General features: G+C 65.0%; 49 protein-coding genes (1 of these 49 running past the window's edge). 15 read left to right on the top strand and 34 right to left on the bottom strand.

The features are described from left to right. The 5 genes from BLP96_RS17910 to BLP96_RS17890 form a co-directional block, all read right to left on the bottom strand. Positions 1–184: part of a retention module-containing protein coding region (locus BLP96_RS17910; protein WP_143005136.1), annotated on the bottom strand (this coding region is incomplete at its 3' end). Its footprint begins 2,212 nt before the window's first position; the window shows 184 of its 2,396 annotated nt. Between the two features lie 156 nt (positions 185–340). Further along, on the bottom strand, positions 341–949 hold the full coding sequence (locus BLP96_RS17905) for a response regulator transcription factor (protein WP_245682307.1): 609 nt from the start codon (positions 947–949) through the stop codon (positions 341–343). Continuing rightward, positions 949–2,376 carry an HlyD family type I secretion periplasmic adaptor subunit gene (locus BLP96_RS17900; protein ID WP_089688901.1) on the bottom strand — a complete coding sequence of 476 codons (1,428 nt, stop codon included), beginning with the start codon at positions 2,374–2,376 and terminating at the stop codon, positions 949–951. Before BLP96_RS17900 ends, BLP96_RS17905 begins: the two co-directional genes overlap by 1 nt. Continuing rightward, complete coding sequence (locus tag BLP96_RS17895; RefSeq protein ID WP_089688910.1) at positions 2,376–4,550, bottom strand: type I secretion system permease/ATPase; 2,175 nt, start codon at positions 4,548–4,550, stop codon at positions 2,376–2,378. The genes BLP96_RS17900 and BLP96_RS17895 overlap by 1 nt, the downstream gene beginning before the upstream one ends. 75 nt (positions 4,551–4,625) lie before the next feature. Beyond that, a complete protein-coding gene (locus BLP96_RS17890; protein ID WP_245682306.1) occupies positions 4,626–6,767 on the bottom strand; it encodes a TolC family outer membrane protein in 2,142 nt (713 codons plus the stop codon). A gap of 500 nt (positions 6,768–7,267) precedes the next feature. Between BLP96_RS17890 and BLP96_RS17885 the strand changes: the two genes are divergently transcribed. From BLP96_RS17885 to nth, 5 genes are all read left to right on the top strand, one after another. Continuing rightward, positions 7,268–7,549, top strand: a complete 282-nt coding sequence (locus BLP96_RS17885) for a hypothetical protein (RefSeq protein ID WP_089688897.1) — start codon at positions 7,268–7,270, stop codon at positions 7,547–7,549. A gap of 145 nt (positions 7,550–7,694) precedes the next feature. Then, positions 7,695–9,170: a tRNA uracil 4-sulfurtransferase ThiI gene (gene thiI, locus BLP96_RS17880; RefSeq protein WP_089688895.1), complete on the top strand. Its 1,476-nt coding sequence runs from the start codon at positions 7,695–7,697 to the stop codon at positions 9,168–9,170. A gap of 88 nt (positions 9,171–9,258) precedes the next feature. Next, positions 9,259–11,301 carry a methionine--tRNA ligase gene (gene metG / locus BLP96_RS17875; protein ID WP_089688893.1) on the top strand — a complete coding sequence of 681 codons (2,043 nt, stop codon included), beginning with the start codon at positions 9,259–9,261 and terminating at the stop codon, positions 11,299–11,301. Then, positions 11,298–12,095: an electron transport complex subunit RsxB gene (rsxB, locus tag BLP96_RS17870; RefSeq protein WP_089688891.1), complete on the top strand. Its 798-nt coding sequence runs from the start codon at positions 11,298–11,300 to the stop codon at positions 12,093–12,095. Before metG ends, rsxB begins: the two co-directional genes overlap by 4 nt. A gap of 289 nt (positions 12,096–12,384) precedes the next feature. Then, complete coding sequence (gene nth / locus BLP96_RS17865; protein WP_089688889.1) at positions 12,385–13,020, top strand: endonuclease III; 636 nt, start codon at positions 12,385–12,387, stop codon at positions 13,018–13,020. Between the two features lie 31 nt (positions 13,021–13,051). On the opposite strand, the gene BLP96_RS17860 is transcribed toward nth, so the two are convergent. Beyond that, positions 13,052–14,110 carry a tRNA-queuosine alpha-mannosyltransferase domain-containing protein gene (locus tag BLP96_RS17860; RefSeq protein ID WP_089688887.1) on the bottom strand — a complete coding sequence of 353 codons (1,059 nt, stop codon included), beginning with the start codon at positions 14,108–14,110 and terminating at the stop codon, positions 13,052–13,054. Positions 14,111–14,202: 92 nt separating this feature from the next. Between BLP96_RS17860 and BLP96_RS17855 the strand changes: the two genes are divergently transcribed. From BLP96_RS17855 to BLP96_RS17830, 6 genes are all read left to right on the top strand, one after another. After that, complete coding sequence (locus tag BLP96_RS17855; RefSeq protein WP_089688885.1) at positions 14,203–14,475, top strand: hypothetical protein; 273 nt, start codon at positions 14,203–14,205, stop codon at positions 14,473–14,475. Positions 14,476–14,660: 185 nt separating this feature from the next. Continuing rightward, positions 14,661–15,032 carry a response regulator transcription factor gene (locus tag BLP96_RS17850; protein ID WP_089688883.1) on the top strand — a complete coding sequence of 124 codons (372 nt, stop codon included), beginning with the start codon at positions 14,661–14,663 and terminating at the stop codon, positions 15,030–15,032. Next, the gene (locus tag BLP96_RS17845; RefSeq protein ID WP_089688881.1) at positions 15,032–17,095 is read left to right on the top strand and encodes a 3'-5' exonuclease; all 2,064 of its coding nucleotides are present in this window, start codon (positions 15,032–15,034) and stop codon (positions 17,093–17,095) included. The genes BLP96_RS17850 and BLP96_RS17845 overlap by 1 nt, the downstream gene beginning before the upstream one ends. After that, on the top strand, positions 17,092–17,295 hold the full coding sequence (locus tag BLP96_RS17840; RefSeq protein ID WP_089688879.1) for a hypothetical protein: 204 nt from the start codon (positions 17,092–17,094) through the stop codon (positions 17,293–17,295). Before BLP96_RS17845 ends, BLP96_RS17840 begins: the two co-directional genes overlap by 4 nt. A gap of 4 nt (positions 17,296–17,299) precedes the next feature. Beyond that, positions 17,300–20,035, top strand: coding sequence for a sensor histidine kinase (locus BLP96_RS17835; protein WP_089688877.1), 2,736 nt, complete (start codon positions 17,300–17,302; stop codon positions 20,033–20,035). Between the two features lie 268 nt (positions 20,036–20,303). After that, the gene (locus BLP96_RS17830) at positions 20,304–22,283 is read left to right on the top strand and encodes a methyl-accepting chemotaxis protein (RefSeq protein WP_089688875.1); all 1,980 of its coding nucleotides are present in this window, start codon (positions 20,304–20,306) and stop codon (positions 22,281–22,283) included. Positions 22,284–22,388: 105 nt separating this feature from the next. On the opposite strand, the gene BLP96_RS20175 is transcribed toward BLP96_RS17830, so the two are convergent. The 4 genes from BLP96_RS20175 to BLP96_RS17815 form a co-directional block, all read right to left on the bottom strand. After that, entirely contained in the window at positions 22,389–22,562 is a 174-nt protein-coding gene (locus BLP96_RS20175) for a hypothetical protein (protein ID WP_176761560.1), read from the bottom strand. Positions 22,563–22,674: 112 nt separating this feature from the next. Beyond that, positions 22,675–23,802 carry a DUF294 nucleotidyltransferase-like domain-containing protein gene (locus BLP96_RS17825; protein WP_089688873.1) on the bottom strand — a complete coding sequence of 376 codons (1,128 nt, stop codon included), beginning with the start codon at positions 23,800–23,802 and terminating at the stop codon, positions 22,675–22,677. A gap of 146 nt (positions 23,803–23,948) precedes the next feature. Continuing rightward, the gene (locus tag BLP96_RS17820; RefSeq protein WP_089688871.1) at positions 23,949–24,248 is read right to left on the bottom strand and encodes an HlyU family transcriptional regulator; all 300 of its coding nucleotides are present in this window, start codon (positions 24,246–24,248) and stop codon (positions 23,949–23,951) included. A gap of 64 nt (positions 24,249–24,312) precedes the next feature. After that, positions 24,313–25,533, bottom strand: a complete 1,221-nt coding sequence (locus BLP96_RS17815; RefSeq protein ID WP_089688869.1) for an argininosuccinate synthase — start codon at positions 25,531–25,533, stop codon at positions 24,313–24,315. A gap of 151 nt (positions 25,534–25,684) precedes the next feature. Here BLP96_RS17815 and rnt point away from each other — a divergent pair, with 151 nt between their 5' ends. After that, positions 25,685–26,350: a ribonuclease T gene (rnt, locus tag BLP96_RS17810; RefSeq protein ID WP_089688867.1), complete on the top strand. Its 666-nt coding sequence runs from the start codon at positions 25,685–25,687 to the stop codon at positions 26,348–26,350. A 27-nt stretch (positions 26,351–26,377) separates the two neighbouring features. Here rnt and BLP96_RS17805 read toward each other — a convergent pair whose 3' ends face one another. Beyond that, a complete protein-coding gene (locus tag BLP96_RS17805) occupies positions 26,378–26,722 on the bottom strand; it encodes a Grx4 family monothiol glutaredoxin (protein WP_089688865.1) in 345 nt (114 codons plus the stop codon). A gap of 162 nt (positions 26,723–26,884) precedes the next feature. Between BLP96_RS17805 and argF the strand changes: the two genes are divergently transcribed. Then, the gene (argF, locus tag BLP96_RS17800) at positions 26,885–27,805 is read left to right on the top strand and encodes an ornithine carbamoyltransferase (RefSeq protein WP_089688862.1); all 921 of its coding nucleotides are present in this window, start codon (positions 26,885–26,887) and stop codon (positions 27,803–27,805) included. Positions 27,806–27,837: 32 nt separating this feature from the next. Here the strand turns inward: argF and BLP96_RS17795 are convergent, their stop codons facing one another. Genes BLP96_RS17795 through BLP96_RS17785 form a run of 3 tightly spaced genes read right to left on the bottom strand, consistent with a single transcriptional unit; the run spans position 27,838 to position 31,363 of the window. Next, a complete protein-coding gene (locus tag BLP96_RS17795; protein ID WP_143005135.1) occupies positions 27,838–29,832 on the bottom strand; it encodes a putative bifunctional diguanylate cyclase/phosphodiesterase in 1,995 nt (664 codons plus the stop codon). Positions 29,833–29,859: 27 nt separating this feature from the next. After that, positions 29,860–30,552, bottom strand: coding sequence for an OmpA/MotB family protein (locus tag BLP96_RS17790; RefSeq protein WP_089688858.1), 693 nt, complete (start codon positions 30,550–30,552; stop codon positions 29,860–29,862). Further along, entirely contained in the window at positions 30,545–31,363 is an 819-nt protein-coding gene (locus BLP96_RS17785; RefSeq protein ID WP_089688856.1) for a motility protein A, read from the bottom strand. Before BLP96_RS17785 ends, BLP96_RS17790 begins: the two co-directional genes overlap by 8 nt. Positions 31,364–31,587: 224 nt before the next feature. Between BLP96_RS17785 and BLP96_RS17780 the strand changes: the two genes are divergently transcribed. Together BLP96_RS17780 and BLP96_RS17775 are read left to right on the top strand one after the other, a co-directional pair. Beyond that, a complete protein-coding gene (locus tag BLP96_RS17780) occupies positions 31,588–32,373 on the top strand; it encodes an EAL domain-containing protein (protein WP_089688853.1) in 786 nt (261 codons plus the stop codon). Positions 32,374–32,484: 111 nt separating this feature from the next. Further along, positions 32,485–33,690 carry an EAL and HDOD domain-containing protein gene (locus BLP96_RS17775; protein WP_176761559.1) on the top strand — a complete coding sequence of 402 codons (1,206 nt, stop codon included), beginning with the start codon at positions 32,485–32,487 and terminating at the stop codon, positions 33,688–33,690. Positions 33,691–33,698: 8 nt separating this feature from the next. Here the strand turns inward: BLP96_RS17775 and BLP96_RS17770 are convergent, their stop codons facing one another. From BLP96_RS17770 to flhD, 20 genes are all read right to left on the bottom strand, one after another. Continuing rightward, positions 33,699–34,403, bottom strand: coding sequence for an RNA polymerase sigma factor FliA (locus BLP96_RS17770; RefSeq protein ID WP_089688850.1), 705 nt, complete (start codon positions 34,401–34,403; stop codon positions 33,699–33,701). A gap of 59 nt (positions 34,404–34,462) precedes the next feature. Next, positions 34,463–34,846 (bottom strand): flagellar protein FlhE, encoded by a 384-nt coding sequence (locus BLP96_RS17765; protein WP_143005134.1) that lies wholly within the window; start codon positions 34,844–34,846, stop codon positions 34,463–34,465. A gap of 17 nt (positions 34,847–34,863) precedes the next feature. After that, entirely contained in the window at positions 34,864–35,529 is a 666-nt protein-coding gene (locus BLP96_RS17760) for a hypothetical protein (protein ID WP_245682305.1), read from the bottom strand. After that, on the bottom strand, positions 35,529–37,742 hold the full coding sequence (gene flhF / locus BLP96_RS17755) for a flagellar biosynthesis GTPase FlhF (RefSeq protein WP_176761558.1): 2,214 nt from the start codon (positions 37,740–37,742) through the stop codon (positions 35,529–35,531). The genes BLP96_RS17760 and flhF overlap by 1 nt, the downstream gene beginning before the upstream one ends. 3 nt (positions 37,743–37,745) lie before the next feature. Continuing rightward, positions 37,746–39,827, bottom strand: coding sequence for a flagellar biosynthesis protein FlhA (flhA, locus tag BLP96_RS17750; protein ID WP_089688846.1), 2,082 nt, complete (start codon positions 39,825–39,827; stop codon positions 37,746–37,748). Beyond that, the gene (flhB, locus tag BLP96_RS17745) at positions 39,824–40,990 is read right to left on the bottom strand and encodes a flagellar biosynthesis protein FlhB (protein WP_089688844.1); all 1,167 of its coding nucleotides are present in this window, start codon (positions 40,988–40,990) and stop codon (positions 39,824–39,826) included. Before flhB ends, flhA begins: the two co-directional genes overlap by 4 nt. A gap of 214 nt (positions 40,991–41,204) precedes the next feature. Then, positions 41,205–41,900, bottom strand: coding sequence for a protein phosphatase CheZ (gene cheZ, locus BLP96_RS17740; RefSeq protein ID WP_089688842.1), 696 nt, complete (start codon positions 41,898–41,900; stop codon positions 41,205–41,207). A gap of 46 nt (positions 41,901–41,946) precedes the next feature. Then, a complete protein-coding gene (cheY, locus tag BLP96_RS17735; protein WP_089688840.1) occupies positions 41,947–42,336 on the bottom strand; it encodes a chemotaxis response regulator CheY in 390 nt (129 codons plus the stop codon). 26 nt (positions 42,337–42,362) lie between these two features. Beyond that, positions 42,363–44,117: a methyl-accepting chemotaxis protein gene (locus BLP96_RS17730; protein ID WP_089688838.1), complete on the bottom strand. Its 1,755-nt coding sequence runs from the start codon at positions 44,115–44,117 to the stop codon at positions 42,363–42,365. A 127-nt stretch (positions 44,118–44,244) separates the two neighbouring features. Then, positions 44,245–45,306: a protein-glutamate methylesterase/protein-glutamine glutaminase gene (locus tag BLP96_RS17725; protein ID WP_089688836.1), complete on the bottom strand. Its 1,062-nt coding sequence runs from the start codon at positions 45,304–45,306 to the stop codon at positions 44,245–44,247. Between the two features lie 87 nt (positions 45,307–45,393). Further along, positions 45,394–46,275, bottom strand: a complete 882-nt coding sequence (locus tag BLP96_RS17720; RefSeq protein ID WP_089688834.1) for a CheR family methyltransferase — start codon at positions 46,273–46,275, stop codon at positions 45,394–45,396. Then, on the bottom strand, positions 46,272–48,461 hold the full coding sequence (locus tag BLP96_RS17715; RefSeq protein ID WP_089688832.1) for a methyl-accepting chemotaxis protein: 2,190 nt from the start codon (positions 48,459–48,461) through the stop codon (positions 46,272–46,274). Before BLP96_RS17715 ends, BLP96_RS17720 begins: the two co-directional genes overlap by 4 nt. Before the next feature lie 125 nt (positions 48,462–48,586). Beyond that, positions 48,587–49,933 (bottom strand): methyl-accepting chemotaxis protein, encoded by a 1,347-nt coding sequence (locus BLP96_RS17710; RefSeq protein WP_089688830.1) that lies wholly within the window; start codon positions 49,931–49,933, stop codon positions 48,587–48,589. Positions 49,934–50,021: 88 nt separating this feature from the next. Continuing rightward, positions 50,022–51,668, bottom strand: a complete 1,647-nt coding sequence (locus BLP96_RS17705; protein WP_245682304.1) for a methyl-accepting chemotaxis protein — start codon at positions 51,666–51,668, stop codon at positions 50,022–50,024. Positions 51,669–51,760: 92 nt separating this feature from the next. Further along, positions 51,761–52,258 (bottom strand): chemotaxis protein CheW, encoded by a 498-nt coding sequence (locus tag BLP96_RS17700; RefSeq protein ID WP_089688828.1) that lies wholly within the window; start codon positions 52,256–52,258, stop codon positions 51,761–51,763. Next, positions 52,255–54,444: a chemotaxis protein CheA gene (gene cheA, locus BLP96_RS17695; RefSeq protein WP_089688826.1), complete on the bottom strand. Its 2,190-nt coding sequence runs from the start codon at positions 54,442–54,444 to the stop codon at positions 52,255–52,257. Before cheA ends, BLP96_RS17700 begins: the two co-directional genes overlap by 4 nt. Before the next feature lie 38 nt (positions 54,445–54,482). Next, positions 54,483–55,442, bottom strand: coding sequence for a flagellar motor protein MotB (gene motB / locus BLP96_RS17690; RefSeq protein WP_089688825.1), 960 nt, complete (start codon positions 55,440–55,442; stop codon positions 54,483–54,485). Further along, complete coding sequence (gene motA, locus BLP96_RS17685) at positions 55,439–56,311, bottom strand: flagellar motor stator protein MotA (RefSeq protein WP_089688823.1); 873 nt, start codon at positions 56,309–56,311, stop codon at positions 55,439–55,441. The genes motB and motA overlap by 4 nt, the downstream gene beginning before the upstream one ends. A gap of 181 nt (positions 56,312–56,492) precedes the next feature. Then, complete coding sequence (gene flhC, locus BLP96_RS17680) at positions 56,493–57,065, bottom strand: flagellar transcriptional regulator FlhC (protein ID WP_089688821.1); 573 nt, start codon at positions 57,063–57,065, stop codon at positions 56,493–56,495. After that, on the bottom strand, positions 57,062–57,394 hold the full coding sequence (gene flhD / locus BLP96_RS17675) for a flagellar transcriptional regulator FlhD (RefSeq protein WP_089688819.1): 333 nt from the start codon (positions 57,392–57,394) through the stop codon (positions 57,062–57,064). Before flhD ends, flhC begins: the two co-directional genes overlap by 4 nt. Positions 57,395–57,671 lie beyond the last annotated feature (277 nt).

Here is a 57,671-nt window from a genome sequence, read left to right as displayed (position 1 = left end):
CGCCGCCGGCCACCACCGTCGGGTCGAGGCCGTCACCGAAATCCAGCTGCACGCGCCCATTGTCGGAGGTGACGAGCACCTCGCCTTCCTGAAGAGTATCGCCCACGCTCAGTTCGCGAAGGTTGCCGTCTTCATCGCGCGCCCAGGCCTGACCGGTAATGGATACGACGGTGGCAATGCTCATGGCTCATCTCCCTGCGTACGTCGAAAATCGCGTTATCTATACGCTGCGCACAGCATGGATACCGTGCGCGCGTATGGTTCGTATGAGATTCAAGGTAGGCAGGGCGTGGGCCGCTGGGTATTGTACCGATGGACAAGTAACGAAATGTTGCGACGATTACGACACTTCGGCGTGCTGCCCCAATCGCAGCACCAGTTGCATGCGGTCGCGCACCCCGAGCTTGCGGAAAACGGCCCCCAAATGGGCCTTGACGGTCCGCTCGGTGATGTCGAGGTGGCGCGCCACTTCCTTGTTGCTCTTGCCACGGGCCACCGCCAAGGCGACGTCACGCTCGCGCTCGGTGAGTGCCGATAGCTCGTCGCTGGGCAGGCGCGGTTCACCGCCAAGGGCCTGATAGGTGGCCCCTAGAACACGCCCCATGAGGTCGGCGGGCACCCAAATGCCCTGATTCTGCGTCACCAGCGCGGCCTGTTCCATCAGCGCCGGTTTCGCCAAGGCGTGCAGGTAGCCGCGGGCGCCTGCCTGGAGCGCCTGGAGGGCATCGTGGCCGCTGGGCGCCAGGCTCATGATCACGACGATGACGCCGCGCTGCCCCAGGGGCATTGCCAGACTCGGCCATTGAGGCGTGTCGTCCATGATCCAGACGGCATCGCCGGGCATCGCCAGCAGCTTGGCATCGGCAGCGGAAACTAGCCGTGCCGCGGGAAAGGCTTCGCGCCAACGAGGAAATTCGTCACGTCCGTGACTGACGAACCAGTGTGCCATCATCGTTCTCCCATGGAATCGCGCCAGGCTCGCAACACCGGCTTGAGGAGGAACTGCATCACGGTGCGCTTGCCAGTCATGATGTCGACCTCAGCCGTCATGCCGGGAATGACCTGAATGTCGCTGTCCAGCGATTCGCCTTCCAGGCTGCGGACTCGCACCAGATAGAAGGTGTTGTCGTCGTCGTCGGTGATGGTATCGGCACTGATGTGGTCCAGCTCGGCCTTCAGGCCACCATAGATGCTGTAGTCGTAGGCCGTGAGCTTGATGGTCGCCGGCTGGCCAGGGCTCAAGAAGGCGATGTCCTGAGGGGCGATCCGCGCTTCGACGAGCAACTGTTCGTCGCTGGGCACGACGCTGACCACCTCCTGTCCAGGCTGAACCACGCCACCAACGGTATTGATCTCCAGCTTTTGCACCACGCCATCCACCGGCGAGCGCAGTTCGGCCAGGCGCACGCGATCCTGCAACCCGGTACTCGATTCATTCAGCGCATTGAGATCGCCAAGCGTCTGGGCCAGGTCATTGCGCCAGTCGCTACGCCGTTCACTGCCGAGCTCGCTGAGCTGGCCTTCGGCTTCCTCTACGGCCGCTTCGAGGCGCCCCACCGCGGCCTCCGACTGTTCGCGCTCACCGCGCGCCTGCGAGACCTCGCGCTCGAGCCGCAGGATGTCCACTTCCGACACGGCTCCGGACTCGAGCAACGGTCGAGTGAGATTGAGCTCGCGACTGGCCATGTTGAATTCGCGTTCGGCCGCCTCCAAGCGCGCATTGGCCTCACGCAGCTCTTGCTCGCGCTGACGAATGCGGTCGCGCAGCACGTTCTCCTGCTCGCGGAGCTCCTCGCGACGGCTCTCGTAGACCTGGCGCTCCTGCAAGACGATGTCCGGCACTTCGGCTCGCAGTTGCTCATCGGGATTGAACGGCGTGTCGGTCACCAGCGCCCGGAAGCGTTCGATGCGCGCACGCAGCGCCAGGGCCTGGGCGCGATTCTCACGAAAGTCGGACACGTAGCGCGTCGGATCGATACTGATCAACACCTCGCCCTTTTCGACCACCTGACCTTCGCGCACGAGGATTTCCTGCACCACGCCGCCATCCAGCGACTGGATGCGCTGCAGCTGCTGCGCAGGGATGACACGGCCGGCACCGCGGGTCACTTCGTCGATCGAAGCGAAATACGACCAGACGATCAGCGCTACGACGGCGAGCAGGAACACGTACAGCAAGGCACGTGCTCGCATCGGATCCTGCTGCATGCGCGCCCAGTCCGCATCGCTGGCCCAGTCGCGGTTCAAGTGCGCTGCCGTGACACGGCGCGCGAAGAGCCGATCGATCAGAGGTCGAAACGGCTTACCGCCCACCGTGGAAAATCGCCCGATGGCCTCGAAGCCTTGCTGTTCGGCAGTTGGCTTGCGGTTCGCCATCAGTTGGCCCTCCCGATCTGTCCTTTACGCAGGGCTTCGACGACCTTGTCGCGCGGGCCATCGGCAACGACCTTGCCGCCGTCGACGACGATGATGCGGTCCACCAGCGACAGCAGCGAGGTGCGGTGAGTCACCAGAAGCAGCGTCTTGCCCTCGGCATAAGTCGTCAGCTGGCTCTTGAAGGCCTCCTCGCTGGCGTTGTCCATCGAGCTGGTCGGCTCATCGAGCAACAGTATCTGGGGGTCATGCACCACGGCACGGGCAATGGCCACCGCCTGGCGCTGCCCGCCGGAAAGCATGCCACCGCGCTCCCCGACCGGCAGTTCGACGCCCTGAGGATGACCGTTGACCAGCGATTCCAGGCCGCTCAGTTTCACGGCGTGCAACAGCGCTTCGTCCTCGACGCCATCGCTGCCGCCGCCGGCAACGATGTTTTCCCGCAGGGTGCCGAAGAAGAGACTGACGTCCTGGGGCACGTAGCCGATATGGCGACGCAGCTGCAGTGGGTCGAACTGGCGGATGTCGACGCCGTCGATCATCACCGCCCCGGCGGTGGGCTGGTAAAGCCCCAGCAGCAGCTTGTGCAGGGTCGACTTGCCGGAACCGACGCGCCCCAGCAAGGCGACCTTTTCCCCGGCCTTGATCCGCAGCGACACATCGCGCAGGGCCTCGCTCTCCGACTCGGGATAGCGCAGCGACACCTTGTCGAACGCGATATCGCCGCGCACCACCGGCCGAGTGATGAAGTGGCTGCCTTCGGGGCGCTCGACCGGCTTGTCCATCACGTCGTTGAGCGACTCCAGCGCCGTCGAGGACTGGTGATACTGAGCCAGCAGTGCCGCCGCCTGGCTGACCGGCGCCATGGCCCGCGAGGAGAGCAGATAGGCGGCTATGAGCCCGCCCTGGCTGAGGTTGCCTTCGATGATCTGGTAGACGCCGATGATGATCACCGCCACCGCCACGGTGTGCTGGGTCCACAACGCCATGCTGGACACGGAGGAACTGACCAGCCTGAGCTGGGCGGCCGTCCGTGAAAGGTAAGCGCTGGCCTTCTCCCAGATGCTCTGAATGCGGCTCTCTGCACGCAGCGCCTTGACGGTTTCCAGGTGCGAGACCGACTCCACCAGGGTGGCGTTGCGCTGGGCGCCGACCCGCCAGGTGGTTTCGGAAAGCTCATGCAGCTTGCCCTGGGCCGCCAGGGCATAGAGCAGCACCACGACGATGCCCACCAGCACGGGGATCACAAGCGGTGGGCCGATCAGGGCGATGATCGCGGCGAACATCAGCACGAAGGGAAGATCGACCAGGCCGACCACCGTGGCGGAACCGATGAAGGCCCGCACCGATTCGAAGGATTGCAGCGTGGCCGTGAAGGAGCCGGTCGACGCCGGCCTCGCCTCCATGCGCATGCCCAGCACCCGGGCCATGATCGATGACGACAGCTTGACATCGGCGCGGCTCGCCGCCAGATCGACGAAGGCATTGCGCATCAGCCGCAGGGCCAGATCGAAGCACAGCACGATGAAGATGCCGATGGCGAGTACCCACAGCGTTTCGGTCGCCTGGTTGGGCACCACGCGGTCATAGACGTTGAGCACGAACAGCGGCATGGCGACCGCGAAGAGGTTGATCAGCACCGAGCCAACGATGACGTCGCGGTAGAGCTTGCGGTTCTCGCGGATCACGCCCCAGAACCAGTGGCGCGCACGCTGTTTCTTGACCTCTGGCCCCCGCGCATCGAAGTGGAAGCGTGGCCTGACGTAGATCGCCTGGCCGCTGTAGCTGCGTTGCAGCCCGTCGAGACTCACCTCCGAGACGGCATCGCCAAGTTCCGGAAAGATCACCCTTGCCTTGCGCGCCTTGACGTCCAGCGCCACCAGCAAGCACGCCCGGCCCGGCTCCAGGAGCAGCACGGCGGGGAACAAGGCCGGGTTCAGCTGTACCAGACGGCTCTTGACGATGCGCGCCGTCATGCCGGCACGGGCCGCCGCACGCGGGAAGACGGCCGGGGTCAAGCGACCTTCCTCGAGCGGCAGCCCAGCAACGAGCGACTCTGGCGTGGCATCGTGATCGTGCGCACGAGCCACGCTCAGCAAACACTCCAGCAGCTCGTCTCGAACGGCTGACGAACGCCCGTCATCGAGCGTCGCCTCCAGATTTTCCTGTTGGCTCACGAACACCTCTCGACTTCAGCCGGAATGCATGAACGACGCCAGCCGGTGCCACTCGACACCGACTGGCGCACCGGCTCAGCTTCGCGTGACGTAGGCGTCCCGATAACCCAGGTCGCCCAGTCGCTGCTGGACCGAATCCAGGTCACCGGCCGTGAGCGGCCCGACCAGGACCCGATGGAGTCCGCCGCCACTGGCCGTCCGGGTGGGCTCATCGAGGGTGTCGGTAAGGGTGTTGCGCAATGACTCCGCGGCCTCCTGGCGAGAGAGAGCGGCCACCTGGAGGAATGTCTCGCGAGTTTCCGTCGCACTGGATTCGGAGGCGACCTGCCGCTCGCCGGAGGTTTCCGTCGGCTTCGACAGCTGGGAAACGTTTGGTGATGAATCGAGATCGAAGTTCGCGGCGCTTTCTCCGCGACTCTCGAGCGTCACCTCGACCCGACGATTCTGGCGTCGACCGTCGGCACTATCGTTACTGGCCACCGGGTCGCCGGAGCCATAGCCGCGAGTCTCGATCAGGTCGGCACTGACTCCCTGGCTCACCAGATAGCTGGCTACGCTATCGGCACGCCGCTGCGAGAGCGGATCGTTGATCGCATCGCTGCCCGTGCTGTCGGCATGGCCGGCGATGAACACGCGGGCCAGGTCGTCGCGTTGACGAATCTGGTCGGCCAGTTCATCCAGCTCTTCGCGGGCGCCAGGGTCGAGCTCCGCACTGTTGATCGCGAACAGGGCATCGGCAGAGAGCGTGACGTCCGGCGCGCGCTCGGGAGCGGGCGCCGTGGAACCGAGTCCACGAGTGAGATCGTCCAGAGTGAAACCGGACGGCCCCTGCACCGGGCACACCGTATCGGGGTCGAGAGAAACGCCATCGCTGCCCAGCTCCGCCAGGGTCGGCATGTCCTCGCGCATCACCTCGAGTGACTGCATCAGCTCGCCCATGGCGGCCAGGGTCCGGGCATCGGCGATGCGGATGTCATAGACCGCATTGACGTAGGCACGGCTGGCCTCGAAGTATTCGTTTTCGCTGTCCAGCAGGTCGAGCAGGGTGCGCTCGCCGATGTCGAACTGCTGCTGGTAGGCGCCGCGCACACGGTCGATGGACTGACGGTGCTGGTTGAGATAGTCGAGCTGCTCGCGCAGGCGCTGGGTGTCGTTGTAAGCGATCTGGGCGGTCTGGCGAACGTCGTGACACGCCTTGTCGCGAAGGTCCGTGGCCTGTTCGACCCGCTCGCTCGCGGCACGGAACGAGGCCAGGTCGCTGCCGCCGTTGTACAAGTTCATGCTGGCGACCAGTTCGACCCGATGGCGATCGCGCCTGCCCAGCGGGTCGTAGCTCCCGTCGTTGTTCTCGTAGGTGCCGGTTCTCGCACGCAGATCGAGCCGCGGCTGGAAGGCCGCCTGGGTCTGGCTCTCTTCGGCGCGCTTGGCCTCAATGTTCTCGATGGCGGCATGGAAGTCGGGATTGCCTTGGAACGCCAGATCCACGGCCTCTGCCACGGAGGCGGGAATCCGCTCGTCCAGTTCGGGAGCCGGCGCGAGGTTTTCCGCCGGCAGATCGCCGACGATGCGCTGATAGCGCGCCGACACGTCGTGCAGGTTGGAGGCCTCGGTCATCAAGTTGGACTCGGCCAGCGCCAGGCGGCCGTTGATCTGCTGCAGGTCGACCCCGCGGCCGGCGCCGGAACGCACGCGCTCCTCGATTTGATCGTAGACGCGCATGTGTTCCGCGTAGTTCTCCTGAGCCAGCGTCACCAGTTCACGATAGCGGCGTACATCGAGATAGGCGCGCGCCGCCTCGAGCGCGACCTCCTCGCTGGCCCCCAGCAGTTCGTAGTAGCGCACCAAGCGGGCTCGGTCCAGACGCTCGACCTCGCTTTGCGTGGCGAAGCCGTCGTAGATCATCTGATTGAGAGAAAGCTCGGCGAACTGGCTATCGTAGCTGCCGCGAAAATCATCTTCGCGGTCCTCACGGCCGACCCCGGCCGAAATATCGATGCTGGGAAGATAGTTGCCCCACGCCTCGCGCCGGTCATGGCCGGATGCCTGGAATTCGTTCCAGGCGGCGCGAACCTCGGGGTTGGTGGCCATGGCCTGCTGGATGACTCCTCGCAGGTCGGCGGAACCAGACGAGGACATTCCCTGAGGCAACCCCTGCGCCATGGCCGAGGCCAGCGGAAGGAGTGCCAGCGTGGAGGTGAGCCCTGCCAGGCTCGCCATCCGGCCGCTCCGTTGTCCCCACGTAATGCGCTGCGTTTCTTGTGATGAAGCCATTGGTAGTCCCTGTCGCCGTACGGTTGTGATTGCTTTTGCTTTTCGAATCCACCTGTCAGCCGTACGATACCCCTCGTGCCGCTCCGCCTTTCGCCCGTCTCATCGGCCAGTCGCTGGTGAATGCGCTTGCCTGAAGGATCAGGTCAGGATGGATTAGCTTAACTTTAGTCAAAAAGCCCAAGTTGCTCACCGGAAAGCACCAAGCCATTCCTATGTAACTCATCGTAACGCTTTTTAACCAACTGTCCAACTTCATCATGAGCGCTAGAGCGAATCCAAAAGCTCCCCTCTTTGTAAGCCATTTCGTACACGACCGGTGCAGCTGTCCCCGCTGGAGACGCCTCCGCGGGTCGCTGCGGGCCAAGCTCGCCCGCTGTGTGCGCCTGGCAAACGTGCTATCGTCGCGGCAACGCCGACAGGGCTCATCACGACAAGGAGAGATCGCCATGTCATCCTCGGAAATCCAGAAGACTCGTGTCATCAACGAACTACGCGGCTTCATCAAGAAGCTGCTGCAGGATCCCAAGATCCTCGAGCAGTCACTGGAGATTGCCCGGCGCCACCTGGGCCAGGACACACCCCGGGACGTGATGACGCACATCGCCAACGAAATTTCCGACACCACCAGCGTGCACATTCCCGACGACCCGGATGAGCACTCCGAAGCCGACAAGCTGTTCCTGGAACTGCTCAAGGAAGTGGTAAGCGAGGAGCAGGCTCTCTACTGAACGCCGACCGCCAGTTCGCTTTCTGCGCCCGGCCATCGCCGGGCGCATTGCGTCTGGAGACGGGAAGGCTCGGAAAGAGCATGGGCCGAACCTCTGGTATACTGACAAATCACTGTTTTTACGAATCTTCGACAAGCGAACCGCGATGTACTACCTGCTCAAGCTGTTCCCGGAAATCACCATCAAGTCGCGCCCGGTGCGCCAGCAGATGACCCGTTGCCTGGTCACCAACGTGCGCAATACGCTAACCTCGTTCGGTGAATCCGTACGCATCAAGGGTGGCTGGGATTCTCTGCAAGTCAGCGTCAACGGTTCGCTGACCACGGCACGGCGCAGCGAGCTGGAAGCGACACTGACGCGCATCCCCGGCATTCACTCCGTACAGGTCGTCGAGGAGGTCCCCTTCTCTTCCTTCGAGGATACCGGGCGACGACTGGCGGCATTGTGGCAATCGGCCATCGCCGGCCGCCGCTTTCGGGTCAGCGCCAAGCGCCGCGGCCAGCACGATTTCACCTCCGCCGAGCTCGAACGATACCTGGGGCGCGTTCTGCTCGACGCCGCCCCGGCCGCCCAGGTCGACCTGAACCACCCCGAAGTCGACGTTCGCGTGGACGTCATCGACCGACGCCTACGGCTGATTCACCAGGGCTGGCCCGGGCTGGGCGGGTATCCTCTGGGCCAGCAGGGTCAGGCGCTGTGTCTTCTCTCGGGCGGCTTCGACTCGCCCGTGGCGGCCTGGAAGCTCATTCGCCGCGGCATCAAGACGCACTTCCTATTCTTCGACATGGGCGGCCCCGCTCATGAGCGCGCCGTACGCGAGGTGGCATACCATCTCTGGGAACGCTACAGCCGCTCGCACCGGGTACAGTTCATCCGCGTACCCTTCGAGGGCGTCGTCGGCGAAATGCACCGCACCATCCCCGATGGACTCATCGGCGTGGTGCTCAAGCGCATGATGGTGCGCAGTGCCGGGGAAATCGCCAAGCGCGCGCGGATTCCCGTGCTCGCCACCGGCGACGCCATCGCTCAGGTCTCCAGTCAGAGCCTGACCAATCTCGCCCTGATCGACGAGGTGAGCGAGCTTCCCACACTGCGACCGCTGATTGCCGAGGACAAACTCGACATCATCGCCACGGCCCGCCGGATCGGCACGGCCCGCTTTGCCGAGGGCATGCCGGAAGTCTGTGGCGCCATCTCGCGGCGCCCCAACACCCAGGCACGCCGCGACAAGGTACTGGCCGCCGAGCAGGCATTCGACTTCGCCGTGCTCGACGACGCCATCGCTGCAGCCACTTCCACCCGTTCGGACCGCCTGCAGGAGAGAGTCAAGGCCACCGACGGCGATGACGTGCGCATCGTCGAGGGCGTCGCCGAGCTGGCCGGTCGAGCGTCGGTCAGCGTCATCGACATTCGCCCGCCCGAGGAGCGCGAGGCGGCACCGCTGGATCTGCCGGAAGTGGAACAGCTCGCCATCCCCTTCTACGAGCTCCAGTCACGGGCCGAGTCGCTGCCCCAGGATCGCGAGTACCTGCTCTACTGCGACCAGGGCGTGATGAGCCGCATGCAGGCGCTGCACCTGGCCGACCGGGGCCTGAGCCATTTCGGCGTGCTGCGCGCTTGAGCGCGGCGACACTCGTCGAGCGGATGCAGCATGCCGCGAAGATGGCTACAATCGGGGACCTGTTTTCACTGGGACAAATCGAGCCATCATGCCGCACACCACTCGCGATTCGCGCCAGATTCTGGTCACCAGCGCTCTGCCCTACGCCAACGGCGCCATTCACCTGGGCCACCTTCTGGAATACATCCAGACCGACATCTGGGTGCGCTTCCAGAAGAGCCGCGGTCACGAGTGCCACTACGTCTGCGCCGACGATGCCCACGGCACCGCCATCATGCTGCGTGCCGAGCAGGAGGGCATCACCTCCGAAGCGCTGATCGAACGCGTCTCCCGTGAACACCAGCAGGATTTCGCCACCTTCGGCGTGGCTTTCGACAACTACCACTCCACCCACTCCGAAGAGAATCGCTACTTCAGCGAGCTGATCTACACCCGCCTGCGCGACGCCGGCCACATCGCCACCCGCGACATCGAACAGATGTACGACCCGGTGAAGGGGCTGTTCCTCGCCGACCGCTTCATCAAGGGCACCTGCCCCAAGTGCCGCGCGGAGGACCAGTACGGCGACAACTGCGAGGCCTGTGGTGCCACCTATACGCCGGCGGAACTGATCGATCCGGTCTCGGCGATCTCCGGCGCCACTCCCGAGGTCCGCAGCTCGACCCACTTCTTCTTCAAGCTGCCCGACTTTGCCGACTTCCTGCACGAGTGGATCAACCAGGGCCACGTCCAACCGCAGATACGCAACAAGCTGATGGAGTGGTTCGAGGCCGGCTTCAACGAGTGGGACATCTCCCGCGATGCGCCCTATTTCGGCTTCGAGATTCCCGACGCGCCGGGCAAGTACTTCTATGTCTGGCTCGATGCCCCCATCGGCTATCTGGCCAGCTTCAAGCATCTCTGCGAGCGTGAAGGGCTAGACTTCGACGCCTACTGGAAGACCGACAGCAGCGCCGAGGTCTACCACTTCATCGGCAAGGACATCGTCTACTTCCATGCGCTGTTCTGGCCGGCCATGCTCCATGGCGCCGACTTCCGCACCCCCACGGCGGTGAACTGCCACGGTTTCGTCACCGTCAACGGCGCCAAGATGTCCAAGTCCCGCGGCACCTTCATCAAGGCCGCCACCTACGCAGACTTCCTCAACCCGGAGTACCTGCGCTACTACTTCGCCGCCAAGCTCACCTCCAGAGTCGACGACCTGGACCTCAATCTCGAGGACTTCGCCGCCCGGGTGAACAGCGATCTGGTGGGCAAGGTGGTCAACATCGCCAGCCGCTGCGCCGGCTTCGTCAAGAAGCTCGGCGGCGGCAGGCTCTCGGCCCACTGCGCCGAGCCGGATCTGGTGGCTCGCCTCATCGCCGCCGGCGACGAAATCGCCGAGGACTTCGAGGCCCGCGAGTTCGGCCGCGCCGTGCGCCGAATCATGGATCTCGCCGACGAAGCCAACACCTACATCGCCGAGGCCGAGCCCTGGGTGCTGGCCAAGCAACCGGGGCGCGAGCAGGAGGTGCTCGATATCTGCTCGGTCGGCATCAACCTGTTCCGCCAGCTGATGGTCTACCTGGCCCCCATCGTCCCCGCCATGGCCGACGCATCCCGCGAGTTTCTCAAGCTCGACTCGCTAGCCTGGGAGAGCCGCCACGAGGTGCTGCTGGATCACGAAATCGCCAAGTTCAAGCCGCTGATGACCCGCGTGGAACGCGACAAGATCGATGCCATGATCGAGGCATCGAAGGAGGATCTGGTGGAAGAACGGAAACTGAAGGAAACCCCCAAGGGTCCGCTGACGGAAGATCCCGTCGCCGCCGAGATCGCTTTCGAGGACTTCGCCAAGGTCGACCTGCGCATCGCCCGCATTGCCAAGGCGGACTACGTCGAGGGGGCCGACAAGCTGCTGCAACTGACCCTGGACCTGGGCGGCGAAACTCGCACCGTCTTCGCCGGCATTCGCTCGGCCTATGCGCCGGAGGCACTGGAGGGGCGCCTCACCGTCATGGTGGCCAACCTCGCGCCGCGCAAGATGCGCTTCGGCGTCTCCGAAGGCATGGTACTGGCGGCGGGTAGCGGCGACGGCATCTACCTGCTCTCGCCGGACAGCGGCGCCGAGCCCGGCCAGCGCGTGAAATGACCCAGGCGCCGCGCGACGAGGCGTTGATCGACGCCGTCGACGCACTGCTGCCACAAACGCAATGCGGCAAGTGCGGCCAGCCCGGCTGCCGCCCCTATGCCGAAGCGATCGTCGCCGGCGAGGCCATCAACCGCTGCCCGCCGGGCGGACAGCGCACCGTGGAACGGCTCGCCGAGCTGACCGGCCGCCCTGCGTTGCCGCTGGCCGAACCGGCGCAGGAGCCACTGGTGGCATGGATACGCGAAGACGAGTGCATTGGCTGTACCAAGTGCATTCAGGCCTGCCCGGTGGATGCCATCCTCGGTGCCGCCAAGCGCATGCACACGGTGATCGCCGACGAGTGTACCGGCTGCGAGCTATGCGTGGCGCCGTGCCCGGTGGACTGCATCGACCTGCTGCCCCATCCGGCCTGGCAGGCCGCCCGCAGCGACGCCGAGCGTGACGCCTATCTCGCTCGGCGCGCCGAGAAGGGGCGCCAGCGCTTTCAGGCGCGCCAACGGCGCCTGGAGCGTGAGGCACGCGAGAAGCGTCTCGAGCGTCAGCGACGCCTGATGCGGCAGCGCCAGCGACCGAGTGCAGCGGGCTCGAGCCGTGGGGCGGCCCAGCCACGGCAGCGCCAGATGGCCGTCAAGGCCGCCGAGCAGGCCTTGAAACGGGTACGGCAACAGTTGGAGAGCGCCCGGCGCCGCGGCGATAGCGAGGCTGAAGCTACTGCCCTGGGCCAGCTGCCCGAAGCCGAACGGCTACTCGCCGAGGCCAGAAAAGCGCTGGAGGAAGCCCAGAAGAAGGACTAACCCATTCAAGATAACGCTTGGCTACGCATTGTCGCCAGCACCAGGGGGCGCTGGGAACAGGTCTCAGGAGAGGTCCTACGCCAGGGGTGAGGAGCACTGCTCCGAACGGGCTGGCCATGGACAGCCAGACCGGACCTGCAAGCGAAGCGGGACGTGAGAGCGCAGCAGGGCGTCGGTAGCGCCCAAGGATGGGGTTTCACAGCGCCTCCCCGAAGACCCGTTCCCAGCATGGCCCCGGTCAGCACCGCCCTTGCGCCGGTTTGCACCTTGCCACCGCCACGGAAGCACCATGAACGCCCAGAAACGCCACGAGATATTTGCGCGCCTGCGCGCCCACAACCCCGAGCCCACCACCGAACTGAACTGGTCGACACCGTTCGAGTTGCTGGTTGCCGTGCTGCTCTCCGCCCAGGCCACCGACGTGGGCGTCAACAAGGCCACGGCACGTCTTTTTCCGGTAGCCAATACCCCTCAGGCGATCCTCGATCTCGGCCTGGAAGGACTCAAGGCGCACATCAAGACCATCGGGCTTTACAACACCAAGGCCGAGAACCTGATCAAGACCTGCCGGATGCTGGTCGAACGGCACGGCGGCGAGGTGCCGCGCACCCGTGCCGAGCTCGAGGCGCTGCCCGGCGTCGGCCGCAAGACGGCCAACGTCATTCTCAACACCGCCTTCGGCGAACCCACCATTGCCGTCGACACGCACATCTTCCGCGTATCCAACCGTACCGGCATCGCCAAGGGCAAGAACGTCGTCGAGGTGGAACGGAAGCTGCTGCGCCACGTACCGCGTGAATTTCGCCGCGATGCTCACCACTGGTTGATCCTTCACGGCCGCTACACCTGCGTGGCGCGCAAGCCGCGCTGCGGCAGCTGCGTGATCGAGGACCTGTGCGAATATCAGGACAAGACGGAGCCGTGACGTCCGTGGCGATCCATGGCAGCACCACGAATCAGCGTCCCGAGAGCAAGGCGCGGTAGCGGCCGACCAGAGCCGGCCACTCCCAGGCGCTGACGTCCGGGGGCGGCGGCCGTCGATCCGGGCTGGTCAGCCAGGCTTCCAGAGTCGATTCCAGGCCTTCCCGGGTGCCATCGTAGCGGTACTCGGCAGCGTAGAGCTCAGGGAAACAGAGACGCTCGGGTACCAGGGGCAAAACGCTCGACTGTGCCGCCTCCATGATCGACAGTCCCTGGAATTCGTGCCAGGTGGTGGAAACCACGACATCGCCGCTGGCCAGCACTTCGCGGTACGCACCTTCCGGCTGCGGCCCCCAGCACACCACCCGTTCGCCCAGACGCTGGCGGGCCTCGTCGAAAATCGTCGGGCAGTCCCGAAAGGTCTGGCCCATCACCGCCACGTCGAATTCGATTCCGCGCTCGGCCAGCGAGATGAGCACCGCGAAGAAATCCTCGGGGTTCTTGTCATACTCCCAGCGGTGATTCCAGATGATTCGCCGACCCGCTTTGCGAAGGGACGACGGCCGGTGCAGCGGCGAGATCGGCACCGGCAGCACTTCGGCCGCTTCGGCGAGCTTCGCCAGCGGTCGTGCGGCGGGCAGGTTTTCGGGCATCCGCTTGAGAAAGCGACGCGCCCCCGCCACGAAACTGTCACGGTTGTAGGCCGTGTTGAAGACCAGCCGGTCGGCCGCGAGTGCGCTGTAGAGATTGACCATCAGCGCCTCCGCCTGGGGTTTCTGATGGCGGGAAAGCGGATAGGCGAACTGGTTCTCGTGGAAATAGACCACCTTGTGAGCCTGACCCAGATGCGGATAGAGACCGCACAGCGTCGCTAGATCGACCATCGAAGTGGCCAGGATGACGTCGTAGCGCTGCGCCAGGATCTCGTGGTCGCGAAGCATCCAGCTCAGCGGGTTGCCACGGATTCGCCAGCGAAAATGGCGTGGCGGCAGCTCCAGCAGGGTCCATTCGACATCGTCCAGCCACTCGACCACGCCACTTGCCCAGTGGCGATGACTCGCCGCCGCATAGGCCGACAGCAACAATGCCCTCATCCGCTCCTCCCCGGGTTGTCCAAAGTCGTAAAGCCGGCCGCCACCGAAAGGCGGTAGGCTGCCATGACAGCCACCGGATTGCGATACACCCCATGCCAGCGACTCTTCTACACCTGATCATGGCAGCAGCCTTCGGCACCTTCGTCGGCTCGCTGTTCCGCCTCTCGCGACGTCCCGGCAGCCAGCGTCCGCTGCTCTTTCCCCTCGTCGGCCTGGCGGCCGGCATCGCTGGCTACGTGATCTTCTACCTGCTGTCGGTGACGACGGGCGCCCCGGCCTGGCTATTGCCATTGCTGGTGGTGCTGCAGACATGGCTGTGGCTGGGTCCTCTCGGGCCACGCTTCGATCGCCACCGCGATTCGTGACGCGCCAGCCTGCACGGCATGGTTTTCCCCACCGGAGAGCGGCACGCCACGCTCGCTGACACCGCCCCGCCCTGCCCATGGACCCTACCCCGACGCGCCGCTCCGGCTGCCTGCGCCCAAGGTCGTCTTTGCCGCCTTGAGCGCGATCACTAGACTGACGACAACAATCCATGAAGGAGAGCGCCATGGCCAAGGTACTGGTGGTGGACGACGAACCCAACATCGTCTTGTCACTGGAATTCCTGATGCAGCAGGCCGGCTTCGAGGTGGTCACCGCCGAGGACGGCGAATCGGCCCTTGCCGCCGTGGCGGACGGCACACCCGACCTGATTCTGCTCGACATCAGCCTGCCGGGCATCAGCGGCTTCGACGTGCTCGAACGACTGCGCGGCGATCCCCTTCACCAGCGACTGCCGATCATCATGCTGACGGCGCACGGTCGTGAGGTAGAACGCGAAAAAGGGCTCGCCCTGGGTGCCGACGACTACGTCACCAAGCCCTTTTCCACCCAGGCACTGGTCGACAAGGTCAAGGCACTGTTGGCCGAGGATGCATGATGTTCGGGCACAAGCTTCCTCGCCGCCAGCGTCTGATCGGGCTGTGGTTGCTGCTCAGCGGCATCAGCCTGCTGGGCGGTGCGCTCTTCGCCGCCTGGCTCGACAGTCTCTTCGAGCCCGAGGGGGTCGCTCGCCTGGTGCTGTGGCTGGGCTGCTTCTCCGGTGGCGGCACCATCTTCCTGTGCGGCCTGTTGCTGGAGCGCATGCTGTTCACGCCACTGCGCCACCTCCAGGTGCAGCTCGCGCGCCTCGTCGCCAACCCCGACGCCCGCGAAGACTACCCTCCCGAAGGCTGGCTGCGCGGCCTCGGCCCCGACCTGATCCGCGTGCGCGAGGCTTGGCGGTCCGACCGGCAGCGACTGGCCACCGCCCATGCCGAGGGGGCGCGTAGCGCGGCACGCATTCGCCAAGAACTGGAAACGCTGTTGCAGGTGCTCGACACCCCGCTGCTGCTCTGCGATCACCACCGGCGCTTGCTGCTCTTCAACCAAGCTGCCGAAACGCTCTTCGAAGACCACCCCGGCCTGGGACTCGGCAAACGCCTCGACGCCCTGCTGCCGGTGGCCAGCTTGCAGGATGCCCTCGGCCAGCTACCCGAGGATGGCGCCCCGCGCGAGCTGTTGACGCCCTGCGGCGAGCGCTGGCTGCGGGTCATCCTGCGGCGGGTGCCGCACAGCGAGGGAGAGACGCTGCTCACGCTCACCGATACCACGGCAGCCTGGAACAGCGAGTTGGGCGCTCGAGCCGAACTCACCGAGATGCTGCCCGCGCTGCGCCGTCACGGTGCCAGCCTGGGCAGCGCCGCCGAGGTACTGGGCCGCACTCGCCAGCTGGGGCAGGAGGATGATGTCCTGCGCCGCCGACTTGAAACGGTCATCGACGAGGAGAGCCGCGAGCTGAGCCAGACCATCGAACGCCTCGGGCGGCTGATCGAAGACATGCAGAACCAGGGCGAGCGGCTGGTACCACTGTGGTCCAACGATCTCTGGCAGTCGCTCAACGAGCGCCTGGTCGAATCGCCGCTGGAGGTCGTGCCCATCGGCATGCCGGCCTGGTTCCGTGGCGATGCCCCGGCACTGCTGGTGCTGCTCGCCTCGCTGCTCGAACACCTGTGCACGCACACCGGTACCACCCGATTCGAGGGAGAAATGCTGCTCGGCAATCGGCGCGTCTATCTCGATCTGGTGTGGCCCGGCACGCCGCTGCCCCAGCGCGAACTGGCCGCCTGGAGCGAGACGCGCCTGGAGAGCCTGCCGTTGTCCCCTCGCGTGCGCGATCTGCTGCGTCAGCACGCCAGCGATGCCTGGAGCTTGGCCGATGCCGACGGCGAGCACGCCCGCCTGCGCCTGCCGCTGCCCGCGGTGGAACGCGTCGGCGCCCCCCGCCCCAAGATGGCGCCGCGTCCCGAGTTCCACGACTTCGGCATCGCCGAACTGCCGCCTCCCGACGCCGAACTCGCCCGCCGGCCATTGCGCGCCCTGGAGATCGTCGCTTTCGACACCGAAACCACTGGCCTCGAGCTGCGCCGCGGCGATACCGTGATCAGCATCGGCGCCTGTCGCATCGTCAATGCGCGGCTGTTGGCCAGCGAAGTCTTCGACCTGCGCGTCGACCCGGGCAAACCGATCCCACCGGCGAGCACCGCCATCCATGGCATCGCCGATGCCGACGTCAGCGGCGCCCCACCGCTATCGGTGGCCCTGCCGCGCTTTCGCGACTATATCGGCGATGCCGTGATCCTGGCCCATAACGCCGCCTTCGACCTGCTGGCCCTGCAGCTCCCCGGCAACAGCACTACGCTGGACATGCCCGTACTCGACACCCTGCTCATCTCGCGGGCCCTGGATGAAAGCCTGGACGGTCACGATCTCGACAGCCTGGCCGAGCGTTATGACCTGCACTTTCCCCCCGGCACGCGCCACACGGCACTGGGCGATGCCCGAGTCACCGCCGAGCTTTGGCTGGCACTGCTGCCGCGCCTGGAAGCCCGCGGCATCGAGACTCTCGAGCAGGCTCTGGCGCTGCAGGCCAGCGCCTTCGACAGGGAGGACGCCTGCACATGACCGAACCGCGCCGCCGCGCACGCCTCGTTGCGCTGACGGCACTCGCCGCCCTGCTCTTCTCGCCGCCGCTTGTGCTGGTTTTCGACGTCACCCCGAGCGGCGACGGCCCCTCCTGGCTGCCGCTTTATCTCTTTCTCGCCTGGGCCCTGGTGATCGGCCTGGCGGCCTGGCTGATGGAGCAGCGCGAGGAGGAACCCTAGAGCGATGCGCAGCGATCCGGTAGTCCTGACGGTCGCCTTCGGCTATCTCGCCCTGCTCTTCGTGATCGCGGCCTGGGGCGACCGGCGTGCCGAGCAGAACCGCTCGCTGATCGGCTCGCCCACCGTCTATGCGCTCTCCATCGCGGTCTACTGCACGGCCTGGACCTTCTACGGCAGCGTAGGCCGCGCCGCCGAATTCGGCCCCAGTTTTCTGCTCATCTACCTCGGCCCCACCCTGGCGATGTTCATCGGCCCGCTGATGATCCGCAAGATGGTGCGCATCGCCAGCTCTCAGCGCATCACCTCCATCGCCGATTTCATCAGTGCCCGTTACGGCAAGAGCTCCAGCCTCGGCGCTCTGGTGGCACTGATCGCATTGATCGGCATCACGCCTTACATCGCACTGCAGCTCAAGGCAATCACCCTGAGCCATGCGGTGCTGGTCAACTACCCCGAAGCCGCCGACTTCCGTCTGGCCGAGGAGAACTTCTGGACGGACAAATCGTTCTGGGTGGCGCTGGTACTGGCCGTGTTCATCATTCTCTTCGGCACCCGCCATCTCGACGCCAGCGAGCGCCACGAGGGCATGGTGGCGGCCATCGCCTTCGAATCGCTGGTCAAGCTGGTGGCGTTTGTCAGCGTGGGAGCCTTCGTGGTGTTCGGGCTCTTCCAGGGACCGACCGACCTGTTCGCTCGGGTCGCCGCTTCCCCCGAGTTGAGCGACGCTCTCGGTCTGGATGCCGTGCCCGGCGGCGCCACCGGCTGGTTCGGTACCCTGGTGCTGGCCGTGCTCGCCTTCATCGCCTTGCCGCGACAATTCCAGGTACTGGTCGTGGAAAACGTCGACGAACGACATCTCAAACGGGCCAGTTGGCTCTTTCCGCTCTATTTGCTGGCCATCAACCTGTTCGTGATCCCCATCGCCATGGCCGGTCTGCTGCTACCCAACGGCAACAGCGACCCGGACAGTTTCGTGCTCACCCTGCCACTCGCGGCAGGGCTCGACGGCATCCCGCTGCTGGTGTTCATCGGCGGTCTGTCGGCGGCCACCAGCATGGTGATCGTCGAGACCATCGCGCTCTCCACCATGGTCAGCAACCAACTGGTCATGCCGCTGCTGCTGCGCTCGCGCCACCTGCATCTGAGCTCCCAGGGAGAACTGGCCGGCTGGCTGCTGGGCATCCGCCGCGTGGCCATCGTGTTGATCCTGCTACTGGGCTATCTCTACCACGCGCTGATCGGCGACTCCTACAGCCTGGTCACCATCGGCCTGGTCTCTTTCGCCGCCGCTGCCCAGTTCGCCCCGTCCATGCTGATCGGTCTGTACTGGCGCGGTGCCAACCGCATCGGGGCAAGCCTGGGCTTGATTGCCGGCTTCCTGGTATGGGCCTACACGCTGCTGCTGCCCGGATTCGCCCAGTCGGGCTGGCTTGACGATGCCTTTCTGCACGAGGGCCTATGGGGTCTCGCCTGGCTCAAGCCCTACGCGCTGTTCGGACTGGAGGGCTGGGACATCTATGCTCACTCGCTGCTGTGGAGCCTGGGCGCCAACGTCGGGCTGCTGGTAGGGATTTCCCTGTTCACGCGCCAGAGTCCTCTGGAGCAGACCCAGGCGGCCCTGTTCACCGAAGCCATGAATCCGGGGCTCGAGCACACCTCGCTATGGCGTGGCCAGACCACCCGCGGCGAGCTGAGAAGCCTGCTGGGCCGCTACCTGGGCGCCAATGCCACCGCTCGCGCCCTGGACACTCCCGGTGAGCGCCAACGCGACGACGACGAGCCCGCCCCGCCGGCACTGATCGCGCGTGCCGAACAGGCTCTTTCCGGGGCGCTCGGCAACGCCTCGGCACGCGTGCTGATCAATTCGGTGGTGCGCGGCGAGGCGCTGGATCTGGAGTCGATCCTGAGCATCCTCGATACCACGTCGCAGACGCTGGAGTACAACCGCCAGCTGGAGCAGAAATCCCGCGAGCTGGCGCGCATCGGCGAGGAACTGCGCGCCGCCAACGAACGACTGCGCGAGCTGGACCGTCTCAAGGACGAATTCGTGGCCATGGTCAGTCACGAGCTGCGCACCCCGCTCACCTCGATCCGCGCCTTCGCCGAGATACTGCGCGATAACGAAGCGCTACCCACCGAGAAGCGCGAGCATTTCCTCGACGTGGTGGTCAAGGAGAGCCAGCGACTCTCGCGCCTGATCGAAGAGATCCTCGACCTGGCTCGCCTGGAGAGCGGGCGGCTGACCCTCAACCCCCAGCCGCTCGACCTGGTCGAGCTGGTACGCCACAGCATCGATGCGGTACACCGACTCCAGGAGGATCGCGGGGTCGTTCTGGAGGTCGACATCGAACCCGACGAGGCCTGGGTGATCGGCGATCCCGACCGCCTCGAACAGGTCATCATCAACCTGCTCGACAATGCCGGCAAATTCGCCGATGACGACGCCCCTCGGGTGCGCCTGCACCTGGCACCCTACAAGTCGCACTATCGCCTCAGCGTCGAGGACAACGGCCCCGGCATCGCTCCGGATGAGCGCGAACGCGTGTTCGAGAAGTTCCATCAGATCCAGCGCCACGGCGACGGTGCCGACAAGGTACGCGGCCGCCCACGCGGCAGTGGACTGGGACTGCCCATCAGCCGGGGCATCATCGCCCATCTGGGCGGCCGGCTGTGGGTCGAGGACGCACCCACTCTCGCGGGCGCCTGCCTGGTGATGGAACTGCCCAGCGCACCGCGCTGAACGCACGCCCCGATCGCCAGGACCCTGGACGGATTGGCGCAATTTTACCGATCTGCACCTCAAGAACTCGCCGTGGCGGTCGATAATCCTTTCGCTCAGGCCCGTCGAACCTCCGCGCTGGAAACCGAAACAGCCCGCCGAAGCCCCAATAACGACAATACTGGCTGGATCGATCGCCGCTCGAGCGGCGATCGATCCAGGCCGAGCCCATACCCTGCACCGCCAGGTGCACCGTCAATGGCAATCGAGAATACCCGAGGGCACCGTATTGAACATCCTGTCACGCCTGACCCTGACCCAGAAACTGTTGGCAGCACTGGGCATCCCGCTCGTGCTCGCCTTCCTGGCGTTGGGCTGGATCGTCAACAATCAACTCAACAACGCCATTCCTCCGCTGATGGAAAACACCAGCCTGCGCCAGGTCGAAGGGCGTGCGGCCGAGATCGGCCGCTGGATCGAGGGGTATCGCACCTGGCTTGCCGGCCTGGCCCAGGACGAAAGACTCGCCGAACCCGGCAACGTCCGACAGCACCTCGACTGGCTGGCCAAGCGCCATCCCGGCGGCGACACCATCGAATCGCTCTACGTCTCGGATGCCCGCGGCAACGTCATCACTCATGCCGGTGCCAGGGCCGACATTTCCGAGCGCGACTATTTCCAGGCGCTGGTCGAGGAAGGCAGCGTCGACCGGCTGCTCGGCGATCCGGTCCTCTCGTTGATCAGTGGCCAGCCCACCGCCGTCATCGCCGAGGCGATCCGCGACGACAACGGCAAACGCGTCGGACTGCTCGGCATCACCCTCTCCATGGCCGCCGTCTCCGAGATCACCTCCGCGATCGACGTCGGCGAGGGCAGCTACGGCTGGATGGCCGACAGCCACGGCACTCTGGTGGCCCATCCCGACGAGGAAGCGCGCATGGCGCTTAACCTGACCGAGGCCGACCAGGCGGGTTACCGCGGCATGAATGAACTCGGCCGGCAAATGCTGACCGGCCAGGCCGGACAAGGTCAGGCCACTCTGCCGAACGGCAGCGCCAACCAGATACTCTGGCACCCCATCCCCGGCACGCCCTGGACCGTCGGCGTGACGATGCCCACCGAGATCTTCACCGCCATCACCACCGATCTGCTGACCGCCTTGCTGATCGCCGCCGTGCTCACCCTGGCAGCGCTGCTGCTGATCATGGGATTCTCGGCGCGCCAGACGGTCGTGCCCATCCGGCACACTGCCAACGCCATGGCCGACATCGCCAAGGGCAAGGGCGACCTCACCCGCCGCCTGGACGTCGTGAGCCGTGACGAGCTGGGCGAACTCGCCATCCAGTTCAACGCTTTCGTCGAGCGCATGCAACGCACCCTCCAGGAAGTGCGCGGCAGTGCCCACACCGTGCTGGCCGGCGCCAGCGACATGGCCGACAGCACTCGCGAGCTGTCTTCCCGCACCGAGCAGGCAGCCGCCAATCTCCAGGAGACGTCCGCCTCCATGGAGGAGATTCACTCCACGGTTTCCCACACCGCTCAGGCTGCCGAGCAGGCCAGTTCCCTGGCCACCAACGCCGCTGACGCGGCGGAGCGAGGACGCGGTGCCATGGAGCAGATGGAGACCAAGATGAAGGCCATCAGCGACTCGGCCGGCAAGATCAGCGAGATCATCGGCCTGATCGACGCCATCGCCTTCCAGACCAACATCCTGGCGCTCAACGCCTCCGTCGAAGCCGCCCGAGCCGGCGAACAAGGACGCGGCTTCGCCGTGGTGGCCGGCGAGGTGCGTACTCTGGCCAGTCGCTCCGCGGAGGCCGCCCACGACATTCGCAACCTGATCGACGCGTCGGTCAAGCACACCCGTGAAGGCGACACGCTGGTCAAGGAAGTCGCACAGCGCATGCGCGAGATCGGCGAGAGCGTGACCCAGGTGACCGACGTGATCGGCGAGATCACCGCCGGCACCCGCGAGCAGACGGCCGGCATCGAGCAGGTCAACACCGCCGTTGCCGAGATGGACACCATGACCCAGCAAAACGCGACCATGGTGCACCAGAGCGCCAGCCTCGCGGGCGCCATGCGCGACAATGCCGCTCGACTCGATGGCCTGATGAAGGAATTCGTGCTCGGCGGGCCGACACCTGGCGAACGTGCACCCCGGCAACCGACAGCGACCCTTCCCGCTCCCGCTGCCGGTCGACCCGCGGCCAGGCCCGCCCCGCAGCGTCTCGCTCACCAACCGGAACCGGAGTGGGAAGCGTTCTAACAGGCAACGCCCCCTTCCCCGCTCTTCCGACCTGAGTCAGGTCGGAAGAGCGTTCTGCCATCGCCAAGGCGACACAATGGCGAGCCAGCATCCGCCCATGTGCGATCAAATGCCGCCTTCCGAGCCCGGTTTCTCCTCTTCGTTCTGCCGAGCGACAGGCGGTGCAGCCGTCGTCGAGCGGGCATCGCTGGCCCCACCGTCAAGACGACGGTCGATGCAGTGCAATACCGCCAACTGGGCGAAGAGAAAGGCAAAGCAGAGAACGATGCCCTGGATCATGTTCTTGTTCCGGCAGAGTACCCATCTGCATCATAGGCCAGCTCCAGCCAAGTCGACCATCGAATTCGCTGGAGCGCTTTGCTTCGCAAGTCGAGACGTCACCGAGCGACCACTACCGGCGAGTCACCTGACGAACGAAACGCCGGATCGACTGCAGGTCATGGCGCAGCATAAGGCGGTCGTCGTCCTCCAACTGCGCCAGGTCGATCCAGCCATCGGCCCCGCCGCCGGCCGCCAGGCTTCGGCGCTGGGCGGCCAGCAGTCGTGCCTGCAGACGCTCCAGCGCCGCTCCCAGGCCTCGCGCCTCACGACTCTGCAGCGCCCCTTTCGCCACCAGAGCGGCAAGACGCCGTCGGGTATCCGGCGGACGCACGCCATGACGCAGCGACAGCAGCCGCACGGCCCCCACCAGCGGCAACAAGGCCTGATGCTTGAGATTCACGGCGCGATCATGGGGAGCGCCTTCCCCGCCACCGGCAACCCGCCCGAAACGATCCAGCGCCACTGGCGATTCCTCGAGAAGGGCCGCCATCTCGTCGAGGAAGAGCCCCGCTGTCGGCAGCCGCTTCGCTACGTAGTCCCGTAGCGACTCGGCCAGCCCGGCGCTGCCGTGGACGGGGTGGAAGTCGAGCAGGATGTTGGCCTGCTGGACACGCTTCACGCGCCGCTCCGCAGTCCATATCGCCAACTGTTCGCACCACTCGGAACGGCGCTTGCGCCACATCGGCCAGCGCGCCATCACGTGGCCGTTGCATAGCGGAATGCCTGCCTCGGCCAGTCGTGCGGTGAAACGCTCGCCGAGGGTCTGGAAATAGCCGTCGACCTCCGTGTGCTGGGCATCCGGATAATCGCCGATGATCATGGCATTGTCCTGATCCGGACCGAGCAGGCTCTCGTGACGGGCACCGGAGCCCAGCGTGAGCACGCAGTAGTCCACCGGCGGCGGCCCCCACCCCTGGCCGGCCATCTCGTCGAGAGAGAGCTCGATGGCGCGCCGGTAGAGCCAGTCGTTGTGGTCGCTGATCAGTTGACTGATGCGCCCGGCGGGGAGGTCGAGACGCTCCAGCGCTTCGACCAGCCGCCCCTGCCAGGCATGTCCGGCGGCGAGCGTCGGCGTTGGGCCGAGTTCCACCAGGGCCGAACGCAACGGCGCCAACAGATCGGGGAGCCGCCGAGGGTCGGGCAGCGTATCGGCGGCGAATAGGTCACGCCACGGGGAGGCTCGGTGCAGCAGGCGCATGGACACTTCCGGTCATCGCGTCAATCGGCAATGACTGAAGTGTAGCGAGAGCGCCACCCGACAGCACTTGGGCGAAAGGCGCAGGAAAACGAGGAACGACCGATCCCGGACCTCCATCGTATCTCGCTGCCATTGCCTGAAGGGGCTCAGCGCGGCTCGAACATGTCCTCGCCAACCTGGTCGATGTAAACCTGCGCCTTGCGCACCATCAAATCGTCGCAGGCTTCGCGACCGGGCACCAGATCGGAGCGCTCGAAGCGGTGCTCGAGGAGTTCGCCCTCGGCACCGGGCTTGCGAATCCAGCCGCTGACGCGGTACTGCCCGCCCTGCTCCACCGGCTCGGAGACGATCTGGTAGCCGTGATACTCCACCGGCTCGGCGGCCGCCGCACTCCCCGACGCATCGCCACCGCTACCGAACAGACCACCCAACAGTTTCTTCAGCATATGACCTCCCAAGGCAAGCGCGCCGGCCCGATGGGCCGGCGCGAGCACGACGCAATGCAGGCGATCAATCCTGCTGGCGCCCCTTCCCGGCAGCAATCCTCAACCGCAGGGCGTTGAGCTTGATGAAGCCTTCGGCATCCTTCTGGTCGTAGGCCCCGGCGTCGTCTTCGAAGGTAGCGATCGACTCGTCGAACAGCGACTGCTCCGACTTGCGCCCCACCACGGTGGCGCTGCCCTTGTAGAGCTTCATGCGTACCACGCCGGAGACGTTCTTCTGGGTTTCGTCGATGGCGGCCTGCAGCATGCGCCGCTCGGGGCTCCACCAGTAACCGTTGTAGATCACCTCCGCGTACTTGGGCATCAGCTCGTCCTTGAGATGGGCCTCCTCGCGGTCCAGCGTGATCGACTCGATGGCGCGGTGGGCGCGCAGCATGATGCTGCCGCCAGGAGTTTCGTAGCAGCCGCGAGACTTCATGCCCACGTAGCGGTTTTCGACGATATCGAGACGTCCGATGCCATTGGCGCCACCCAGCTCGTTGAGCTTGGAGAGCACGTCGTGGGGTTTCATCGGCACACCGTCGATGGCCACGATGTCGCCCTTGTCGTAGGTGAGCTCGACGTAGGTAGGACGATCCGGGGCCGCTTCCGGCGAGACGCTCCAGCGCCACATGTCCTCTTCGGCTTCGGCCCACGGATCCTCAAGGATGCCGCCCTCGTAGGAGATATGCAGCAGGTTGGCATCCATGGAGTACGGCGACTTCTTCTTCTGGCTAGTGAAATCCACCGGGATGTCGTGCTGTTGACAGTAGGCCATCAGCTTCTCGCGGGAGGTCAGGTCCCACTCGCGCCACGGAGCGATCACTTTCACGCCGGGCTTGAGCGCATAGGCGCCCAGTTCGAAGCGCACCTGGTCGTTGCCCTTGCCGGTTGCGCCGTGGGAGATCGCATCGGCGCCGGTCTGGTTGGCGATCTCGATGAGGCGCTTGGCGATCAGCGGACGCGCGATGGAGGTGCCCAGCAGGTACTCGCCCTCGTAGATGGTGTTGGCGCGGAACATCGGGTAGACGTAGTCGCGCACGAACTCCTCGCGCAGATCCTCGATGTAGATCTCCTTGACGCCCAGCGCCTGAGCCTTGGTACGCGCCGGCTCCACTTCCTCGCCCTGGCCGATGTCGGCGGTGAAGGTCACGACCTCGCAGTCGTAGGTCTCCTGCAACCACTTGACGATGACGGATGTATCCAGGCCGCCGGAATAGGCCAGCACGACCTTCTTGACATCGGACATTCGGGGCTCCTTTGTGATGAACGACTGAAGAATGAGATTATAGCGTGGCAGCCGCGCGACGAATACCGGCGCGGGACGGCCCCTTGCCAACCTGCTAGACTGCTGTCCACTTTTCGACGACCGACTTCGGCGCATGGATGAGGAGAGGTGCATGAGCGAGGCGATTGCCCGCGACCTGATGGCCCAGAGATTCCGCAGCTTCCTGCCAGTGGTGGTGGACCTGGAAACCGGGGGATTCGACCCTCAGCGGGACGCGATTCTGGAGATCGCCGCCGTCACTCTCACCATGGACCCAGACGGCAATCTACTGCCCGATGCCACCTACGCCTTCCATCTGAACCCCTTCGAGGGGGCCAACATCGAGCAGTCGGCACTGGATTTCACCGGCATCAAGCTCAACGACCCGCTTCGCCAGCGCGTCGCCCTCTCCGAGGCCGAGGCGCTGGGCGAGATCTTCCGGCCGGTACGCAAGGCGATCAAGGCCCACGGTTGCACCCGAGCCGTACTGGTCGGCCACAACTCGGCCTTCGACCATGGCTTTCTGAATGCTGCGGTGGCCCGCTGCGGGATCAAGCGCAACCCCTTCCACCCCTTCTCGAGCTTCGATACGGCGAGCCTCGCCGGGCTGATCTACGGCCAGACCGTACTCGCCCGTGCCTGCCAGGCCGCAGGCATCCCCTTCGACAATCAGGAGGCGCATTCGGCACGCTACGACACCGAACGCACGGCCGACCTCTTCTGCGCCATGGTCAACCGCTACAAGGACCTGGGCGGATGGGCCCAGGCCCAGCGCGAGCAGGGGATGGAAGAGGAGTAAGAAAGGCGAAGCGCCGCTCTTCGAGCTTCAGCCTTCCGGCTGATCGTCCTTGTGCTTGGCCGCGGTTTCCTTGATCAGCGTTTCCAGTTCGCCGTTCTGGTACATCTCGGCGACGATGTCGCAGCCACCCACCAACTCGCCTTCGACCCACAGCTGCGGGAAGGTCGGCCAGTTGGCGTACTTGGGAAGCTCGGCGCGGATGTCCGGATTGTCGAGGACGTTGACGAAGGCGAAACGCTCACCGCAGGACATCAGTGCCTGAACGGTCTGGGCGGAAAATCCGCACTGCGGCAGCTGCGGCGTTCCCTTCATGTAGATCAGGATCGGGTTTTCGCTGATCTGGCGCTGAATGTTCTCGATGGTAGTGCTCATGTGCGCTCCCGGTTCTTTCACATGGGTGCCAAGCCCGCCAATCGGAATACCCGAGTGCGACGCTTGGCCTTTATTCATGGCCCACATTCTACCCATGCCGGGCGCATTGCGCATCCCCCGGCGGCTGGCTAGGATGGGGGTTTTTTCGTGGGAGAAACCTCCATGGCGACACGCCATTTCCTGACGCTGCTGGATCTGAGTCGCGACGAGCTGCATTACCTCATCCAACGCGCCATCACCATCAAGAACCGCTTGCGGGCCCAGGGGCCGACTTACGCGCCCTTCGCCAACCGCACTCTGGCGATGATCTTCGAGAAATCCTCGACGCGCACCCGCGTCTCCTTCGAAACCGCCATGGCCCAGTTCGGCGGCCATGCGCTCTTCCTCTCGCCCCGCGACACCCAGCTCGGCCGAGGCGAGCCGATCGAAGACACGGCCCGCGTACTCGCCGAGATGGTCGACATCGTGATGATACGCACCTTCTCCCACGCGGGCCTCGAGGCGTACGCCGCTGCCAGCGACGTGCCGGTGATCAATGCCCTGACCGACGACTGCCACCCTTGCCAGCTGCTTGCCGATGTCATGACATGGACGGAGCGGCGCGGCAGCGTCAAGGGCAAGACGGCCGTGTGGATCGGCGATGGCAACAACATGTGCCATTCGTGGATCAACGCCGCCCGCCGGTTCGACTTCCAGCTGCGCGTGTGCTGCCCGACGGGTTACGAGCCACGCCAGGACATTCTCGACGCTGCCGGCGACCGGGTGACGGTCGTGCACGATCCTCAGTCAGCGGTCGTGGACGCCGACTTGGTCACCACCGATGTCTGGGCATCCATGGGCCAGGAGGAAGAGCAGGCCAGGCGCGAGGCCGACTTCGCCGGCTTCCAGGTCAGCGAGGCTCTGCTCGACCGTGCCAAGCCCGACGTGCTGTTTCTGCACTGCCTGCCCGCCCACCGCGGGGAGGAGATCAGCGACACCCTGCTCGACGACCCACGCGCCGTGGTCTGGCAGGAGGCCGGCAACCGCCTGCACGCCCAGAAGGCACTGATCGAATTCCTACTGCTGGGTCGCGTCGAGGACTGAGCCCCACGGGCCGCGGCGACATGGCCGAATCGTCAGCGGCCCGTGGTACAAGCAGACACTTCCAGCAGCGCCTCCAGCTCATCGAGCGGCAGCGGACGCGAGAAGAGATAGCCCTGATAGGCGTCACAGCCTTGTTCCGCCAGCCACTGGCAGTGTGCATCGGTTTCCACGCCTTCGGCGATGACCTCGAGGCCCAGGTTGCGGCCCAACTGAATGATCGACGCCGAAATCACTTCGTTGGCGCTGTCCTCGAACAGCGGCCGCACGAAGGATTGGTCGATCTTCAACTGGTCCAGGGGCAGCCGGTTCAAGTAGGAAAGCGACGAATAGCCGGTACCGAAATCGTCCAGGGAAAAGCGCACGCCCAGCGTCTTGAGCCGGCGCATCGTGGCACGCGCGATCTCGGGCTCTTCCATGAACAGAGTTTCGGTGAGCTCCAGCTTGAGTCGCTCGGCCGGCGCCCGAGTGGCCTCCAGGGTGGCTTCCACCTCGGCCACGAAGTCGGGCTGCTGGAACTGGTGGGGACTGATGTTGACCGCCATGGACAGACCCGACGTCTCTCGACGAGTCGCCCAGGTGGCCAGCTGTCGACAGGCAGTTTCCAATACCCAGCGTCCGATGGAAACGATCAGGTAGCTCTCCTCCGCTACCGGGATGAAATCGCCGGGCGGAATCATGCCATGCTCCGGATGCTGCCAGCGCAGCAGCGCTTCCACGCCCGTCACGCGTTGCGTTGCATCGACCTGCACCTGGTAGAACAGGCGCAATTGATCGCGCGCCACCGCCTGCCGCAGGTCCGACTCCAGCATCGCCCGTCGCACCGTCACGGCCTGCATGACGGGATCGAAGAAACGCAGAGTGTTGCGCCCGGCCTGCTTGGCCTGGTACATGGCCATCTCGGCCTGCTGCAGGCACTCCTCGACGCTCCCGGTGCCATCGCCGAGCAGGGTGATGCCGATACTGCCGGACACCGGGTGGCGATGCTCACCGACCCGACACGGCTCGGCCAGCGCCCCGAGCAGCTTGCTGCCCTGGCGCTCGGCGGCCTGCGAGGCGACCTCGAGATCCTCCCCCAGTCCCTCCGCCAGAATCACGAACTCGTCGCCACCGATACGCGCCACCAGGTCGTCGTCGCGACACACCGTCTCGAAACGCCGGGCCACCATCTGCAGCACGTCATCCCCTTGCTGATGCCCCAGGCTGTCGTTGACGTGCTTGAAGCCATCCAGGTCGACGAACAGCACGGCGCCCTGCTGCTGGGTACGCGCATGCGTCTTCAGCGCACGACCGATGCGGTCGATCATCATGCGCCGATTGGGCAGCCCGGTGAGGGGATCGTAGTAGGCCAGGCGATGCGCCTCCTGCTCGGCCGCCTTGCGCGTGCTGATGTCGCTGAGGGTCGCCACGTAGTGGGTGACACGACCGGCGTCGTCGGTCACGGCACTGATGGTGAGTCTCTGCGGGTAGGTGTCGCCGTTCTTGCGCCGATTCCACAGCTCGCCTTGCCAACATCCCTCGTCATGGATGCTCTGCCACATCTCGCGATAGAACGCGGGCGAATGGCGACCGGAATTGAGCATGCGCGGATTGCGTCCCAGCACCTCCGCTTCGCAATATCCGGTGATCGCCTCGAAGGTACTGTTGACCTTCTGGATGCGGCCTTGCGCATCGGTGATGAACATCCCCAGGTGCGTTTCGAACGCCATGGCGGCAATGCGCAGCTCTGCCTGCAGCGAGCGGTTGATGTGCCACAGCCGCTGTTCGCTGCGCATCAGCTCGGCCTCGGTCTTCCGCAGGCGCAGATAGTGCACCAGCGCGAGCAGCCCGGCCAGGGCCACCAACAACCAGCCAATGGACAGCACGAGCACTTTGTGACGCCAATCGGACAGCCAGCTGTCCGCAGTCTGACCAACGACGACCAACAGGATCAACAGCGCCAGCAGACACGTCATCGCCGCCACATACAGGGCGATCGCCTGCCAGGCGCTCCAGCGGTGGGTCATGGGCATGTCGTTATCTGACGACAAGGACACTCCTCGGTTGCAGTGATCTGGCTACTGGCCGGCAGGCTGGCGCAGCAGCAGTTCCACACGACGGTTGGCGGCTCGCCCCTGCGCCGAGTCATTGCTTTCGAGCGGCCGGGTATCGGCATATCCCACGGCACGCAACCGCTCGGCCTCCACACCCAGCTCGGTCAAGAAGCGCAGAACCGCGATGGAGCGCGCCGTGGAAAGCTCCCAGTTAGAAGGAAAGCGCGACGTGGAGATGGGTACGTCGTCGGTATGCCCCTCCACGGAAACCTCGCCGTCGAACTCGGCCAGCGTATCGTGCAGGCTGCCGAGCACTTCTTCGCCCTGCTCGGTCAGCCGGGCATCGCCACTGTCGAACAGCAGATTGTCGTCGATGCGCAGGGTGATGCCGCGATCACCCTCGGCAACGCTCACCCCGTCGATTTCGAGGCCGGAAAAGCGCGGCTTCAGCCCATCGTTGCGCGGTTTCATTCCCGGCGACAGCTGTCCCGCTACGATCATCGCCGCCACCCGCGCCTCCGGCGTGACCGCCTGACGCGACTGACCGCCGGCCTGGGAGCCCATGCTGGCAACGCCATTGCCCATCAACGATACCAGCAGCACGAACAGGGTGATGAGCAGCGTCAGCACGTCCAGATAGCTCATCAGCCACCCCTCCTCGTCGCCCCCACCGGTCGGGGGAGGCTGCAAGGCGTTACGGGTGGTGCTGTCAAGCATTCTGGCCGGCCTCGGTCGGATCGTTCTGGCTTCCCGGGCCGGGGTCGCGAATCTCGTCGTGATAATTGGCCACGAAGGAGTTGAGCGTCTCTTCGATGAAGGAGGGCAAGCGGCGCTTGGTGATCAGCGATATTCCCTCGAGCACCATGTTCATGGCGATCAATCGCTCTTCGGTGCGTCGCTCGAGCTTCACCGCAACGGGCTTGAACACCAGATTGGCGAGCAGGATGCCGTAGAAGGTGGTGAGCAGCGCCACCGCCATGCGCGGCCCGATGACATGCAGATCGCCCGCCTCCATCACTTCCAGCATGTTCACCAACCCCACCAGGGTACCGATCATGCCGAAGGCCGGAGCATAGGTCGCCATGGTGCGGAAGATCTGCGCCTCGGCATGCTCGCGGGCCTTGAGCCGGGCGATGCGCCAGCGCAGCAGATCGAAGATCTCCTCCTCCTTGGTATTGGCGATGACCAATTGGATGCCGGTACGCAGGAAAGGGTTGCGCGTACGCTCCAGCGCATCTTCGACGGCCCGCACGTCGCCCCTGAACCACAGCCGGGCCATGTCGACCAGTTCCTTGATGTCGTCGCGGGTGTAGGTGTTCTCGCGCCGGAAAACCAACCCCACCAAACGAACCACCCGCAACACCTCGCGCAGCGGGTAGCTGATGAAGGTGGCCGCCATGGTGCCCGCCAGCACGATGGCAAGACCCGGCAGGTTCAAGAAGCTCTGCGGCGACTCGGCGGTGAAGAAAAGCACGCTGACCAGCAGTACGATGCTGGCTAACATGCCGATGATGGTGGATGGGTTCATTCAGGGCTCCAGACTGCGAGGGCACGCGTTCTCGATAACACGATATCGGCGATACGGCCCCAGACTTTAGACTGCTGCCACCTTCGGCAGCAACGGCTCAGCGGCATCGTCCTTGATCTCGAACAAGTCCATGACTATCCGTTAAAGATTCCGTCAAAAAGGCCGATGTCATGGCGTAGACGCCCGACTACGGCTGCACCAACACCATACGCCCAGGAGCCTCGATGAGCCGATGCCTCACCACTGCCGATGAGAGCTGCCCCCGCTGCGAGCAGCCGCTTCCCTTCGACTTCACCATGGCATTTCAGCCCATCGTCGACCTGGCGCAGGCCCGGGTGACCACTCATGAAGCGCTGGTGCGCGGTCCCAACGGCGAGTCGGCCTTCAGCATTATCTCCAAGGTGACGCCCAAGCTGCTCTATCGTTTCGACCAGGCCTGCCGCATCCGCGCCATCGAACTGGCAAGCCGGCTGGGAATGACCAGCCACCTCTCCATCAACTTCCTGCCCAATGCGGTCTACGAACCCAGCGCCTGCATCCAGGCGACCCTGGAAGTTTCCAGAAAGGTCGGTTGGCCCGCCGAACGCCTGATCTTCGAAATCACCGAGACCGAGCAGGTGCAGGACCAACAGCATCTGCGCAACATCATCGATACCTACCGTCGCATCGGCTTCACCACCGCTCTCGACGACTTCGGCAACGGCTACGCCAATCTCGACCTGCTGACCGTGCTACGCCCCGACCGCCTGAAGATCGACCGGGCGCTCATCAGCGACTGCGACAGCGACCCACGCCGCCAGGCCATCCTGAACAGCGTGGTGACCCTCGCCGGCGACCTCGACATCGAACTCATCGCCGAAGGCGTCGAAACCCGCGCCGAAGCCTTGTGGCTGGCCCGCAACGGCCTGACTCACCAGCAGGGCTACTTTCACGCCCGACCTGCCCTGGAGGCACTGGCTGGCGACCTCGACTCACATCTGGAGGCGCTGCGTCAGGCACTCGACGACTGACCCGTGCATGTTGCCCGCCACTGACGCGCGCGGACATCGAAGAGGACGCCGCCGCCGTCTTCCCGTATCATGCTCACGCGCCCATCCGCATCCAGCAAGGAGCCATGCAGCATGTCGGAGTCACGGGATCTCGATCCTTGCACCCTTGCCCTCCACCCCATCCACGACAGTGAACATCGCCACGTCGCCGATCGACTCGTGTATCGCCAGCAAAATGGCGACGAGAGCGAAGACATCCTGGCCGCCACCGCCCGCGCCCTGGCTGCCGCCGTCTACGAACTCGGCGACACCGGCCTGCTTGCCGAACGCCTGCTGTTCGTCACGCTGCCATTGTCATGGATCAGTCGTCCCGAGCTGCTGCCGACCCCGGCCAGCCAACTGGTGATCGGTATCGATACCGACGCCCACTTGACCGACGACCTGCTCGGGCGGCTGGACGAGATGCGCGAACGCGGCTATCGGCTCCAGTTGCCAGCCAGCCTGCTGGCACGCGCCCCCGATGCCCTGCTTCCACGCACCGACATCGTGCGGTTGAGCTCGCCCGACGACCTCGACGAAGCCTTGCTGAAGCGCCTGGCCGAGGCCGACCTCGCCCTGCTGGCCGAGCGAATCGACAATGCGGAAGCCCTCGCACGCTATCAGGCCATGGGCTGCCGCTATTACGACGGCCACTATCTGGCCAAGCCCAGTTTCTTCACCTCGCGCCCGCGTGGCCGGCACGGCAACAAGGCCGCCCAGATCCGCCTGATCCAGGCGCTCTACGACGAAGACACCGACCTGCAGCGGCTGCAGGAGTTGGTCGTGCAGATGCCCCACCTCCACGTCGCCATCCTGCGCCGTGCCAATTCCCACTACTTCAATCGCGGCGGCAAGGAAGTCGTCGACCTGCGCCGCGGCATGCAGATCCTCGGTTTGATCGAGCTGCGACGTCTGATCCTGACGCTGACCCTGGCCAGCCTGCAGCCTTCGTCACGCATCGTGCTGCGCATGGCCCTGGTGCGCGCCTTCATGTGTCGCAACCTGGCGGCGCCTTTTCCCGATCTCGATCCCGAGGACGCCTTCACCACGGGCCTTTTCTCGTTGATGGATGCCCTGCTGGAAGAAGATCGCGACGCCCTGCTCGCCAAGCTGCCACTGAACGCGGCCATCATCCACGCCCTGAAGGATAGGCAGGGCCCGCTCTCGGCCGTGCTCAGCCTGGCCGAGAGCCATGAACGCCAGATCGAAGAGATGCCCGACGAGCCCCGTCCGGACCAGTTGCACCGCTGCTACATGGCGGCACTGGATAGCACCCGTGCGCTCATGGGGAACCTCTAGATTCGCGTTCAGTCATCCTCGCGGAGCCGCGTGCGCAGGCGACTCACCGCCTGGCTGTGCAGCTGGCACACGCGTGACTCCGTCACGCCGAGCACGGCACCGATCTCCTTGAGGTTCAGCTCTTCCTGATAGTAGAGCGCCATCAGCAGTTTCTCGCGCTCGGGCAAGGCTTCGATCCCCGCAATGAGCCGAGCGCGTCTCTGTTCGTCGATCAGCTCGTCGAAGGGACGGTCGGCTTCGGCATCGTCCACCCCCGGCTCGAGGCCCTCGTCGAGCAGCGCCTCGAACGGCAGCAGGTGACCGCTGTTGGTATCGCTGAGCAGTTGACGATAGTTCTCGAGATCCATGCCCAGCTCGGTGGCGATCTCCGTCTCCTCGGCAGGCCGCCCCAGGCGCTGCTCCAGGCTGCGTACGGCCTCATCCACTGCCCGGGCATTGCGTCTCACGCTGCGCGGCAACCAATCGCGACTGCGCAGTTCATCCAGCATCGCGCCACGGATGCGCTGGCTGGCGAAAGTGGCAAAGCTGGCCCCCTGGCCGGCATCGAAACGCCCCATGGCCTCCAGCAGACCCACGGTACCGGCCTGAATCAGGTCGTCCAGCTCGATGCTCGCCGGCAGCCGTACCTGCAGCGACAGCGCCTGACGCCTGACCAGCGGCAGGTACTGGTCGAGCAGGTCGTTCTGTTCGATCTTGCCTCGTGCTGTGTACATGCTCTCGTCTCGCGGCCGTCATCCGGATGTTGCGTCAGCGGCGCCCATCCATACCCACGTCATGGCGCTGCGTGGTTCACGATCACCTGCAACCCCTCTACCCTGGCAGCCCCCTGGCCTCGTTCGGCCAACGCAAAGCGAAACCGCAACGGGCCCCGTGCGTCCAGCCCGGCCAGGGCATCCGTCTGCCCGCGCGGACCGGGCAGTACCACGCATCGCACGGGGTGACAGAGCCGGGCGCTCACACGCACCCCCGGATCGATGCGGTAGCGCCAGCGGATGCTGCCGATCCGCTCGCCTCGCGCCAACCGTGGCGTGGGCGGAGCTAGGGTTTCGGAACTCGCCTCACGCTCGGCCATGGCGACATTCACGGCCGGCGCGCTGGCGACCCAGCTACCGGCCGCAGCGGCCGTGGCCATCCACAGGCTTGCCGCTATCAGCAAGGCGCCTCTTCTCCCTTTCACCGGGCCAGCACCAGCAGTTCGATACCGAAATACCTCGCCGCCACCCTCTGCAGGTTGTCCAGCAATCCCTTGGGGCCCACATCCGGCGGATGGACCGCCAACAGTCGCCGCGGGCCGCCTCGTTCGGCCACCTGCTTGAGCACGCGATAGCTGCGGCGAAAGGCTTCCTCGTCACTGCCGACCCACAGTGCCCAACGCGATTGTTCGGCCGCCAGCACCGGTAAATGGGGGCTGGAGGCCTCGAGCGGTACCACGCGCCAACGGCCCGGATCGCCGACCCAGTCGCGCCCCTCGGCGGCCCACGCCTCGAACAGCTCGGTCACCCTGCGAGCCTGACGCTCGCTCGTTCCCGGCAGCCCCAGCACCATCAGCGTTATCGTGTCCGCCGAAGAAGAAGCGCCACGCGACCCTGCCGTAGACGCCCGAGCCGCTCGCCCCGAACCCGACGAAGCGGCGGGCTTCTCGTCAGCAGCCTGTTCCTCGTTCGTCGCCGCGGATGCCGGCTCCGGTTGAGGCGCCGTCAGCGCTGCCGCCTCGTCGCTGTCGGATAGCTCGACCAGCATCTCGGCCACATGACGCGGACAGGCGGCATCGGCCGCCTCGTCTGCCGACTCTCCTCCACTGGCCCACTGTCGCAGGCCGGCGGCTTGATCCATGCCCATCAGCCAGCCTCCCGTTCACCCAGTCCCAGATGGCGAATGGCATCGCGCACCAGAAACAGCTCTACCAACGCTTCCATCAGCGCCACGTCACGCCGCCGACGCCGCCCACCGGCCAGGCCCAGCAATTCGGCACGCAGATCCATGGCCGCCTCGTCATCGGCCAGATCGAGATGCGTCGCCACCGCTGCCGTGCCACTGGCCAACAGCAGACGCACGTCGGGCCGCAGCTCGCCGAGTTCCTGCGGCTCGATACGCTGCCAGGCCCGTCGGGTGAGCAGGGCCAGACCGTCGCCCTGAAGCTGGTGAAGCAGCAGCGGCACGGGCTGGCGTCCGAGCCGCGCCGGGGTCAGCCAATAGCGCCGCGCAACCAGCCGTCCGCTTTCCGCATCCCGCACCTCGGCGAACCAGGCCTGCACCGCGAGCCCTTCATCGCCACGCCGCGACGGCCTGGGCATCGCATTCACCGCCAAGGTGGCGAGCTTGAGCCGAGAAGCCATGCCGCGAAAGCGACAGTGCGCCTCATCGAGGGGCTCGGCCAGCGCGGCCAGTGACTTGAGAGGGTCTCGCTCGCCGGCATGTTCGACGCGTTGGCTGCCGCGCACCTGGCTGACCCAGCTCTGCGAACGGCTCTCCAGCCACTGGCAGGCAACGGCATCGGGCAGCCCAGCCATGAGGTGCACACTGGCCCCGAGCCGCCCTTCGGCTTCGGCCAGCCGCGGCTGCTGGCCGGCCACCTGGCGGTGCTGCAGCAGCGGCAGCGCCAGCCAGTCGCCGTCGGCATTCAAGGCGATGTCCGGCATCGCCCAGGAAGCACCGCTCACCCGACGACGTTCGCTCCACAGCATGCCCAGCGCCCGCTCGGGCCCGGGATAGTCGGCCAGCAGCTCGTCCAGACGCTGCTGCTGCACCACGGCAGGCAAGCCCAGCAGATCCCAGACGCGCTCCAGCTCGTCGAAACCATCCAGTCGCTGACGCAGCGCCTGCAGGGTACCTGCCAGTCGTCTCCCCTGGCCCATGAGCGTCGGCGTGCGTCCCGCGGATGCCTGATGCGGTACCGAATCGGCACCCGAGGAAGCCGCCTCGCGGTGCTGGGCGAAAGCCTCGTCGATGAGCTTGGGCGGCTCGGCCAGCGACATGTCCTCGGGGACGCGCTGCCCGTGGGAGACGAACAGCAAGCGCAAGCCGTGACGCATGACGACATCCAGCGCCGGTGCCAAACGGCCGGCCTCATCGTGCTTGGTGATCACGCAATCGTTGAGCTCGGCGCCCGCGGCCTGAGCCGCCTGGCGATAACGCTGCACGACCTCTTCGAGCGTTTCCGGCTGGCTCGCGGCATTGAGCAACAGCACCAGACGCACCGGCGTCGTGCCACCGCGCAGGTGTCCGACCTGCTCGATGATCCGATGGTCGCGCTGACTCATGCCCACGGTATCGATGATCACCCAGGACTTGCCCTGCATCCGGCCCAGCAGGTCGTTGACCGGCTGATCGGCGGTGAGAGCGAACATCGGCACGTCGAGCAACCGCGCATATATGCGCAGCTGCTCGTGGGCGCCGATCCGAAAGCTGTCGGTGGTGACCAGTGCCACGGGACGGGTGCCGTGGCGCATCACGTAGCGGGCCGCCAGCTTCGCCGTGGTGGTCGTCTTGCCCACCCCGGTGGGTCCGATCAGCGCCACCACGCCGGTGCGATCGAGAAACCTCGCCTCGTCGTCGAGCCCAGCGAGACGCTGCACCAACTGGCGTTTGACCCACGCCATCGCACGGTCGTCCCGAATGTCGGTACCCACCAGCTCGTCGGGGAGAGCCGCGACGATCTCATCGGCCAGCGCCGTGCCGAAACCGACGCCCAGCAGCAGCTCACGGACCTGACCGTCCAGGCCAGCAGGCGTCTCGCGCCCCGGTTGATCGCGCGCCAACAGGGCACGCATGTCCCGCATCTCCTCCAGCAGCTTCTCGCTCATGGCGGCAAAGGCGCTGTCCGCAGAGGTGGACGAGGCGGGACTGGAGGCAGAAGCTTCCCGGGGGGCGGGCGAGACGGGTGTCGCCGACTCCCCACTGCCACCGGGCGCCGCCGATTCGGCCATGGCCAGAATCTCGACGCCACTGTCGGTTCGCCGATTGGCCAGGATCAGCGCTTCGTCACCCAGCGCCTCGCGCACCTGGCGCATGGCATCGCGGCTGTTGGCACCGGTGAATCGCATGACGCTCATGGTTTATCGACCTCCCACCAGGGTCGTGACGCGTAGAGTTCGATCATCGGGAATCTCCGCCTGGGACATCACCACCAGATGCCGCAGCCGACGCCGCAGGAAGCGTGCCAGCAAGGGCCGCAAGGCATGCTGCACGACCAGCACCGGTGGCTCGCCACTCGCCTCGTGACGCTGAAGCGCCTGCTCGGCCTGGGTCATCAGGGTTTCGGCAAGCCCCGGTTCCAGCGCGCCGTTGCCGTTCATGGCCTGCATCAGCACCTGCTCCAGTTGGGCATCCAACCCCATCACGTTGAGGGTCTCCTGACCGGCGAACCACTGCTGGGTGATGGCCCGGCCCAGGGCGATGCGCACCACGGCCGTGAGCTCGTTGGGATCCTGCTGCTGGGACGCATGTTCGGCCAGGGTATCGAGAATGGTGCGCATGTCGCGAATCGACACCTCTTCTTCGAGCAGGTTCTGCAGAATGCGCTGCAGCACCGTGAGGCTGATCGCCTTGGGCACCACGTCCTCGACCAGCGACTTCTGGTCGTCGCCCAGCTTGTCGAGCAGCTTCTGTACTTCCTGTCGGCCGAGCATCTCGGCGGAATGACGATGCAGCAGATGGTTGAGATGCGTAGCCACCACGGTACCGGCGTCCACCACGGTATAGCCATAGACCTGAGCATGTTCGCGCTGGGCGGAATCGATCCAGACCGCCGGCAACCCGAAGGCCGGATCCTGGGTCGGCGTACCCTGCAGCTGGCCGGTAACCTGGCCTGGATCGATGGCCAGCCACTGGCCGGGAAACGCCTCGGCTCGGCCGATCTCCGCTCCCTTGAGGGAGATCGTGTAGGTATTGGCGCCCAGCTCCAGATTGTCGCGAATGTGCACCACGGCCGGTAGAAAGCCGACTTCCTGGGCGAACTTCTTGCGCACGCTCTTGATGCGCGCCAGCAACTCCCCATCTTGGCGCTGATCGACCAGCGGAATCAGGCGATGGCCGACCTCGAGCCCCAGGGTGTCGACCAGTTGGACGTCGTCCCAGCTCGCTTCGGGAGCCTCCGGCGCTGGCGGCGGCGCGGTCTGCATCTCCTTTTCGACCAGCTTTCGCTCCTGCTGGCGCAGCAACCACCAGGCGATACCGCCGAGTATGGCGGTGAAGATCAGGAATACCAGGTTGGGCATGCCCGGCACCAGGCCCAGCAACCCCATGACCATCGCCGCCAGGATCATCACTTGCGGATTGACGAACAGCTGGCTGATCATCTGCTGCCCGACGTCCTGATCGGTGTTGACACGGGATACCGTGACGCCGGCCGCCGTGGAGATCACCAGCGCTGGAATCTGGGCCACCAGGCCGTCGCCGATGGTCAGCAGCGTGTAGGTACGCCCAGCGTCGGAAAAGCTCATGTCGTGCTGCAGCATGCCGATGAGCAGCCCGCCGATGATGTTGACCACCATGATCACCAGGCCGGCCATGGCGTCACCGCGCACGAACTTGCTGGCACCGTCCATGGAGCCGTAGAAGTCGGCCTCCTGAGCCACGTCGGCACGACGCTGGCGCGCATCGTCCTCTCCGATCAGGCCGGCATTGAGGTCGGCGTCGATGGCCATCTGCTTGCCGGGCATGGCATCCAGCATGAAGCGCGCCCCCACTTCGGCGATGCGCCCGGCGCCCTTGGTGATGACCATGAAGTTGATGATGACCAGGATCAGGAACACCACCAGGCCGACGGCGAAGTTGCCACCCACGAGGAAACTGCCGAACGCCTCGATGACCTTGCCTGCCGCATCGCCGCCGCCATGCCCCTCCATCAGCACCACGCGTGTGGATGCCACGTTGAGCGACAGACGCAGCAGAGTGGTGAACAGCAGCACCGCCGGAAAGGCGGCGAAGTCCAGGGGCTTCTCGGTGAACATGCTGACCAGCAGCACCATCACCGCCAGCGCGATGTTGAAGGTGAACAGCAGATCCAGGACGAACGGCGGCAGCGGCAGGATCATCATGGCCAGGATCATCATGATCAAGACCGGTCCTGCCAGCAGTTTCATGCGCACGTCACCCAGCCAGTCACGGCGCCCCAGATAGTGACTCAGGGATCTCATTCACGCGCCCCGTTCGGTTCGGCGTCGTTGCCCGGCACCGCCATGGAAGGCGGCACCGGCAGGTTCTCGGGCGTTGGCGGCACGTCTCCCCCCTCGTCATTCACGTGCTTGAGACGGAAGGCCCAGGCCAGCACTTCCGCCACGGCAGTATACAGATCCAGCGGTATTTCGCTGTCCAGATCGACATGATGGTAGAGCGCACGGGCCAAGGGTGCCGCCTCGAGCAGAGGCACGCCGGCCTCGACACCCAGTTCTCGGATGCGCGCCGCCACCGCATCGGCCCCCTTGGCCACCACTCGCGGTGCGCCCATACGGGCTTCGTCGTACTTCAATGCCACCGCATAGTGAGTGGGGTTGGTGATGACGACGTCCGCCTCCGGCACCTGGCTCATCATCCGGCCCCTCGCCATGGCCTGCTGCTGGGAGCGGATGCGAGCCTTGACGTGAGGATCGCCCTCGGACTCCTTGTGCTCGCGCTTGATCTCTTCCTTGGTCATGCGCAGCTTCTTGGTGTGGCTCCACAGCTGATACGGCACGTCGATGAGGATCACCACCAGCAGCGTCAGTACCATCAGTCCGCATGCCTGAGCGGCCAGCATCAACGCCTTGGCCAGGCCCTGGGTCGTCGGCATATCGAGCAGCGCCAGGTATTCATGACGCTTCAAGTAGAGAAAGCCCATTCCCACGCCGCCCACCAGCACGGATTTCGCGACCGCCTTGGCGAACTCCACCAGCGCCTGGGTGCCCAGCATTCGCTTGAGCCCCTTGAACGGGTTGAGCTTGCCGAGCTGCGGCTTGAGCGACTTGGCAGAGATCAACCAGCCACCCAGCAGCGCCGGGGCCACCAGAGCGATCAGTGCCAACAGCAGGAACAGAGGCAGCATGGCCACCAGCGTTCGCTGACCGAGCTCGAGCACCTTGGCAAGCATCGGCCCGGTATCGAAGGCCTGACGACGCTCGAAGAGGAAGGCCTGCTCCATGACCGTTCCCAACTGGTCATAGAGCAGGCCACCCATCGTCCACATGCCGACGACGCCGCCCAGCAGCATGAGAAAGGTGGTCAGCTCGCGTGATCGCGCAACCTGCCCTTCCTCACGCGCTTTTTCCAGGCGTCGTGGCGTGGGCTCTTCGGTCTTTTCCTGATCGCTGCTCTCGTCGGCCATGGACCACTACCCGACACGGGTTTTTCCAGCCTGCCATTGTGGCGGCAAGACAGCCGAGGCCATACGCCAAAAAGCGCCAATGATCGTGGCTTTATCGACCCTGACGAGCCACCGGGAAAAAGGTACGGCGCGCTGGAACGCGCGCCGTGGCAGGAGGCAGAAGCCAAGGCGTCTGCCGAAAAGGCGGCAAGCGCAGCCGGTTTTCCGGCAAGGACTAGAAGCCCAACTGGTCCAGCAGGTCGTCCACCTGATCCTGATCGGTAACGATGTCAGCGGCATCCGGCTTGACCTGAGGGCCATTGAGCAAGCCCTCATCCCGCTTGCGGGCGTCGTTTTCCCACTGATCGTTGGCCTGGCGCTGCATGCTTTCGCGGGCCAGCTCCTCGGGGACGTTGTCGATCAGCACCTGAACGAGCTGATGCTCGATCTCGCGGATCACGTCCATCATCTTCTTGATCACCTGGCCGGTCAGGTCCTGGAAGTCCTGGGCCATCATGATCTCGAGGAGTTCCTTCTGCGTGGCCTGAGCCTTTTCCGGGACATCGGCCAGGTAGGTACGCGTCTCCTTGACCAGTTCGCGGGCGTCATCGAGTTCCTTGGGTTCGGCGAACCAGTCGGCCCAGCGCCTGTCGAGATCGACGGCTCGCTCGTTGAGCGAGTCCTGCAGCGGCTGGGCGCGGTCGATGGCGTTCAACGCCCGCTCCGCCGCCTGCTCGGTCATGCTGGCTACATAGCTGAGGCGATCGCGGGCATCGGGAATGGCCTCTGCCGCCTTTTCGATCTCCTTGTCCAGCCCCAGCTCCCGCATGCTCTCGCGCAGCATGCGCGTGAGCTGGCCAATTCGCTGGACCAGATCGTCGCCCGCGGCGCCCGATGACCGGACATCGTCCGGCTGCTCGTTTGCGCTCATCTTTCGTCTCCTCGTACCGGCGAGCGCAAGCCGCCCGCCGGTCTCGTCATTTGCCCAGCTTCTCGAAGATCTTGTTCAGCTTCTCTTCCAGAGTCGCTGCCGTGAACGGCTTGACCACGTAGCCGCTGGCACCGGCCTGAGCGGCGGCGATGATGTTTTCCTTCTTCGCCTCGGCGGTCACCATCAGCACCGGCAGCTCCTTGAGCTCGTCATCGGCACGGATCTGCTTGAGCATCTCCAGGCCATCGAGGTTCGGCATGTTCCAGTCGGACACCACGAACTCGAAGTCGCCGGCACGCAGCTTGCTCAGTGCGTCCTGGCCATCTTCGGCCTCCTCGACGTTGGTATATCCCAGCTCCTTGAGCAGGCTGCGAACGATCCGGCGCATGGTCGGAAAATCATCGACCACCAGAAAGCTCATGTCTTTATCGGCCATCGGACATCCTCATTTCATTCGAACGATTAAAACTCTTCCCAGTCCCCTTCGGCGACGGTTTCACGCGCCGGGGTGCTGCGAGACTGGGGTTTGGGATCCACCGGTGCCGCCTGGCGCGACTCACGGGGAGTCGGCAGGCTGGCGGAAGTCGCCGCCGAACGGCCGTTCTCGCCTTCACGAGGGCTCGGCCCACGGCCAGCGGTCGGGGCGGCATGCCGAGCATCACTGGCCAGGCGGAAGACCGCCACGGCCCGCTCGAGACGGTTGGCCTGCTCCTCCAGCGAGGCAGCGGCCACCGATGCCTGCTGAACCAGCGAGGCGTTCTGCTGAGTCACCTGATCCATCTGCTCCACGGCATGGCTCACCTGCTCGATGCCATCGCTCTGCTCCTGGGAAGCCGCCGAGATCTCGTCCATGATATCGGTCACCCGCCGCACGGCCTTGACCACCTCCTGCATGGTATCGCCAGCATCGCGCACCAACACCGAGCCATCCTTGATCTGGGTGACCGAGTCGTCGATCAGCGACTTGATGTCCTTCGCCGCCGTGGCACTGCGGCTGGCCAGGTTGCGCACTTCGCCGGCCACCACGGCGAAACCGCGCCCCTGCTCACCGGCACGCGCCGCCTCCACCGAGGCATTGAGCGCCAGGATGTTGGTCTGGAAGGCAATCGAGTCGATCAAGCCGGTGATGTCGCTGATCTTCTGGGAGCTCTCGGAGATGCCATCCATGGTGGTCACCACCCGGTCGACCACTTCCCCACCGCGCTCGGCGGTAGTCGAGGCCTCCTGCGCCAGGCCGCTGGCCTGGCGGGCGTTGTCGGCGTTCTGGCGTACCGTGCTGGTCAGCTCCTGCATGCTGGAAGCGGTCTCTTCCAGCGAGGCCGCCTGCTGCTCGGTGCGCGAGGAAAGATCGGCGTTGCCGCTGGCGATCTCGCGGGTACCCACGTGGATGGAGTCGCTGCTGGTGCGCACGCCGCCGACGATCCCGATCAGGCTCTGCTGCATGCCGCGCATGGCGTTGAGCAGCCGCCCGACCTCGTTGCGCCCACCTTCGGGAATCCGCGACGTGAGATCGGCATTGGCGATGGCATCCAGGTTCTCGACCGCGACATTGAGCGGGCGGATCACCACGCTGCGCAGGCCCAGATAGATCAGACCGACGAGCAGCACTACCGCGGCCATCACCCCCCATTCGACCCAGGCGATCATCGACGAGAAGGCATCGAGTTCCGCCTTGAGCGCATCGCCACGCTCCGAGGCATAGCGCACGAACTCGGTCATGGCCGCTGCCTTGTCTTCAGCCGGTTCGGCCATCTCCTCGCGCAGCACGTTGAAGCCGGTGGAATCCATCGTATCCAGTGCCGTATGCTGCTCTTCCGCCAGCTCGAGAACGGCCTGGAACGTCTCCTCGACACGCGCCCCCAGCGCCTCGCCCTGCGAGGTACGGGGCACGGAAGCATAGTTCTCGAAGCGCACTTCGGCACGTTCCAACTGGTCGAGAGCCGAGTCCAGGCGTTCGTCGGCTTGGCCGCTGCGCCCCAGCATGAACAGGTTGGAAGCCACTTCCAGATCATAGAGAGAGCCTCTCAGCAAGGCGTCGGCACGGTTGATCTCGTTGAGCTGCTCGACGTTGACCTGCTCCAGGGTGTCGATCGTTTCCTGCGATGTGCGATCGGCGAGGGTCGCAATGACCACGTTGGCGGCAAAGGCCAACAGGAAGAATGCCAAAGCCGCGATGACGGCGGCATGGATGCTCAGGTTGCGCAGGAAACGGGTCATTGGGGCGGCACCTCGGTTCGAGTGAGGAATACGGTCATGTTAGGCATTGCGGCTGTTCGTCTTGCTGAGAGTTGACGGCATCCTTGACGGTATTCCCGCGCTTTCCTGCGCAGCGAAGCTGGTTGCGTCATACCCGCTGCGCTCGACCCGAGGCGGCTATCAACGCCATCACTCGCTCGGGAATGTGCTCCAGCGACACCACCTCCTGGGCACCGCCCATGGCGATCGCCTCGCGAGGCATGCCGAATACCACGCAGCTCGCTTCGTCCTGGGCGATGGTCGGCGAGCCGGCCTGGCGCATCTCGAGCAGCCCTGCCGCGCCGTCCTTGCCCATGCCGGTGAGCAGCACGCCGATGGCGTTGCGCCCGGCCTGGGTCGCTGCCGAGTGAAACAATACGTCGACCGAGGGGCGATGACGATTGACGGGAGGACCATCATCGAGACGCGCCACGTAGTTGGCGCCGCTGCGCGCCAGCTTGAGGTGATGGTCTCCCGGAGCGATGTAGGCATGGCCGGGCAGCACCCGCTCGCCGTCGGAGGCTTCCTTGACGGTGATGCTGCACAGGCGATCCAGCCGCTCCGCGAACGAGCGAGTGAATCCGCCCGGCATGTGCTGGGTGATCAGAATCGCCGGGCTGTTGGCGGGCAGCGGTTCGAGCACCGCGCGGATCGCCTCGGTACCGCCGGTGGAGGCGCCGATGATGATGAGCTTCTCGCTGGTGCTGATGGGTGCCTTGAGCCGGGCAGGCGCCGGCGTGTCGTGCTTGCGCGCCTGGCGGGGACGCGACTTGGCAGCGGCGCGGATCTTCTCGGCGATGTCGTCTGCGTATTCGCGCATGCCGCTGCGAATGCCCAGCGACGGCTTGGCGACGAAGTCCAACGCGCCCAGCTCCAGTGCGCGCAGGGTGATCTCGGAGCCCGCCTGGGTCAGCGACGACACCATCAGCACCGGCATGGGGCGCAGGCGCATCAGGCGCTCGAGGAAATCGAGCCCATCCATGCGCGGCATTTCCACGTCCAGCGTCAACACATCGGGGTTGTGGCGCTTGATCAGGTCGCGGGCCACCAGCGGATCGGGTGCCACGGCAACCACTTCCATGTCGGGCTGTTCGTTGATGATTTCGCTGAGCAAATCGCGAATCAGCGCCGAATCATCGACGCACAGCACCTTGATCGTTGTCGATCCCAAGGCAAGCCTCCTAGTTTGGCGAACCGCTGCCGGCGGTCCGCGGCGATAACGAACTATTGACCCTATCGGCCAAAACGTGGCGAAACTTTAACCACGCTTGGCCAGGGTGTAGACGGTCTGACCGCGAAGCCGGAACACGTCGGTGATGTAGGAGAAGTTCTCCGAGTGCCCGGCGAACAGCAGGCCGTCGGGTTTGAGCAGCGGCGCGAAGCGCTCCAGAATCCGCGCCTGGGTCTGCTTGTCGAAATAGATCATGATGTTGCGACAGAAGATCGCATCGAAGGGCCCCTTGACTGGCGGCCATTGCGGTGCCAGCAAGTTCAGCGAATGGAACTCCACCAGGTTCGAGACCTCCGGCCGCAGACGGGCGAGCCCCTCGTGACGCCCCCGCCCACGCTGGAAGAAGCGCCTGATCCGCTCGGCATCGAGCTTGTTGACCTGTTCCACCGGGTAGATGCCGGCCCGCGCCCGCTCGAGAGCGTCGGTATCGATGTCGGTACCCAGCACGGAAGCGTTCGAGGCTCGTGAACCCAGGGTCTCCATCAGCGTCATGGCGATGGAATAGGGCTCCTCCCCGGTGGAAGCCGCCGCACTCCAGATGCGTACCGGTTCGCGGCGGTCACGTACGTGATCGGCCAGCAGTGGAAAGTGATGAGCCTCGCGAAAGAAGGCGGTGAGATTGGTCGTCAAGGCGTTGGTGAACGCCTGCCACTCCCGCGCTTCCGGATAGCGTTCGAGACGCGCCAGGTAGTCGCCGAAGCGCGTCATGCCGTGATGGCGTAGCCGCTTTGCCAGGCGACTGTAGACCATCTCGCGCTTGTGCTCGGCCAGCACGATGCCCGCCCGCTCGTAGATCAGCTGACGAATCTTCGTGAAGTCCGCATCGGTCAGAACGAGGTCGCGTTCCAGCTGACCGCCGCTCGACCACTGCCCCGCATCGGAGGCGACACCTTCCACAGACTGGGTCAAAACGTTTCCCACTCCTCTTCAGCAGCCGGGCTGACGGGGGCCGATTTCGATTGCCGCTTTTCGGGCAGAGGGTCACGCTGGACCGAACGCGGCGACGCGTCACGCGAGACGCCGGTCTGGCTTCGCGACGTCGATGCCACGGCAACCACCTGTTCCGCTCCCATGCCACGCATGCGGAATACCTGAATGTCGCGGGCCAACTCCTCGATCTGACGCATCAGATCCTTGGCCGCGGTAGCGGTTTCCTGAACGCGCGAAGCGTTCTCTTGCGTTACCTGGTCGAGTTCGCCGATGGCCTGGTTGATCTGGCCGATGCCGTTGCTCTGCTCATCGGACGCTGCCGTGATTTCGCCGATGATGTCGTTGACCCGCGTCGAGGATTGCATGACCTCGCTCATGGCGCTTTCGACCTGCTGCACCCGGCTTGCGCCACCTTCGATCTCGCCATTGGTGCCATCGATGAGCCCGCGAATCTCCTTGGCCGCGTCGGCGCTGCGCCCGGCCAGGCTGCGCACTTCCTCGGCGACCACCGCGAAGCCGCGGCCATGCTCGCCGGCCCGTGCCGCCTCCACCGAGGCATTGAGCGCCAGGATGTTGGTCTGGAAGGCGATGCCGTCGATCACCCCGATGATGTCCTTCATCTTCTGCGAGCTGGCGGTGATTCGCTCCATGCTGGACACCACCTCCTGCATCAGTTCCCCGGTGTCGCGCATGCGGTTGGCATTGTCCATGGCCAGACCGCTCGCCTGTCTCGCATTGTCGCTGTTCTGCTGCACCGTGGTGGTCATCTCCTCCATGCTGGAGGCGGTCTGTTGCAGCGAGGACGCCTGCTGTTCGGTGCGCGAGGCGAGCCCCTCGTTGCCGTCGGCGATGGAGCGGCTGGCCGGCTCCACCACGCCGATGCCTCGTTTCACGCCCTGGGTGGTGTTGTAGAGGCTGCGACGCATGATCCCGAGCGTATCCATGAGTTCACCGAACTCGTCGCGCTTGAGCTTGGGCACCACGGTGGCCAGGTTGCCCGAGGCGATCTGCAGCGCGATGTTCCGGGCACGGTGCAGCGGCCGGTTGATGGCGCGCATGATCCAGGTTCCGAAGGCGACCAACACGACCAGCCCGATGGCCAGGAAGACGGATTGACCGATCAGCATCTGGCGCTGACCGGCTGCAGCGGCCGCCGACATGTCGAGTGCGGCCTGACGCTTCTGCTCGATCAACTCGTTGATGGTGCCGGAAAGCTCGCGGCCCTGCTCACGCAGCGGCGCCACGTCGTTGTTCAGGGCCGTGAAGGTATCCATGGAGTCGTCGGAGGCCAGCGCATCGCGGAAATGGGTGACGCTCTCGTCCACGTAGCGGGTGAGCGCTTCACCGAACTCATCGGCCAGTGGCGTGGCGTTGACATCGCGATCGCGATACTCGCCCCACAGCTCACGCAGGCGTACCGCGATCTCGCTCAGGTTCTCGGCGTGCGTCTCGCGCGAAGAGAGGATCTCCATGCGATCCTGACCGCCGACTTCCTGATGCGCTTGGGTGACCAGTTGATCGAGTTGCTGCAGGCGAATCACGTCCTGCAGGCCGTCGCGGTTGAGTTCGTCGACACGCTCGCCGGACACCTGCACGCCGAACAGACCCACCCCGCTGCTCACTGCCAGCAGCAGCAACGGCACCAGGGTCATCATCACCAGCTTGGCCCGCACGCTGCCCAGGTTGAGCCGCGCCCACCAGCCGGCCAGACCGCGCCGGGTCACCTGACCTTTGGCCACCGTCAGGCCATGGCCCTTGCCGTCACGCAGGCGTGCGTACTGCTTCTCGACACGCTGGACCGCCTCGGGATCGGCCTTGACCCGTACGGAGGTGAAGCCCAGGCACTCGCCATCCTCGAGGATCGGCGTCACCGTGGCGTGCACCCAGTAGTGATCGCCGTTCTTGCAGCGGTTCTTGACCAGCCCCTGCCAGCTATCGCCTTTCTGCAGGGTCTCCCACAGATCGGCGAACACCTGCGGCGGCATGTCCGGGTGGCGAACGATGTTATGGGGCGATCCGTACAACTCTTCCCAAGTGAAGCCGCTGACCTCCACGAAATGGCTGTTCGCATAGGTGATCCGACCTTCGAGGTCGGTCCTGGAGATCAGCAGTTCTTCGCTGTCGAGCTGGTACTCTCGCTGGGTGACTGGCTGATTGTTGCGCATGGACCCTCCCGTTCTTCTTGCTCCAGACTCCCAGCCACATCGAGGGCAGCGATCGTGCGCGCGACCGCGTCAGGGGGAGCCGTATTCTCGTTGTTGTCGGTCTTGCAGTCCGGCCGAGCGGGCGATCAGAACGACGCCCACTCCTCTTCGTCTTCTTTCTCTTTCCCGCTGCTACGCGGCGCTGCCAATGCTGGCGCTTCGGTTGCTGCCGCGCCCTTGGCCTTGGGCCTGGGGTCGGCCTCGGCCACCGGTTGGGCACGACTGCCGGGCGCTCTTTCGCTTGCCGTCTCACCGGCCAGACGGAAGTTGAACACCGCCTCGTGAAGTCGCGCGGCCTCGGCCTCGAGCTGGGTCGCCGCGCTGGCGGCCTGCTGCACCAGCGCCGCGTTCTGCTGGGTCACCTCGTCCATCTGGGTGACGGCCTGGTTGACCTGGCCGATGCCATTGCTCTGCTCCTGCGAAGCGGAGGCGATCTCATCCATGATGTCGCTGACCCGCTGCACGGCCTGCACGATCTCGGTCATGGTCTTGCCCGCGGTGTCGACCCGCTGTGTACCGGCATCGACGCGCTTGAGAGAGGCCTCGATGAGCTCGCGGATTTCCCCCGCGGCGGTGCCGCTGCGACCGGCGAGATTGCGCACTTCCTGAGCGACCACGGCGAAGCCACGCCCGTGCTCGCCGGCACGCGCGGCCTCCACCGAGGCGTTGAGCGCCAGGATGTTGGTCTGAAAGGCGATGTTGTCGATCACCTCGATGATATCCGACATCTTGTGCGAGCTTTCATTGATCTCGTGCATGGTGGTGACGACATCGCCCACCACCTCGCCTCCCTGCTCGGCGGTTCGCGTGGCCTCGGCGGCGAGCTGACTGGCCTGACGCGCGTTGTCGGCGTTGTGCTCCACCGTCGAGGCGAGCTGCTCCATGCTGGAGGCCGTCTCGGCCAGCGAAGCCGCTTGCTGCTCGGTGCGCGACGACAGCTCGTTGTTGCCCTGAGCGATGTCCTGGGCACCGTGGTAGATCCCCTCGCCGCTACGACGCACCGTACCTACGGTGGCCGAGAGCCCGTCCTGCATGTGCTTCAGCGAATTGAACAGGCGACCGATCTCGTTGTTGCCGCGCTGCTCCACGGGCTGGGAGAGATCGCCACGCGCCAGGCCCTCGAAGTACCCCACCAGACGCGCCAGCGGCTTGAGCACGTTGACGGTGATGCCCCACATCACGATCGCCATCACCAGCGCTGAGCCCACCAGAATGACGATGATGCCAAGGCGCATCCACCCGGCCAGGGTCTCGTAGGATTGCGACAGTGCCAGGCCGCTCTCGCCGGCCTCGGGCGCGATGTCGGCCACGGCGCTGGTGCCGATGTGCAAGGCGTATAGCCCCAGACCGCTGAGCAGCACGATGACGCCGGCGAAGAACACCAGCACCAGACTCCAGCTGACCCGCACGGTCATGTTGTCGAGAAGCTTCACGTCATTCCCTCATGATCGACAGGCACGCAGCCTGATGGTTGTGGTCGCTCGGCCGGCCACGCCAGGACGCAGCCGGCACCGTCATGCTTCAGGCCTCCGCCGGTTCACGGCGCTCTCCCCAGGCATCCTCGTCATGACCCCGAGTAGGCGCGGGCAGTGACTGCGGCGTCGGGTCGGCCGACGCCATGCTCATGCCGTCGACGCGAAAATGCGCGACCTGCTGGGTCAGTTGCCGGCTCTGCTCGCTGAGGCGTTGCGCAGCGCTGTTGCTGCTCTGCACCAGACCCGAGTTCTGCTGCGTCATCTGATCCATTTGCGCAACGGCCTGATTGACCTGTTCGATGCCACTGCTCTGCTCCACCGAGGCGGACGAGATTTCGGCCACCAGCGTGCTGAGCTGGGTGATGTCGCGCACCATGCCGTGAATGACTTCGCCCGTCTCACGCACCAGTTGGCTACCGTTACTGACCTGGCCGTCCGACTTCTCGATCAGCGTCTTGATCTCCTGAGCGGCCTCGGCGCTACGGCTGGCGAGCTTGCGCACTTCTTCGGCCACCACGGCGAAGCCACGCCCGTGCTCGCCGGCACGCGCCGCCTCCACCGAGGCGTTGAGCGCCAGGATGTTGGTCTGGAAGGCGATCGATTCGATGGTGTCGACGATGCTGGTCATCTGTACGGCACTGTCGTTGATGCTCGACATCGCCTCGATGACGTTCTCCATCGCCTCGCTGCCGCGCTGGGCGCTCTTCTCGGTCTTGCCGGCGAGATCGCGTGCCTCGTCCGCGTTGTCGGCATTCTGCTTCACCGTCTGAGTGAGCTGTTCCATGCTCGATGCCGTCTCCGCCAGAGAGGCGGCCTGCTCTTCGGTGCGGGTGGCCAGCTCGTCGTTCACCGAGACGATGCTTTCGACTTCCCGGTCGACTTCGTGAGCGCGACGGTTGATCTCGCCGATGGTCCCCGCCAACGAGCCGCGCATGCGGTCGATGTGGAAGAGCAGACTGCTGTCGTCACCCTTGCGCAGCTCCACTTCCGGGGTCAGGTCGCCATCGGCGATGTGGCCGACGAATTCGGCGGCGTCGCGTGGCTCGCCGCCCAGGCGACGGGCGATGTCGCGGAATACGCTGCCGATCATCAGCGTGATAGGAAGGCCGACGATCAGCAGCGGCACCAGGCTCCAGGCCAGCTTGGAGAAGAAGGCGGCATTGATGTCGTTGACGTAGACCCCGGTGCCCACGATCCATCCCCAGTCGGCATGGTACTGGTGGAACGAGGTCTTGGTGACGAGTTCGTCATCGTCGTCCTCGTGGGCCCATAGATAGCTGACGAAGCCGTCGCCGTCGTGCACGGCGTCGACGAACTCGCGGAACAGGTAACGCCCCTCGTCGTTCTGGAAATCGCCCAGATTGGTACCGACCGGCAGGCGCGGATGCGCCCACAGGTCGTAGCCTTCGTCGAATACGTAGATGTAGCCGCGACCTTCATCGTAGGTCATGCTGCTGATGACCTCGGCCACCTGGTTCTTGGCTTCGTCCTCGTCGAGTTCGCCGGCTTCCACGCGCTGGGCATACCCATCGATGGCATTCATGGCCATGTCGGTGTAGTCGCTCAGCGCACTGCGACGCTCCTCGATCATGATCTGGCGATTCTCCCAGGCGCCCCAGGCGACCAGGACGATCATCGCGAGCCAGATGAAGGCGAACGACCCCCACAGCTTTTGCATCGTGGTCAGTTTCAACTTGCAATCCCCTGTTCCCAAACGGCTCACTGGCGTTGTATGACGTTATTGTATCGGCGCCGGGGCATCGGATAATTGACCCCGGCCAAGTCTCACTCGGCAACCTTCTCGACCAGGGCCATTTCGTCGCTGGTGAGCAGCTTGTCGATGTCGACGATCACCAGCATGCGGTCCTCGAGACTGCCCAGGCCGCTGAGGAAGTCGGAAGAGAGGGTGACGCCGAACTCGGGGGCCGGCTTGATCTGGTCGGGAGACAGGGTCATCACGTCGGAGACGCCGTCGACCACGATACCCACGATGCGGTCCTCGACGTTGACCACGATGACGACCGTCTGGCCACCGTACTCGACCTTCTCCAGATTGAACTTGATGCGCAGATCGACGATCGGCACGATCACGCCGCGCAGGTTGGTCACCCCTTTGATGAAATCCGGCGTGTTGGCGATGCGCGTGACGTTCTCGTAGCCACGGATCTCCTGCACCTTGAGGATGTCGATGGCGTACTCCTCGTCGCCCAGCGAGAACACCAGGAACTCGCTGTTCTGCGCTTCCGCCGCGGCCATCGCTACATCGGTGGTCGTCTGGTTCATGATGACGTCTCCATCTCATTGTCGGTTACGGATTCGAGCGAGCGCGTGGCAGACTTGGGCCGACGCGCCTCTTTCTTTTGACGGCTGAGCCGGTGCAGCCCGGTGATATCGAGGATCAGCGCCACGCTGCCGTCACCGAGGATGGTGGCGGCAGACACGCCCGGCACCTTGCGGTAGTTGGTCTCGAGGTTCTTGACGACGACCTGCTGCTGACCGACCAGGTCGTCCACCAGCAACGCATAGCGACGACCCTCGCCCTGCACGATCACCGCGATGGTCTCGGTCAGCTCGGTGCGCGCGTCGGCGACGTCGAGGGCCTCGTGCACGGCGACCACCGGCAGGTACTCGTCGCGCACCTTGAGCACCACGTCGTCACCGGCCATGGCATAGATGTCCTCCTTGGCCGGTTGCAGCGATTCCAGCACCGCCGACAGCGGCAGGATGAACATCTCGCTGCCGACCTTGATCGACATGCCGTCGAGGATCGCCAGGGTCAGCGGCAGCACGATGCGAATGGTGGTGCCCTCCCCGGGCTTGGACATGATCTGCACGCTGCCGCCCATGCCCTGGATGTTGCGCTTGACCACGTCCATGCCGACCCCGCGGCCAGAGACGTCGGTGACCTCCTTGGCGGTGGAGAAGCCAGGAGCGAAGATCAGCTGCCAAACGTCGTCATCGCTCATGGTATCGGAGACGTTGAGACCGCTCTCGCGAGCCTTTTCGAGCAGCTTCTCGCGGTTGAGGCCGGCACCGTCGTCGATCACCTCGATGATGATGTTGCCACCCTGATGCTTGGCCGACAGTGTCAGCTTGCCGGTTCGCGGCTTGCCGGCGGCCTCGCGCACCTCGGGAGGCTCGATGCCGTGATCAAGACTGTTGCGAACGAGGTGGGTGAGCGGGTCGATGATGCGCTCGGTGAGGCTCTTGTCGAGCTCGGTGGCCGCACCCTCGGTAACCAGCTCGATCTCCTTGCCGAGCTTGCCGGCGGTCTCGCGCACCACTCGCGGAAAGCGACTGAACACGAAGTCCATGGGAATCATGCGGATCGACATCACCGACTCCTGCAGATCCCGGGCATTGCGCTGCAGCAGGCTCATGCCATTGACCAGGTTGCCGTTGGCCGGGCCTTCCAGCTCGCTGACCGTCTGATCGAGCATCGACTGGGTGATGATCAGCTCGCCCACCAGGTTGATGATCTGGTCCACCTTGTCGACGGAAACGCGAATCGAGGTCGACTCGCTGCCGGCCTTGGCCTTCGCCTTGGGCTTGTCGGTGGATTTGGCCGCAGGCTTGGGCTTGCCGTCCCCCTTTGCCTCGGACGCCGGCGGCGGCTCGTCGGAAGCCGCGCCGGCAGCCCCCTTCGGCGTGGCGGCCGGCTCGGCCTCTTGCGCAGCCTTTTCCTCGTCGCCGGCGGCATCGCCCGTGGCCGGCCGCTCGCCCGGCTTCCCCGGCGCACGAATCTCGAGCTGTTCGGCATCGATGATGAAGCACATCACGGCTTCGATGTCGTCATCGCTGACCGTGGACTCCATCACCACTTCGTAGCGCTTCTCATCGCCGTGGTGCTCGATGACCTCGCCGAGCTGGCCAAGCTCCTCGACCAGCAGCTCGCGATCCTTTTCGCCGACACCGAGCAGGGCGACCACTCGGCGCCCGTCATTCGAGGCCCCCGTACCGGCGGCCGGGTCGCCACTCGCCTCGGCACCGGTTTCGGGCTCGGCAGGTTGGCTTGGCGGCTCGCTCTTGGCACCGGCATCGGGCTGAGGCATGTCGCCACCGGCCGCCTCCAATCCCTTGCCGATCTCTTCCAGGGCCAGCTGCTGCAGGATCTTGCAGATGCGTTCGAAGGCCTCCTGATCGGGCTCGTCGCCGTTGCGGTAGGCGTCCAGCTGATCGTTGAGCATGTCCTTGGTTTCCAGAAAGGTATCGACGATGTCCCGCCGCAGCGCCAGCTCGCCGTTGCGAGCGTGGTCCAGCAGGTTCTCGAACAGGTGGGTGGTCTTTTGCAGCACGTCGAAACCGAAGGTGCCGGCACCGCCCTTGATGGAGTGCGCCGCGCGAAAGATCGCGTTGAGCTGCTCCGAATCCGGATCGTCTACGTCCAGCTCCAGGAGGTGGCGCTCCATGTCGGCCAACAGCTCCTCGGCCTCCTCGAAGAAAGTCTCATAGAAGTCCGTGATATCCATGCGCAGTCCCACCTGGTGTCAGTTGATTTCCAAACCCCTCACTCGTCACCGAGCGAACGGCTGAGGCTTTCCGTGAATTGTCGTACCGGCGCAAGGTTCACCTCGCTGCCGAGCGGCGCGTCCTGCCGGCGACTCAGCGGACTCGGCATGCCGGGCCCGTTCAGCACGCCGGGGTTGCGAATCCGGTCCGCCACCTCGGGCAGCAACACCAGCAGCTCGATGCGCCGGTTGACCGGATCGAAGGGCTCCGTCTCCGGCATCGGCACGCGGTCGGCGAAGCCGGAAACGCGCAGCAGCTTGGCAGACTCCAGCCCGCCTTCCACCAGTTCGCGGCGCGAGGCGTTGGCTCGGTCGGTCGAGAGCTCCCAGTTGCTGTACCCCCGATACCCGTTCAGGTAGGCGAGGCTGTCGGTGTGCCCGCTGATGCTGAGCTGGTTCGGCAACTCGTTGATCAGCGGCGCCATGGCTCGCAACAGGTCTCGCATGTAGGGCTCCACGCGCGCACTGCCGAGATCGAACATCGGCCGCTGCTCGGTATCCAGCAGCTGAATGCGCAACCCCTCCGGGGTCAGGTCGAAACGCATCTGGTCGCGCAGCTGGCGAAGGTCCGGATCCTGTTCGATAACCGATTCGATGCGCCGCTGCAGGTCCATGAAGAAGCGGCGCTGCTCTTCGCTGGGGCGCGTGCGCTCCTGGGGATCGATGCGTGCCCGTTCGCCATCGCTGTGCGCCGGATCCGGCCCGCCCCCGGGAATCACCTGAGTGCTTCCCGAGCGGTCGCCACCGGTGACGGCATTGACCAGCGGCGTGCTGAAGTACTCTGCCACCCCTTCGCGCTGCTCCTCGGTGGCTACCGAGAGAATCCACATGACCAGGAACAGTGCCATCAGCGCGGTCATGAAGTCGGCCAGAGCGATCTTCCAACTGCCGCCGTGATGGGCGTGAACGACCTTCTTGCGGCGAATGATGATGGGCCGCTTGCCTGCGTTCTCGCTCATTCGACCGTAGCACCCGCCTTGGCATTGCGAACGTACTCTTCCAGCTCAGTGAACCCGGGACGCTCCGTGCTGTGCAGCGCCTTGCGGCCGAACTCCACCGCCAGCTGAGGGGCATAGCCGTGCAGGCTGGCCAGCAACGTCACGCGAATGCACTGCAGCATCTTCTCGGCCTCCTTGGCCTGGCGTTCGAGGCTGGACGCCACCGGATTGACGAAGCCGTAGCCCAGCAGGATGCCGAGAAAGGTACCCACCAGGGCGTGGGCGATCATCACGCCCATCTCCTCTGGTCCGGCGTCGGCGCTGCTCAACGCCTTCACCACCCCCATGACCGCCGCCACGATACCGAAGGCCGGCATGGCATCGCCCACTTTGGCGATGGCGTCGACGGGGATGTGCGCCTCCTGCTCGAAGGCCTCGATCTCGTGCAGCATGAGCTCGTCGATCTCCATCGGATCCATGCCGCCGCTGACCATCAGGCGCAGATAGTCGGTCAAGAAATTCATCAGCATCGGATCGCCGAGCACGATGGGGTGCTCCTGAAACAGCGCGCTCTGCTGGGGGTCGTCGATGTCCCTCTCGATGCCGAGCATCCCCTCGCGGCGCACTTTGCTGAGCAGCTTGTATTGCACTGCCATCAGCTCCATGTACATCGTCTTGTTGTACTTCTTGGTGCGGCGCAGCTTGGGAAAGATCTTGAACGTCGCCTTGAGCGCCTTGCCGTTGTTGGCCGCGATGAACGCGCCGAGCCCCGCGCCGCCTATCATCAGCAGCTCGGTGGGCTGGTAGAGCGGCCCCAGGTGGCCGCCGGCCAGTACATAGCCGCCGAACACGCAGAGTATGACGACGACGTAGCCAATCAGAATCAGCACAACCGGTATCCTTAGTCAGGGATGCGTCTTGATGTCATAGGATGTATCGGCCACCGGCACCGCGACTTGAGCCACGACACCAAAAAAATCAGCCGCCCAGCGACAACCGCCCCGGCAGAGCCTACCGGGGCGGAAACGTCGACAACGCTGGGCAATGGAGCCTGCGCTCCTGCCAGACGACTCAGCCGGAGGCGACCGACCGCGAAGCGCTCGCTGCCTGGGCGGCTTCACGCTCGCGACGCTTGCGCGTCTTGCCGGCGCGCGACGGCGGCATGCAGATACCGCAGACGTAATCGTGGTCCGGCGAATGGGCATGAACCACGTAGCGCCCTCCGCACTGCGTGCATGACGACAGCTGCAGCTGATCGCTTTCGAAGAAGCGCACCAGCGTCCAGGCGCGGGTCAGTCCCAGCACCGGCTCCACGTCATCGATGCGCACCTGTTCGCCATACAGGCGATAGGCCGTCACGAAGGCCGGCATGCGATCGCAGTCCTGCTCCACGCGCAGCCGCTCGTAGATGTTGTAGAACAGCGATGCATGGACGTTGGGAAGCCAGGTGATGAACCAGTCGGTGGAGAATGGCAGCATGCCCTTGGGGGGAGACATGCCGCGCACTTCCTTGAACAGACGAATCAAGCGCGCCCGACTGAGATCGGTCTCGGTTTCCAGCACCTGCAGACGCGCCCCGAGTTCGATCAGCTCGATGGCCAACTGGACCTGCTGCATTTCCGCCACGAGACTCTTCTGGCTCATACGCCACCTCCCGACAGCGGTGACATCTTGCCCTGGCCGGCCATCAGTAGCGAGGCGTGAAACCGCGACAGGCCATTGTCGCGGGGATTTTCCACCACCTGACGCAGGCGTTCCGCCGCATCGTGGCCGAAATGACAAAGGAGCTGGTTGGTACGGGACAGCGTGGTGAGTTGCGAAGCGTTCAACGAGGCGATCAGATCGGCCATGTCGTCATCGATCTTGAGACGAAACATGGCCGCGGAACGATCCTCGTTCAGCAGCCGCTGGGCGAGCAACAGATAGGCGAGATTGAGATCCTGAATCTCATCCAGGTGATCGGTGGTTTGCATAAGGTTCCCTGCACGCAGTATGGCGCGTCGTTTTTATCTAGCACTTTTTTCTGATTCATGACCGAAGAAGCATGACAATTCCGTCAAAAGCCGGAATAGGTGCCATGCAGCACGGCCTAATCAGCGTATGGGGATTGTGCCCGTTTGCCAAGGGGTTTGCCTACTCGCCGAAAGGCGAGCCGGCGGAGTCTGTCAACATAGTTGGCATATGAAATAGTTCTGGCTCTTTAAAACCCTGCTGCCTGCGGCACTGGGTCCCGCTCGGGATTCAGGTGCA

This window comes from Billgrantia gudaonensis (genome assembly GCF_900100195.1).
In the GTDB taxonomy this organism is placed as follows: Bacteria; Pseudomonadota; Gammaproteobacteria; order Pseudomonadales; family Halomonadaceae; genus Halomonas; species Halomonas gudaonensis.
Note: the sequence above shows the minus strand (reverse complement) of the source record. Positions and strands in the feature narration are given on the sequence as shown.

Bases quoted from the DNA above. Each gene is read 5' to 3' on its own strand.
- BLP96_RS17840 (WP_089688879.1), top strand. From the start codon at position 17,092: ATGACCGAACCGCGCCGCCGCGCACGCCTCGTTGCGCTGACGGCACTC.
- rnt (WP_089688867.1), top strand. From the start codon at position 25,685: ATGAGCGAGGCGATTGCCCGCGACCTGATGGCCCAGAGATTCCGCAGC.
- BLP96_RS17770 (WP_089688850.1), bottom strand. From the start codon at position 34,403: ATGTACACAGCACGAGGCAAGATCGAACAGAACGACCTGCTCGACCAG.
- BLP96_RS17760 (WP_245682305.1), bottom strand. From the start codon at position 35,529: ATGGGCATGGATCAAGCCGCCGGCCTGCGACAGTGGGCCAGTGGAGGA.
- flhB (WP_089688844.1), bottom strand. From the start codon at position 40,990: ATGGCCGACGAGAGCAGCGATCAGGAAAAGACCGAAGAGCCCACGCCA.
- BLP96_RS17885 (WP_089688897.1), top strand. From the start codon at position 7,268: ATGTCATCCTCGGAAATCCAGAAGACTCGTGTCATCAACGAACTACGC.
- BLP96_RS17900 (WP_089688901.1), bottom strand. From the start codon at position 2,376: ATGGCGAACCGCAAGCCAACTGCCGAACAGCAAGGCTTCGAGGCCATC.
- BLP96_RS17730 (WP_089688838.1), bottom strand. From the start codon at position 44,117: ATGACCCGTTTCCTGCGCAACCTGAGCATCCATGCCGCCGTCATCGCG.
- BLP96_RS17905 (WP_245682307.1), bottom strand. From the start codon at position 949: ATGGCACACTGGTTCGTCAGTCACGGACGTGACGAATTTCCTCGTTGG.
- flhD (WP_089688819.1), bottom strand. From the start codon at position 57,394: ATGCAAACCACCGATCACCTGGATGAGATTCAGGATCTCAATCTCGCC.
- BLP96_RS17825 (WP_089688873.1), bottom strand. From the start codon at position 23,802: ATGCGCCTGCTGCACCGAGCCTCCCCGTGGCGTGACCTATTCGCCGCC.
- BLP96_RS17715 (WP_089688832.1), bottom strand. From the start codon at position 48,461: ATGCGCAACAATCAGCCAGTCACCCAGCGAGAGTACCAGCTCGACAGC.
- flhC (WP_089688821.1), bottom strand. From the start codon at position 57,065: ATGAGCCAGAAGAGTCTCGTGGCGGAAATGCAGCAGGTCCAGTTGGCC.
- BLP96_RS20175 (WP_176761560.1), bottom strand. From the start codon at position 22,562: ATGATCCAGGGCATCGTTCTCTGCTTTGCCTTTCTCTTCGCCCAGTTG.
- cheY (WP_089688840.1), bottom strand. From the start codon at position 42,336: ATGGCCGATAAAGACATGAGCTTTCTGGTGGTCGATGATTTTCCGACC.
- BLP96_RS17700 (WP_089688828.1), bottom strand. From the start codon at position 52,258: ATGAACCAGACGACCACCGATGTAGCGATGGCCGCGGCGGAAGCGCAG.
- BLP96_RS17820 (WP_089688871.1), bottom strand. From the start codon at position 24,248: ATGCTGAAGAAACTGTTGGGTGGTCTGTTCGGTAGCGGTGGCGATGCG.
- thiI (WP_089688895.1), top strand. From the start codon at position 7,695: ATGTACTACCTGCTCAAGCTGTTCCCGGAAATCACCATCAAGTCGCGC.
- flhF (WP_176761558.1), bottom strand. From the start codon at position 37,742: ATGAGCGTCATGCGATTCACCGGTGCCAACAGCCGCGATGCCATGCGC.
- rsxB (WP_089688891.1), top strand. From the start codon at position 11,298: ATGACCCAGGCGCCGCGCGACGAGGCGTTGATCGACGCCGTCGACGCA.
- BLP96_RS17775 (WP_176761559.1), top strand. From the start codon at position 32,485: ATGTCGGAGTCACGGGATCTCGATCCTTGCACCCTTGCCCTCCACCCC.
- metG (WP_089688893.1), top strand. From the start codon at position 9,259: ATGCCGCACACCACTCGCGATTCGCGCCAGATTCTGGTCACCAGCGCT.
- BLP96_RS17855 (WP_089688885.1), top strand. From the start codon at position 14,203: ATGCCAGCGACTCTTCTACACCTGATCATGGCAGCAGCCTTCGGCACC.
- cheA (WP_089688826.1), bottom strand. From the start codon at position 54,444: ATGGATATCACGGACTTCTATGAGACTTTCTTCGAGGAGGCCGAGGAG.
- BLP96_RS17890 (WP_245682306.1), bottom strand. From the start codon at position 6,767: ATGGCGAGCCTGGCAGGGCTCACCTCCACGCTGGCACTCCTTCCGCTG.
- BLP96_RS17835 (WP_089688877.1), top strand. From the start codon at position 17,300: ATGCGCAGCGATCCGGTAGTCCTGACGGTCGCCTTCGGCTATCTCGCC.
- BLP96_RS17780 (WP_089688853.1), top strand. From the start codon at position 31,588: ATGAGCCGATGCCTCACCACTGCCGATGAGAGCTGCCCCCGCTGCGAG.
- BLP96_RS17860 (WP_089688887.1), bottom strand. From the start codon at position 14,110: ATGAGGGCATTGTTGCTGTCGGCCTATGCGGCGGCGAGTCATCGCCAC.
- BLP96_RS17845 (WP_089688881.1), top strand. From the start codon at position 15,032: ATGTTCGGGCACAAGCTTCCTCGCCGCCAGCGTCTGATCGGGCTGTGG.
- flhA (WP_089688846.1), bottom strand. From the start codon at position 39,827: ATGAGATCCCTGAGTCACTATCTGGGGCGCCGTGACTGGCTGGGTGAC.
- BLP96_RS17785 (WP_089688856.1), bottom strand. From the start codon at position 31,363: ATGAACCCATCCACCATCATCGGCATGTTAGCCAGCATCGTACTGCTG.
- BLP96_RS17815 (WP_089688869.1), bottom strand. From the start codon at position 25,533: ATGTCCGATGTCAAGAAGGTCGTGCTGGCCTATTCCGGCGGCCTGGAT.
- nth (WP_089688889.1), top strand. From the start codon at position 12,385: ATGAACGCCCAGAAACGCCACGAGATATTTGCGCGCCTGCGCGCCCAC.
- argF (WP_089688862.1), top strand. From the start codon at position 26,885: ATGGCGACACGCCATTTCCTGACGCTGCTGGATCTGAGTCGCGACGAG.
- cheZ (WP_089688842.1), bottom strand. From the start codon at position 41,900: ATGAGCGCAAACGAGCAGCCGGACGATGTCCGGTCATCGGGCGCCGCG.
- BLP96_RS17805 (WP_089688865.1), bottom strand. From the start codon at position 26,722: ATGAGCACTACCATCGAGAACATTCAGCGCCAGATCAGCGAAAACCCG.
- motB (WP_089688825.1), bottom strand. From the start codon at position 55,442: ATGAGCGAGAACGCAGGCAAGCGGCCCATCATCATTCGCCGCAAGAAG.
- BLP96_RS17790 (WP_089688858.1), bottom strand. From the start codon at position 30,552: ATGCTTGACAGCACCACCCGTAACGCCTTGCAGCCTCCCCCGACCGGT.
- BLP96_RS17850 (WP_089688883.1), top strand. From the start codon at position 14,661: ATGGCCAAGGTACTGGTGGTGGACGACGAACCCAACATCGTCTTGTCA.